At 56.4% G+C, this 56592-nt stretch carries 54 protein-coding genes and 1 pseudogene (1 of these 55 cut by a window edge); 13 read left to right on the top strand and 42 right to left on the bottom strand.

Going from position 1 to position 56592, the window contains the following annotated elements; genetic code table 11:
- Window positions 1-461: 461 nt before the first annotated feature.
- From ACIX9_RS22220 to ACIX9_RS22185, 8 genes are all read right to left on the bottom strand, one after another.
- Window positions 462-3902 carry a TonB-dependent receptor domain-containing protein gene (locus ACIX9_RS22220; protein WP_013573134.1) on the bottom strand — a complete coding sequence of 1147 codons (3441 nt, stop codon included), beginning with the start codon at window positions 3900-3902 and terminating at the stop codon, window positions 462-464.
- A 427-nt stretch (window positions 3903-4329) separates the two neighbouring features.
- Entirely contained in the window at window positions 4330-4878 is a 549-nt protein-coding gene (locus ACIX9_RS22215) for a hypothetical protein (protein ID WP_013573133.1), read from the bottom strand.
- Between the two features lie 210 nt (window positions 4879-5088).
- On the bottom strand, window positions 5089-6231 hold the full coding sequence (locus ACIX9_RS22210) for an alpha/beta hydrolase (RefSeq protein WP_157478330.1): 1143 nt from the start codon (window positions 6229-6231) through the stop codon (window positions 5089-5091).
- Window positions 6232-6585: 354 nt separating this feature from the next.
- Window positions 6586-8979, bottom strand: coding sequence for a hypothetical protein (locus ACIX9_RS22205; protein WP_157478328.1), 2394 nt, complete (start codon window positions 8977-8979; stop codon window positions 6586-6588).
- A gap of 343 nt (window positions 8980-9322) precedes the next feature.
- Window positions 9323-9832 carry a hypothetical protein gene (locus ACIX9_RS26580; RefSeq protein ID WP_013573130.1) on the bottom strand — a complete coding sequence of 170 codons (510 nt, stop codon included), beginning with the start codon at window positions 9830-9832 and terminating at the stop codon, window positions 9323-9325.
- A 95-nt stretch (window positions 9833-9927) separates the two neighbouring features.
- Window positions 9928-10308, bottom strand: coding sequence for a cytochrome c oxidase assembly factor Coa1 family protein (locus ACIX9_RS22195; protein ID WP_013573129.1), 381 nt, complete (start codon window positions 10306-10308; stop codon window positions 9928-9930).
- A 109-nt stretch (window positions 10309-10417) separates the two neighbouring features.
- Complete coding sequence (locus tag ACIX9_RS22190; protein ID WP_013573128.1) at window positions 10418-10948, bottom strand: hypothetical protein; 531 nt, start codon at window positions 10946-10948, stop codon at window positions 10418-10420.
- 110 nt (window positions 10949-11058) lie between these two features.
- On the bottom strand, window positions 11059-11400 hold the full coding sequence (locus tag ACIX9_RS22185; protein WP_041598177.1) for a hypothetical protein: 342 nt from the start codon (window positions 11398-11400) through the stop codon (window positions 11059-11061).
- Window positions 11401-11665: 265 nt separating this feature from the next.
- On the opposite strand from ACIX9_RS22185, the gene ACIX9_RS22180 reads away from it, so the two are divergent.
- On the top strand, window positions 11666-12118 hold the full coding sequence (locus ACIX9_RS22180; protein ID WP_013573126.1) for a hypothetical protein: 453 nt from the start codon (window positions 11666-11668) through the stop codon (window positions 12116-12118).
- 400 nt (window positions 12119-12518) lie between these two features.
- Window positions 12519-12869 (top strand): immunity protein TriTu family protein, encoded by a 351-nt coding sequence (locus ACIX9_RS22170; RefSeq protein ID WP_041598176.1) that lies wholly within the window; start codon window positions 12519-12521, stop codon window positions 12867-12869.
- Window positions 12870-12953: 84 nt separating this feature from the next.
- Here ACIX9_RS22170 and ACIX9_RS22165 read toward each other — a convergent pair whose 3' ends face one another.
- Complete coding sequence (locus ACIX9_RS22165) at window positions 12954-13391, bottom strand: HNH endonuclease (protein WP_232298967.1); 438 nt, start codon at window positions 13389-13391, stop codon at window positions 12954-12956.
- Window positions 13388-13996, bottom strand: a complete 609-nt coding sequence (locus ACIX9_RS22160) for a recombinase family protein (protein ID WP_013573124.1) — start codon at window positions 13994-13996, stop codon at window positions 13388-13390. The genes ACIX9_RS22165 and ACIX9_RS22160 overlap by 4 nt, the downstream gene beginning before the upstream one ends.
- A 488-nt stretch (window positions 13997-14484) precedes the next feature.
- On the opposite strand from ACIX9_RS22160, the gene ACIX9_RS22155 reads away from it, so the two are divergent.
- Window positions 14485-15444 (top strand): IS5 family transposase, encoded by a 960-nt coding sequence (locus tag ACIX9_RS22155; protein ID WP_041597380.1) that lies wholly within the window; start codon window positions 14485-14487, stop codon window positions 15442-15444.
- Window positions 15445-15670: 226 nt separating this feature from the next.
- Here ACIX9_RS22155 and mobF read toward each other — a convergent pair whose 3' ends face one another.
- From mobF to ACIX9_RS22085, 16 genes are all read right to left on the bottom strand, one after another.
- Window positions 15671-18754, bottom strand: coding sequence for a MobF family relaxase (gene mobF, locus ACIX9_RS22150; protein ID WP_013573122.1), 3084 nt, complete (start codon window positions 18752-18754; stop codon window positions 15671-15673).
- A gap of 4 nt (window positions 18755-18758) precedes the next feature.
- Window positions 18759-20849 (bottom strand): type IV secretion system DNA-binding domain-containing protein, encoded by a 2091-nt coding sequence (locus ACIX9_RS22145; RefSeq protein ID WP_013573121.1) that lies wholly within the window; start codon window positions 20847-20849, stop codon window positions 18759-18761.
- Between the two features lie 2 nt (window positions 20850-20851).
- Window positions 20852-21247: a plasmid mobilization protein gene (locus ACIX9_RS22140; protein WP_013573120.1), complete on the bottom strand. Its 396-nt coding sequence runs from the start codon at window positions 21245-21247 to the stop codon at window positions 20852-20854.
- A 206-nt stretch (window positions 21248-21453) separates the two neighbouring features.
- The gene (locus ACIX9_RS22135; protein WP_013573119.1) at window positions 21454-21726 is read right to left on the bottom strand and encodes a hypothetical protein; all 273 of its coding nucleotides are present in this window, start codon (window positions 21724-21726) and stop codon (window positions 21454-21456) included.
- 61 nt (window positions 21727-21787) lie between these two features.
- Window positions 21788-21943 (bottom strand): hypothetical protein, encoded by a 156-nt coding sequence (locus ACIX9_RS26575; RefSeq protein WP_013573118.1) that lies wholly within the window; start codon window positions 21941-21943, stop codon window positions 21788-21790.
- A 24-nt stretch (window positions 21944-21967) separates the two neighbouring features.
- Complete coding sequence (locus ACIX9_RS22130) at window positions 21968-22930, bottom strand: CpaF family protein (RefSeq protein ID WP_013573117.1); 963 nt, start codon at window positions 22928-22930, stop codon at window positions 21968-21970.
- Window positions 22927-23733 carry a VirB8/TrbF family protein gene (locus tag ACIX9_RS22125; protein ID WP_013573116.1) on the bottom strand — a complete coding sequence of 269 codons (807 nt, stop codon included), beginning with the start codon at window positions 23731-23733 and terminating at the stop codon, window positions 22927-22929. The genes ACIX9_RS22130 and ACIX9_RS22125 overlap by 4 nt, the downstream gene beginning before the upstream one ends.
- On the bottom strand, window positions 23708-23881 hold the full coding sequence (locus ACIX9_RS26130; RefSeq protein WP_013573115.1) for a hypothetical protein: 174 nt from the start codon (window positions 23879-23881) through the stop codon (window positions 23708-23710). Before ACIX9_RS26130 ends, ACIX9_RS22125 begins: the two co-directional genes overlap by 26 nt.
- A gap of 4 nt (window positions 23882-23885) precedes the next feature.
- Complete coding sequence (locus ACIX9_RS22120; protein ID WP_013573114.1) at window positions 23886-24803, bottom strand: hypothetical protein; 918 nt, start codon at window positions 24801-24803, stop codon at window positions 23886-23888.
- 30 nt (window positions 24804-24833) lie between these two features.
- Window positions 24834-25103 carry a hypothetical protein gene (locus ACIX9_RS22115; protein ID WP_013573113.1) on the bottom strand — a complete coding sequence of 90 codons (270 nt, stop codon included), beginning with the start codon at window positions 25101-25103 and terminating at the stop codon, window positions 24834-24836.
- A gap of 13 nt (window positions 25104-25116) precedes the next feature.
- A complete protein-coding gene (locus ACIX9_RS22110; protein ID WP_013573112.1) occupies window positions 25117-25902 on the bottom strand; it encodes a hypothetical protein in 786 nt (261 codons plus the stop codon).
- A gap of 21 nt (window positions 25903-25923) precedes the next feature.
- Window positions 25924-27198, bottom strand: a complete 1275-nt coding sequence (locus ACIX9_RS22105) for a TrbI/VirB10 family protein (RefSeq protein ID WP_013573111.1) — start codon at window positions 27196-27198, stop codon at window positions 25924-25926.
- Window positions 27199-27200: 2 nt separating this feature from the next.
- Window positions 27201-28043, bottom strand: coding sequence for a TrbG/VirB9 family P-type conjugative transfer protein (locus ACIX9_RS22100; RefSeq protein WP_013573110.1), 843 nt, complete (start codon window positions 28041-28043; stop codon window positions 27201-27203).
- Window positions 28044-28077: 34 nt separating this feature from the next.
- Window positions 28078-30447, bottom strand: a complete 2370-nt coding sequence (locus tag ACIX9_RS22095) for a VirB4 family type IV secretion system protein (RefSeq protein ID WP_013573109.1) — start codon at window positions 30445-30447, stop codon at window positions 28078-28080.
- Complete coding sequence (locus ACIX9_RS22090; RefSeq protein WP_013573108.1) at window positions 30428-30691, bottom strand: VirB3 family type IV secretion system protein; 264 nt, start codon at window positions 30689-30691, stop codon at window positions 30428-30430. Before ACIX9_RS22090 ends, ACIX9_RS22095 begins: the two co-directional genes overlap by 20 nt.
- 13 nt (window positions 30692-30704) lie before the next feature.
- Window positions 30705-31052 carry a hypothetical protein gene (locus ACIX9_RS22085; RefSeq protein ID WP_041598215.1) on the bottom strand — a complete coding sequence of 116 codons (348 nt, stop codon included), beginning with the start codon at window positions 31050-31052 and terminating at the stop codon, window positions 30705-30707.
- Between the two features lie 297 nt (window positions 31053-31349).
- On the opposite strand from ACIX9_RS22085, the gene ACIX9_RS22080 reads away from it, so the two are divergent.
- Complete coding sequence (locus ACIX9_RS22080) at window positions 31350-31694, top strand: helix-turn-helix domain-containing protein (RefSeq protein ID WP_013573106.1); 345 nt, start codon at window positions 31350-31352, stop codon at window positions 31692-31694.
- A 1418-nt stretch (window positions 31695-33112) separates the two neighbouring features.
- On the opposite strand, the gene ACIX9_RS22075 is transcribed toward ACIX9_RS22080, so the two are convergent.
- The 3 genes from ACIX9_RS22075 to ACIX9_RS22070 form a co-directional block, all read right to left on the bottom strand.
- Window positions 33113-34096 carry a hypothetical protein gene (locus tag ACIX9_RS22075; RefSeq protein WP_013573105.1) on the bottom strand — a complete coding sequence of 328 codons (984 nt, stop codon included), beginning with the start codon at window positions 34094-34096 and terminating at the stop codon, window positions 33113-33115.
- A gap of 104 nt (window positions 34097-34200) precedes the next feature.
- A complete protein-coding gene (locus ACIX9_RS25175; protein WP_013573104.1) occupies window positions 34201-34524 on the bottom strand; it encodes a hypothetical protein in 324 nt (107 codons plus the stop codon).
- Entirely contained in the window at window positions 34521-35198 is a 678-nt protein-coding gene (locus ACIX9_RS22070; RefSeq protein ID WP_013573103.1) for a ParA family protein, read from the bottom strand. Before ACIX9_RS22070 ends, ACIX9_RS25175 begins: the two co-directional genes overlap by 4 nt.
- A gap of 520 nt (window positions 35199-35718) precedes the next feature.
- Between ACIX9_RS22070 and ACIX9_RS22065 the strand changes: the two genes are divergently transcribed.
- Both ACIX9_RS22065 and ACIX9_RS22060 read left to right on the top strand, forming a co-directional pair.
- Window positions 35719-36066, top strand: a complete 348-nt coding sequence (locus ACIX9_RS22065; protein ID WP_049789490.1) for a tyrosine-type recombinase/integrase — start codon at window positions 35719-35721, stop codon at window positions 36064-36066.
- A gap of 133 nt (window positions 36067-36199) precedes the next feature.
- The gene (locus ACIX9_RS22060) at window positions 36200-37378 is read left to right on the top strand and encodes a PDDEXK nuclease domain-containing protein (protein ID WP_013573102.1); all 1179 of its coding nucleotides are present in this window, start codon (window positions 36200-36202) and stop codon (window positions 37376-37378) included.
- Window positions 37379-37822: 444 nt separating this feature from the next.
- On the opposite strand, the gene ACIX9_RS27230 is transcribed toward ACIX9_RS22060, so the two are convergent.
- The 6 genes and pseudogenes from ACIX9_RS27230 to ACIX9_RS24305 form a co-directional block, all read right to left on the bottom strand.
- Window positions 37823-38476, bottom strand: a complete 654-nt coding sequence (locus ACIX9_RS27230) for a single-stranded DNA-binding protein (protein ID WP_232298966.1) — start codon at window positions 38474-38476, stop codon at window positions 37823-37825.
- 97 nt (window positions 38477-38573) lie between these two features.
- Entirely contained in the window at window positions 38574-39341 is a 768-nt protein-coding gene (locus ACIX9_RS24310) for a RepB family DNA primase (protein WP_013573100.1), read from the bottom strand.
- 205 nt (window positions 39342-39546) lie between these two features.
- The gene (locus ACIX9_RS22045; protein WP_013573099.1) at window positions 39547-39819 is read right to left on the bottom strand and encodes a hypothetical protein; all 273 of its coding nucleotides are present in this window, start codon (window positions 39817-39819) and stop codon (window positions 39547-39549) included.
- Between the two features lie 159 nt (window positions 39820-39978).
- Window positions 39979-40383: a DUF6908 domain-containing protein gene (locus tag ACIX9_RS22040; protein ID WP_013573098.1), complete on the bottom strand. Its 405-nt coding sequence runs from the start codon at window positions 40381-40383 to the stop codon at window positions 39979-39981.
- Entirely contained in the window at window positions 40383-41288 is a 906-nt protein-coding gene (locus ACIX9_RS22035) for an ArdC family protein (RefSeq protein WP_013573097.1), read from the bottom strand. Before ACIX9_RS22035 ends, ACIX9_RS22040 begins: the two co-directional genes overlap by 1 nt.
- 406 nt (window positions 41289-41694) lie before the next feature.
- Window positions 41695-42200 (bottom strand): annotated as a pseudogene (locus ACIX9_RS24305) (SOS response-associated peptidase).
- A gap of 564 nt (window positions 42201-42764) precedes the next feature.
- On the opposite strand from ACIX9_RS24305, the gene ACIX9_RS22025 reads away from it, so the two are divergent.
- The 5 genes from ACIX9_RS22025 (at window position 42765) to ACIX9_RS22005 (ending at window position 48762) form a co-directional block, all read left to right on the top strand.
- The gene (locus ACIX9_RS22025; RefSeq protein WP_013573096.1) at window positions 42765-44447 is read left to right on the top strand and encodes an alpha-keto acid decarboxylase family protein; all 1683 of its coding nucleotides are present in this window, start codon (window positions 42765-42767) and stop codon (window positions 44445-44447) included.
- Between the two features lie 125 nt (window positions 44448-44572).
- Window positions 44573-45832 (top strand): MFS transporter, encoded by a 1260-nt coding sequence (locus ACIX9_RS22020; RefSeq protein WP_013573095.1) that lies wholly within the window; start codon window positions 44573-44575, stop codon window positions 45830-45832.
- Window positions 45833-45902: 70 nt separating this feature from the next.
- Window positions 45903-47192: an outer membrane beta-barrel protein gene (locus ACIX9_RS22015; RefSeq protein WP_013573094.1), complete on the top strand. Its 1290-nt coding sequence runs from the start codon at window positions 45903-45905 to the stop codon at window positions 47190-47192.
- 85 nt (window positions 47193-47277) lie between these two features.
- Window positions 47278-48252 carry a 2-hydroxyacid dehydrogenase gene (locus ACIX9_RS22010; RefSeq protein ID WP_013573093.1) on the top strand — a complete coding sequence of 325 codons (975 nt, stop codon included), beginning with the start codon at window positions 47278-47280 and terminating at the stop codon, window positions 48250-48252.
- A 57-nt stretch (window positions 48253-48309) separates the two neighbouring features.
- On the top strand, window positions 48310-48762 hold the full coding sequence (locus ACIX9_RS22005; protein WP_013573092.1) for a SpoIIAA family protein: 453 nt from the start codon (window positions 48310-48312) through the stop codon (window positions 48760-48762).
- Window positions 48763-48858: 96 nt separating this feature from the next.
- Here the strand turns inward: ACIX9_RS22005 and ACIX9_RS22000 are convergent, their stop codons facing one another.
- Complete coding sequence (locus ACIX9_RS22000; RefSeq protein WP_013573091.1) at window positions 48859-50226, bottom strand: NAD-dependent succinate-semialdehyde dehydrogenase; 1368 nt, start codon at window positions 50224-50226, stop codon at window positions 48859-48861.
- A gap of 262 nt (window positions 50227-50488) precedes the next feature.
- On the opposite strand from ACIX9_RS22000, the gene ACIX9_RS21995 reads away from it, so the two are divergent.
- Window positions 50489-51481: a zinc-binding alcohol dehydrogenase family protein gene (locus ACIX9_RS21995; RefSeq protein WP_013573090.1), complete on the top strand. Its 993-nt coding sequence runs from the start codon at window positions 50489-50491 to the stop codon at window positions 51479-51481.
- Here ACIX9_RS21995 and ACIX9_RS21990 read toward each other — a convergent pair.
- From ACIX9_RS21990 to ACIX9_RS27220, 6 genes are all read right to left on the bottom strand, one after another.
- Window positions 51478-52014, bottom strand: coding sequence for a DsbA family protein (locus ACIX9_RS21990; RefSeq protein WP_013573089.1), 537 nt, complete (start codon window positions 52012-52014; stop codon window positions 51478-51480). The two genes, ACIX9_RS21995 and ACIX9_RS21990, sit on opposite strands and share 4 nt — an antisense overlap.
- Before the next feature lie 7 nt (window positions 52015-52021).
- A complete protein-coding gene (locus ACIX9_RS21985; protein ID WP_013573088.1) occupies window positions 52022-52486 on the bottom strand; it encodes a redoxin domain-containing protein in 465 nt (154 codons plus the stop codon).
- A gap of 46 nt (window positions 52487-52532) precedes the next feature.
- Entirely contained in the window at window positions 52533-52775 is a 243-nt protein-coding gene (locus ACIX9_RS21980; RefSeq protein ID WP_041598174.1) for a hypothetical protein, read from the bottom strand.
- Window positions 52768-53217 (bottom strand): hypothetical protein, encoded by a 450-nt coding sequence (locus ACIX9_RS26120; protein WP_041598173.1) that lies wholly within the window; start codon window positions 53215-53217, stop codon window positions 52768-52770. Before ACIX9_RS26120 ends, ACIX9_RS21980 begins: the two co-directional genes overlap by 8 nt.
- A gap of 64 nt (window positions 53218-53281) precedes the next feature.
- Window positions 53282-54355 carry an HAD-IC family P-type ATPase gene (locus ACIX9_RS27225; RefSeq protein ID WP_232298965.1) on the bottom strand — a complete coding sequence of 358 codons (1074 nt, stop codon included), beginning with the start codon at window positions 54353-54355 and terminating at the stop codon, window positions 53282-53284.
- Window positions 54255-55445, bottom strand: a complete 1191-nt coding sequence (locus ACIX9_RS27220) for an HAD-IC family P-type ATPase (protein WP_232298981.1) — start codon at window positions 55443-55445, stop codon at window positions 54255-54257. The genes ACIX9_RS27225 and ACIX9_RS27220 overlap by 101 nt, the downstream gene beginning before the upstream one ends.
- A gap of 443 nt (window positions 55446-55888) precedes the next feature.
- On the opposite strand from ACIX9_RS27220, the gene ACIX9_RS21965 reads away from it, so the two are divergent.
- A protein-coding gene (locus tag ACIX9_RS21965) for an oleate hydratase (protein WP_013573086.1) crosses the window boundary here: on the top strand, window positions 55889-56592 show its 5' portion. Its footprint extends 928 nt past the window's final position; only the first 704 of its 1632 coding nucleotides appear in the window; the start codon lies at window positions 55889-55891; its stop codon lies beyond the right edge, outside the window.

Here is a 56592-nt window from a genome sequence, read left to right as displayed (position 1 = left end):
GATTTGCAGTCTCAATCTCTGTCTCGGCCATAGAACTTTGAAGTTTTCATCAGAGCTAGCTTTATGATCCGAGGGTTCGGCTGTCTGTTTCACAGATGTGTAAAACCAGTTACCCGCATCACAAAGCTCTCGGGCCGCTCCGGATATCCATTCGTCGAAGACCTGATCGGATGAGTTCGCTGCGGGGACGCCAATAGCAACAGATTCCATAAAGTCCCTGTCATAAACGTCACTAGAATTGTGCTTCGTCGTCATCGTAGCGCGCAGTGCGGGGCGAAGATCAAGCCTTGGCATCTACGAAGACGCACGCGCTGTGTCATCTCAATGCGACGCAGAACGACTTAACTCAGTCGTGATGTGAATCGGTTTCCCCAACGGCAACTGCTCGCATCAAGACGTTGCGCACTCCAAGTGCAAGGGCGCCCGTAAGGGCGCCCTTCTGTCAATTATGACGACGACCGTTAGAAATTGACCTTGCCGGAGAGCTGCATGGTACGGCCGTTGTTTGTAAACACCTTCCCGGGCTGCGCGAAGAAGGCGTTCCCAACCGTCTGGTACGGAAGATCCGCGCCGGTCGACGATGTGGAGTTTACGTTATTGACGGTTCCCGGGGTGTACTGCGCATGATTCAGGACGTTGAAAGCCTGTGCGCCGAACTCGAAGGAGTACCGCTCACGGAAGTTTATGCGCTTGTAGGCGGCGACATCGAAGTTATTGATGGGCCGGGTTGCGAGCGAGTTACGTGGAGCGTTCGGCAACGTGCCGACGCCCGCCTGGATGTAGTAGGCGGTCGGATTATCGGCAACATAACCAACGGTGTTGGCCGCGCACTGGGTTACACCCACCCCGCAGAGACCGGCCAGGTTAGCAGCATACTGAGCGTGCACCGTGGAACTGGTGGTGTGGCTGGCAGCGCCGTTGGGGTTGATGATCGTGCGGTCGATGGCATTGCCGCTATCGCCGTTCAGGTTGGAGTTGACACCCGAAAGGACAGTTACGTACTCAGGCGATTCATAGGTATAGATGGGCGAGATGGTCCAGTTGCCGACGCCGTTCCGGAGAAGGTAGTGGTTGGAGTGTTTGTAAAGCTGGAGATCATAGACTGCCGCGAGGGTGGCGCGGTGAGTACGGTCCAGAGCGGAGCGGCTGTAGTCCGCCGCGATGTTTTGCGAGTTCTGCGGACGGCGCGGAGTAAGCGTCGTTGCAAAGACTTCAGCCGTGGCGTCATCCATCGTCTTGCTATAGGTATAGGAAAGATTGGCGGATAGTCCATGGGACATCCGGCGAGTCAGGTTGACGATCCCAGCGTTGTAGTTAGAGCTGGAATAGGGCTGGTAGGAGGTGATCTTCGAGGTAAATCCAGCGGCATTCCAGGCAGGAACGATGTTCGACAGAGCCTGAATTTTAGCTAAAGTGCTCGCACCTGGCGCTGCGGTGACCGTTGTCGCGCCGGTGAGGGATGTGGGCAACTGGTTTGCTGCAGTGACACGAGGCTGAACGTTGATCTGATCCTGCATGGGGAGGTGAATACCGCGTGTACCGATATAACCGATCTCCATGGTGTAGTTCGAGGCGATGGTCCGCTGAACGGTCAAGGTGTAAGTTTCAGCGTATGGTGTGACCTGGTTGGGCAGGAAAGCTGCGGTTGCTGCTCGCTCTGCAGCGATGCCGGTGGGGGTGTTGGCGAAGGTCAGGATTCCACCCGTGCCAGCCGGCAAACCACCATTCTTGAGGAAGTTCGGGTCTCCGGGCTGCGGGTTTCCAACATTACCCACATCATTGGTGGAGGAGTACTGAGGAGGAAAGGATAGTGTGCCGAGGTTATCGAAGAGGACGTCGTAGGCGATGCCGAATGCAGCGCGTACAGACGTTTTCTCATCGGGAGCCCAATTGATGCCCGCACGCGGTGCAAAGTTCTTGTAAGCGGGCTTTGGTGCCTGGAAGGTGACCAGACCGGGAACTGAAGCATTGGCGTTTAGGGCCTGAGCCCGTTCTCCGACGGGAACGGAGGTGAACTCGTAACGCAGGCCGTAGTTAAGGGTCAAGGTGGGAGTCAAGCGCCAGGTATCATTCCCGTAGCCGTAAAGCGCGGTCTGATCGCCATAGTAGGTGAGGTTACCGGTTGAGCGCTCGCCGAAGCTGGTGGGCGCGAGGTCATGTAAGAACTCGGTCAAGCCGTTGTACTCGTAGTCGCCTCGTGCACGCTGCGTAAAACCCTGGGGTGAGATGTACTTGCGGCCATCGAAACCGATCTTAACGTCGTGCTTGCCCTTGACATAGCTGATATTGTCCGTGAGCTGATAGAGATTCTGGATCGTGAATTGGGGTGCGTTGCTGTCCGGACCGAGGCTGAGGTTGAACTGCCCAAGATCTCCATAATAAAAATTTGGGAAGGAATCTAGACCGGGATAGGTGAAGTTTCCGGCGGTGATGGTATTGGAGTGTCGATTGAAACCAATCCGAAGCTCGTTAGTGAGGTTTGGAGTGAAGGTATGAAATTCGCTGAGCGCGATCAACTGATACCGATTGGGCGCTGTGGTGTAAAACTGCTCAAACGGCACGGTGCCGGCACCAGTATCTGTGCTGGTGAGACGGTTATAGACGTAACGGCCGCGGAAGCTATCCTTCGGCGTGATGGTGTAATCGACGCTGGTGGTGAGAACGTCAAAGTCCGACGGTGCCGCACCCGTGGTCTGGTAATTGCCGAGCGGAATCACGGTGGGGGTACCGGAGGCATAGAGTCCGGTGGCGGAGTTCAACGCAGTGCCTGAATAAACGGTCAACGACTGCGGACCGGAGGCCTGGTTTCCGCAGGCTGCGTCAGCACCGGCGTCGATGCCAGCGCCGTTTGCGCCCGTTACATTGGCTGCCGGGGTGTAGAGCAGGAACTGCTGCAGGTTGGTCGCACTGAAGCCATTATTGGTGAGTGTTGCGAGGGTCGCTTTGCCCGCTGCAGTAGGAACGCAGGAGAAGAGACTGGGGTTCGAGCCGATGGAGTTACGTTCGAAGTTTGCGAAAAAGAAGAGCTTGTCGTGGAGAATGGGTCCACCGAGCTGGGCTCCATAACGATTGTTGTCATAACGGGGCCGAAGAGCAGGTTTGCTGGCCTGGCTTCCCAGTCCGGCGAACAGGTCGCGATTCTGGAAGTACTCATAGAGCTTGCCGTGAAAAGTGTTCGTTCCAGAGACGATGTTGGTGTTGAACTGGCCGCCGGACGAGTGGCCAAACTCAGGCGAGAACTGATTGGTGATGAGAGTGAAACTGCCGACGGAGTCGTTCGGAATATAGATAAGGGGACCGGTGACGGCCTTATCGTTATTGTCGATTCCTTCAATGGTGAAATTATTGTTGCGGGGACGCTGACCGCCAACCGAAGGGCCGGTGCCAATGCCGATGCCGCCAGCGGACGCCACACCAGGGCTCAGGAGCGAGGCGTTGATGACGCCGAAGCCTGTGGAGGTGGTGGGGAGGTTCGAAAGCTCGACATTGGAAAAGGTCTGCGAGAGGTTGGTGGTGGTGGTGTCGATGACTGCGCCCGCGTCGGCGACGACTTCAACGGTCGTACTGGTGCCGATAGAGAGGGAGACGTCGGAGGTAGAGGTCTTGTTGAGCTCCACTAGAACACCGTTGAGGCGGGAGGGCTGGAAGCCGGGAGCCGAGACAGCGAGGTCATATTTGCCGGGGAGGAGATTGCTGGCGTGGAAGTCGCCGCTGTTACCTGCCGTGACGTTGACGGTGACACCGGTCTCTTCATTCTTCACGGTGACGCTGGCATGCGGGACGACAGCTCCAGAGGCGTCCTTGACGGTTCCGGCGATATCACCGCTGGTAGTTTGCGCGAATGAAGAGCCTGCGGCCAAGGTCATTGTGATGAGCGGTACAAAAAACGGGATGCGTCTCATTTATTCGTAGATCTCCGGGTACATATGTTGGTTCTCAGACGTGAACCTGTCGTTCGCCTGTAAGAAGCAGGGTTTCGAGTCGTGTCCAACCGCACACGCCATTCGTCTTAGAGCAATCGATAAGCCATTCCGTTGTTTGAGTGAACTTGTTGCATCGAAAGGTCCCCGGGGAAAAGCCATTGAAGCAAAAGCTGACACCTACGGAAAAATGAATAATCCTACGTTTATCGGTATTGGGCCACGCAAGGGTTGGTGGTTCCGTATCTTGCCATTTGCGGCTTTAATCGAGCGCGGGCGGGAGTGCTTTGAAACGAGTATGAGCCTCCACGATGGCGGCTACGCGCTCTAGTCAAGAGCCGGACCCCAGCCGGATACGGAAAAGGTGACGTTGCCGATAATCCGACTTTGCGGAAGCATCGCCTTTGGTTCAAAGCCAAGGCACAGAATAGACCGCATAAACACGATATGGTCCTGGCTCACCTTCATTGAACGCGCCACTTGCCAGAGCCGACAAGGCTTCATTTAGGGTCTCAAAGAGGCAATGCTGGTTAGTCTTCACATCCGCCGCCACGCTGTTGCACGAGAGCGGCGAGTGAGAATTTGGGCCATCGCAAGACGTAACCACGTCGAAGCCCTCTAACTGCTTCGTGGCGGGTAACAACACATCTGTTTCACCCGAATCGTCTGGCGATACTGGAAGCCAATCATCTCCATCAAGCTCCGACTCGTGCGCTTCGTAGAAGAAGAGCTTTGCACCTTCCATGTCGACGTTGTTCGATTTCGCAGCAGTTTGCACTGCGAGCGGGGAGTCGAACAGCCCATAGCGATTGTGCGGCCGATCAGGAATGTAGGTGGATTCGAGAAGACTGTCATTTACACAATCGCTCACTGAGTAAACGTCGACCACGTTCGGAGTGTGCATCCACTCGGGGCGCTCCAACGCTATGCACTTCGCCATATAGCCAAGGGGAATCATCTCGACTAAGTCTAAATTCGTCTGGAGCAGTTCGCGCAAAACGGTGTTTTGACCAACTCCGTCCCGTCCGACGGTTGGAAGTGTTGCTTTTGCTGAAACGCGACTTTGCGGGATCGATAAGGTTTATGGGCGGCCCCAGGGAGCCACTCTCAATACATCCTGATTGCTGGTTCTAGCCGCACCGTCCCAGAAAACGGCGTGGAGACGAGTCTACTTCAACGTGCCGAGAACGGGTGTGCGATAGGTTCTCCATATGTACTCGAGAGCTTCGGGCAGAGTCTGCTGCTTGACCGCTCTATCCGTGTGACCAGCGTTGCGAGCGAAGACGAATTGGTAGTGATAGTGTTTCGCCGCGAGCACACGGGCCATGTTCTCGTTCGCCACCGCCCAATCATGCATGTTGTCGTGGAGCACATTCGGGTTCAGGAGATCACGGTCGCCAACCTCCATCCAAATCCGAAGAGGCTTGATGGAACCCGCAGGGATAAGGTGCTCGTGGAACTCCCAGGCACCGTGTGGCGACTGCGCGTTGAAGGGCCACTGTTGGTTGACGAAGGTGCCCGAGTACGTGAGGACCCGGTGGTAAAGTTCGGGATGGTACCAGGCCATGATCAGAGCACAGGAGCCACCGGAACTCCCTCCCATGGTTGCTCTGGCTTCGGGATCCCGTGAGAGCTTCACGTTGTACTCCCGCTCGACGCGCGGAAGGATCTCGGTCTCGACAAACTCTGCGTATCGACCGGACATGGTGTCGTACTCCAGACCTCGTTCACTGCCTTGGGCGTCGCCTGAGCCGTTGCTGATGGAGATGGCCGCCATGATGGGGATGCGGCGGTCAGCGATAAGCGAGTCAAGCGCGGTGAAGAGTGCGGGATCTGGACCGTCGGCGCCGACGATGAAGGGAAGAACCGCACCTGAGACTCGCTGCGCGGGAAGATAGACGGTGACGCGCCGGGTATAGGGAGCTGGATGACTTGTGGTAATGATGAGCCTGGCCGGGTCTGAGGGATCCGCTGTGCCGAAGGTTCCAGCATCCCGGGCTATTCCTGGATACAGCGCGCTTTCTGAGGAGGTGAGGGTGAAGGTGGAGATGCTGCCGCGAGGGACGAGTGCGGCGGGTGTCATCTCTGGTGCTGAAGGATGGGTGGGACCGAGGATATAGTTGCCGTCCAGCGTCGGTGACGGGGTTGTTGCGTCTGGGAGTTCTTTGCCGGGGACATACGTGGAGTTGAGTGGGTTGCGAGTTGGAGGTGTTGGGCGGGGCGCCTGGGCTCGCACCGCGCCAGGCAAGGAGACGCTGGCCAGCAAGGATAGGCAGGAGGCGAACAGCCTCATTTTTCGGGGGGCAAACATGAGGGGAATCGTAACAGGTCAGAGAGTCAGCGAGGCGTGCACCAGCGGCGTTGCCGAAAACGCGACTTTCATGGAATCAGCCAAAGGAAGTTCCTTTACAGCGGTACAGTCATGTAAGCGACCAGAAAGAAGATTGCAGTAGCGAGCGCGATTGCACTGAGGGCTAAGACGAATGAAAAGATCATCCTTCGCGTGTAGCGTCTGTCCTCATCCGTCTCTCGATCAGCTCCGAGCATCCCCCATCGTAGCAACAGGATCACATTGAGGAGACGACCGAACCGGGACGCACGAAAAACGGTGTTATAGGAAGTCGCGGGTCGATCTTTTGCGCGAATGCCACTTTGTTTGAAGCAATTAGTCCCGAGGTTCGGCGCATGAGGCAGGCAGGCTATGGGTCACATCACTTTGCACAACAATACAGGTTGATGTCTCCGTGCTGGCATAGCGCGTTCTTACAACGGCACGGCCTGGATTTAAAGCTGTGACAATGCCAGTCTTGGGATCGAGCTGGATGATCGGATCGGATTGCTCAAGGATGAACTGGACTTCGCCAGGGCTTAGAGCAACTGCTCTTCGGTTCCTGTCAACCACTAAAGCGGGGTAGAGGTTACGCTGACTCCTTGGAGGACCTGTGGTGAGGTGGAGGACGCTAGCCTCACTGTACCCATCGCGCATCTGCGGGTTACGAACATTTAATAAGAGCAGCCGCTTGCTTACCGGGAGCTTCACCGGGATGCGCACGGTACGTGTCGCTACACCACCATCGACGAAGAGTACGGAAATGTGGAACTCTACTGTGCCTGTTCGCAATGCAACCAGATGGAGATAAGTGCTGCCATCTGCTTCCCGTCCAATTCGGTCGGCGTTCCGCTCTTCTGAGGCCGCCGGCTCCAGGTATGGTTTCGAGCTCGGATGCCCCGAGTACTCGATCAGTTGCTGGCCTATAGAGACGGTCAGCACGTCGGGGCCAGAGATCTGAACAGGCAGTTTTGTGGGCTCAAGTAATTCCGCTACCAGGCCGTCGGCATTTATTTTAAGCCGGGTGTCCGCATTGAATCGGTCCCGTACCGAGGGGGAGAGCCTTGCGCCCGCGAGGGCACTTAAGACCGGGAGAGGCGGAAGTTGAATACTGATTGTGCTCGGCGAGGACAGGCTGATGATGCCTCCTATTCCGCCCGGTATGCCGGGTTCGTCAACTGCAATCTGATCCGCTGTCTCCGGCGGCTTTACCCTAGCCCTGAGAGGGGGTAGCGGCACTCCGAATTTAGCGCGGAGCCTGCGACAGTTTGAAGCGTCCGGATCGTCCCTCTCTGCTACGACAACGCAGGTGGCCCTGATGAAGCCGCCAAAGCTTTGCTGGAGGAGGGCTTGGCCAACGCGCAGACCGGACACACTTCCTTTGGAGTCATCGATGTCAATGACAGGCTTCTTGCCTTCATTTCTAACCCGATAGGTCACAGCGGTTGGCGGGAGCTGGACAGGGAACCTGACTCCGTCGTAACAGGCGCGGGGCACGATGATTTTTTTTGAGAAGTAGGCATCTTGCCCTGGCTCCAGCCTGATGGGCAAATCATCCTCCAAGGGTTGTTTAGTGCACGACGAGCCGATAGATGTCGGTCGCGCTGCGCCGCCTACTACCTCCGAGGTGATTTCCTTGAGCGCGACGCCGCCGTCGACGAACAGGATGAAGAAGGTATAGGTGTGTTTGCCAAACTCCATGGGAAACAGGTCGATGGTGGTAGTGCCATCCGCGTTTCGTTTGAAGGGTAGACCCTGCCGCGACCAGTCTCCGGTCCACGGCACGCACGGAACGTTTCCGCTGTCCGGGTGGCATTCAATGCGGGCTATCGCAGGTCCGTTCAGCTTCAAGACGACTGGATTGTTCTCTGCGATGCGTAGCGGGTACGTGAGCGCGGGAAGCTCGACGCGTTCATCGGCCAGGAAACTGCCGGTTCTAGAGTCCATGGGTCCGTAGGGAAGCTTCAATTCGCTAGGTTGGGCGGCCTGTGCGCTTTGTTCACCGCCTGCTCGTAGACTGCCGCATTTGGAGTGATCGTAGATCACCGAGTTCTCCCGCACCTGTACGCAGATCGTCTTCAACAGGCCGCCGTATAGCGTTTCAATCAGTGCTTCGCCACTTTGGAGCGCCTTTACTTCGGCAGTCTGCGGGTCAAAGTGAATTGGTGGATTGACGGGATCCATCGTGATGTGGAACTTAGCGTCGTCCAGCACCACTGGAATCGGCCTTTTGAGTCCGGGGTAGCTTGCCTTCATCTGCAGAAACTTTCTGCGCCCTTGCTCAGAGAGAGCCATCGTCAGAACGTCCCCAAATGCAGAGGAGGAGAAAATAGCGGTGGGCGGCTGGGCTGCCACGACGTCGACCATGGTGGATTGCTCATCCATGCCGCCATCGGAGAAGAGGACGTTGACGACGACCTCGAGCTTGCCCGGGCGCTGCGGAACAATGGTTATATAGGTCTGGCCGTCCGGCTTTCGCTGCAATTGTGGTTCACTGTCTCCGCCGTCAAGCCAAGGAGATCGCTTATTCGACTCGATCAGCTCCTGCATGACGAAGATGGTGGTAACCTCCTCTCCTTTGAGGGTGACGGAGAGGTCGTTCGGCTCACCAAGGTGAAGCGGCTTTGTGGGTTGCTGGATGCTGAAGCGGCGTTCAGCCGGGAAAAGGTCAGGCGGTGAGGCCCTTGTCCCGCGAGCAGACCCTTCTACTCGTGCTGTCTGTGCCAGCACTTGGAAACGTGATCCCGCACCCGGCAGGCCGAGAGCGCAAAGGACGAGGTACCGGGCAAGGTGAGTGGCTCGCATGAATGTCAGTAAACAGTATGGTTGGCATAAGAGCTGAGGACAGTACCACTTAAGTTTCACCTCAGATCGGAAGGAGACGACGTTGAGCATAATGCCGCTTATATCTGCGACGCGGTGAAAAGCAACGGAGTCACGGCGATCTGGTGATTCAAACGGGCTATGCACTGCTGAGGCCTGGGTTCGCGAAAAACGGCGTAACCGGAAACCTCACCATTTGAGGCCTCCAGCCCTGACGTTGCTGGAAATGCGACTTCGCGGAATCGGCAATCTAACGCCGCTTGAACCAAATGCCAGTGCCGGAGTCAGGATCGCCAAGTACCCAATACAGCTTGTACGGCTTTGAGTGGCCTGCTACCTCTAGAAGTGAGTAGCCTCCCGAAGCGCAACTGCCTGACGCTCCGTCTGAGTTGTAGTCCAAGTCGATGTTTCCATCAAGAACCTTCCATCTACCAGTGCCGGACATTACGCACGTAGACGTGACAGAGTCCTCCGGCAAGGCTCTCACAGTCATCGTGCCATCGAGATTGAGGTCGAGACTAGCGTTTAGCGTATCTGCCTGAATAGCGGCTCCCTGATTAGTTTCGAAGTAGCTACCCACAAGATCGACTCGTGATGGAGTATGAAGAGGTATAGCCCAGAGCGCCGGGGGGCCAAAGACTGCGCCACCAATGTGGCCGGCGATGATGAGCAAAAAAAGGAAGAAGGGAATACAGACGAGCAACAGGGGTACGACCAGGAACCACCACCAATTCGAAACCTGTCTTCCAAAGATTTGCATTCTTCGCAGTTTAGCTCGCGCACCGCATTTGGCGACGTTGCCGAAAACACCGACTTTGTAGGATATTCAAGTTCAGCAAACCTCTGATCTGCTTCTTACGGTGCAGGTCTCAGCAAGCTGGACCACGCACTATTTCCGTCAACCCTGATATCTAAATTCTCAATCTTCCAGACACCGCCGCTTTCGTTGGCTTCAACATTTAGCAGGCCCTTGTTGCGAGTCCCCGACACAGGCAGGTTCAACTGCGCCGTGCCAGAGTCACCTTGCTCGTGCAGGTTGATTGAAGCTGAGCCGACAGTTCTCAAATTCTCTCCGAGAAGCGCGTGCGCGAGATGTGAGTTCTCCATCGCCAACTCCGCATTCGACCTCAGTTGCTCCACCCGTAGGTCGGAACGCTTGTTATTCCGTATTACCGGAATGGAGATGGCGGTCACTAAGAACACTAACGCGATCGCCGTGAGAACCAGCCACTTCATAAAACTCTCCTGCCCGACATCGATCCTCATTCAATCATAGTCAGGCCCTGAAAACGGCGTTTCCGGCAATCACCCCTGACAACCGGAGTTGTCGTGGGTGATTAGAGGGCTAATCAACAGGTACCAAATTTGCCTCAAGCACGCGCTTTTCCCTGGAAGCACAAATAGAGGCGGCTTGGACAAGAACCGCTATCCCAACGAGCACAATCGTAAATGCGTTAGCGAACATGCCGAGGCGTTCAGTGGGATTAGTGATTGGGCGCAAACCGGAGGCCAAGCGATCTGCTTGATCCCCAAAGTAAAACGCGAGTGACGACGCCAGGGTCATAAGCCAAAGCACCCGTGACAACAGTCGCACGGAGCCAAATTTCAAAATTACAAACGCTGGAAAGCCAAGCGCAGGGATCAGGTACATGAAAATTCCGAGTCCCCAGGGCAAACTGGTGTTCATTCCCCAAGCTGCGGCGGCTAGGGAGATCAGCGATAGAAGGCCACTACAAACCGCAGCAAGTACAAGTAAACCAGTCTTCACCAAGGAAAGGTTCTTCAACATAGCTGGAGAGCCATACCTTACGCTCAAAGGAATGGTTATTGCAGCCAGAGCGGCAGCAATCAGCACTCCAAAAATCAGGACCGACATCTACCAGCCTCCGCGATTGATACGGGCATAGTGTAGCCTCAGCGACTCAAAAGCCGATTTCTTGAAGCTGTACTCTCTGAAACGACCGTTTCATCTCGCGCCAGGTCTAGTCAACCCTCGGATTTTGGGTGCATGCAGGCTCCACAGAGCTTTGCTTTTGGTGTCCTCAGAGGCTTTCCACATTGCTCGCAAGGCGGTCCATACAAAGAAATACGGTGGTGCATGATGGCGTTTTGGTGGCAATCCTTCATGCTCGTCAGCTCTTCATAGCGCGTCCGAACCGGACGAAATAGATCATCGATCGGGACGCCCTCCAGAGCGATACCCCACTTCTGGCGAAACTCTTTCGTCGCCTTTATGCCGCCGCTGTAGAGCGCTTGGACTGAGGAGAACTCGTCCTCACTAAGCATCGGCATTTCGCTCTTGCAGCGCCAGCACCACATGCGTTCCATCCTGCCATCATCGAATCAGCTGCGTTCGGAACGCAAGCGAACAGTAGCAAGCGCAAACCCTCAGTCCGATCTTGTTACTCCTGAAACGGACGATTGAGAGCGGAACAGCGTTGTGCCTCGAAAACGGCGTTATCGCTAACTTCGATCATCTCGGAGGCCAGAGACGTCGAGATTTCCGAAAACGCGACTCTTAGGGAACGTGGCCGAGAAAGGAGCGGACTATAGTAGATTCTTCAGCGGGTTTGATCGAGAGCTTAGAGGAAGAATGGAATTCGATCTGCAAGCGGCACTTCCACAACTTCTGCCAAAGGCTATCGCATGGGCTGAAGCGCAGGCTCGCAGAGTTACCGAAACAGGCGAAGCTCTAAGCGAAGCGGGAACCGTAACGGCGAGGAGGGTAGGCGTTGAACACCCGGAACTCATTCGCATACTGCTTGTTGAAGAACTTCCGCTCCCAGACGAACCAAGTTTGCGGGGGGCTGCGGTTTTTACCGGATTAATTGGCCCGCATATGGCCGGTCTGACACTCGGACACAGCATTCTCATCGTCAAAGGAGCATTGGACTTGCGGCTCTTCTCCCATGAATGTCGTCACGTTCATCAATATGAGCAGCATGGCTCGATCTCAGTGTTCTTGCCGGTTTACCTGCAACAGATTGCTACCGTGGGCTATGCCAATGCTCCTCTAGAGCAGGATGCCCGCGCCTACGAGCAATAAGGGACTTTGACGTTGCCGAAAACGCGACTTTGCGGAAGGTTCGGCAAATGCAATAAGCTGTGCATTCGTTTAGCCGGGGGTTCTCTTTCGATCTCTGAGTATCCAAAAGACGAGAGCGACCCATGCGAAGAGGGCAGTGACACCCGTCGCTGACCAAAGGTAGATACGGGAATGCCATAGAGCGTTCTGGGCCGGGTCTGCGGCACTTCTCCAAAGAAAGAAGAGCAGCCAATAAAGAGCGTCCAGTCCGAATAGCGTCACCAGAACGAGTAGGCTTATTCTCACCCAGAAGAGCTTACGCTTGGCCATGCATAATGCTCTCACGCAGGCGACGAACTGAAGTTGCCTAGAACACCGACTTTCAAAGAACAAGGCGAGTGTTCTGCCCTAAACTTTCAGGATGGACGAGATAGGCAGTGCGACAAGACCTCTACTTAGTACCGCAACGATTGCTTCATGGTTGGAATCGCTACAGACGGAAGCGGCGAAAGCTGGAGTAAAGCTGGCTGAACTGCGCGAGAGCCAATCGCACACTCCTACGGTTGCGGCGGATTATGATGCCGATCGCGCTATCGGCAGAATTTCCGTATGGGCTACGGGAGAGTTTGACTTCGAGGTGCTCCACACGAGCAATGGTGAGTTCGCATTCTTTCGCCATCAATCGACCGTTGACCTTGCGGACGTAGCGTTGCTCGAAGCGTACAGAGCCTTCCTAAAGAGCATGGCAGATCCGGGCGCAAGATCCGATTAGCTTCTCGTGCCTTGAAAACGGTGTTGTCGGAAAGTTCGATCAATTTGATCGTCCCACTCCCGGCTCTTTTCCGCAGTAGGGACTTCACTTCCCTGCTTCTTCTTCAGCAAAAAGAGGGATCAGTTTAGCGGCAGGTCCTGGCACGGTGAAGTTCAGGGTTATCTGCTCGTGCCCTTTGGGGTGTTGTTCTCGCCAGAGCTGCAAAAGGAGCGGGGGCATCTCTGAGAGAACGGTCTTCGTTCGACCAACCTTGGCGTGGCAGCTGGGACACAGTGAAATCATGAGGTTGAGAAGGGACCTTCCGGGTACGCGATGGTGTACGACTATCGAACGTTTTCGCCGGCCGGATGCTCCGCAGACACGGCAGCAGTAGTCGTCCCGCTGCAACACGGCTTCCCGCAGGCCGCCAAAATACTCTTCGTCCTGCCGTTTCAGCGTGTAGCAGGTCGCACAAAGGCCAAGAGCAAGGATCTTTTCGTTGCCGCAGCGGCAGTAAAGTGCTCTCTGAATACCCTTCTTCACTTTGCTCCTCCAGCAACGTACCTATAGAGAGTTTGCCTGGCAATGCCAAACTCGATAGCTATGGCGGTCTTGGATTCGCCCGATGCGACCCTACGGCGCAACTCCTTTGCCTTGGCCGCGTCGAGTGAGTGCTTGCGGCCAACGTAGGCTCCACCTCGAAGTTTAGCCAGGGCTATTCCCTCTCGCTGCCTTTCCCGTATCAGGTCTCGTTCGAACTGAGCGAAGGCACCCATTACGCTCAGGAGCAGATGGGACATGGGGGAATCCTCCCCTGTGAAGGTCAGGTTCTCCTTCTGAAAACGCACGTTGACTCCCCGTTGTGTGAGGGTCAGGACTAGCTTGCGCAGATCGTCCAGGTTCCGGGCCAGACGGTCCATCGCATGGCAGACGACGGTGTCGCCTTCTCTGACATAACCCATAAGGTGCTCAAGCTGCGGTCGCTGGATGTCTTTGCCGGACGCCTTGTCGACGAATCGCTTATCCAAGGTGATACCGTCGAGCTGCCGAATCTCTTTTTGATCGAGCGAGCTGACACGGAGGTATCCGACAACTTGGCCAACTCTCCGTTTCACTTTCGTCACTTTAGGTTCTACGATTCTCGACATGTAGTGTCACAATATCAGAGAACCGATCCTTATGAGACGCGTTTCTGTCACATCGATGGCGTCCCGCAGGGGTATACCTCAATGATACGGTTTCATACTTACGTCACACGCTTCCGGCCGGTTACAAAGCTGAGCAAGCCTGCAGAGCTAGCGGTAAAGAAGTGAGACCAAGACAGAAATAGACCACAGGTACTGAATACCGTCTCTACGTTCAAGGAAGAAAGAAAATCTGGACCTGGACAGGCAACCGCTGATACGTCGCGCGGTCGCGCCTTCACTGAAGGCTTACGGGTGGCGTCTGAAATTGCTGACTTACCCGCCTTTCAGCTGCATTAGATCCTTGCCCTACGACTTTGTCAAACAGCGGGTGGTCATGAGGGACAACTCTCGTAACGGTAAGCACTACTCATTCCTCGTCTAGGGAAACTCTGCACAAGTTCTGCGTCCGCGGCCTGATGGATTAATCTGATGGTCAGGGGTGGATGGCGATGAAGCAGCAGACGTTTGCGTCGCAGTCGAGCTTTGAGAAGTATGGGCGGAAGTCTCGGCGGGAGTTGTTTCTGGATGAGATGGAAGTGGTGGTTCCATGGTTCGAGTTACAGGCTCTGATCGAGCCACACTACCCGAAGGCCGGCAACGGCCGTCGTCCTGTCGGGCTTGCGATCATGCTGCGGACCTACTTCATGCAGCAGTGGTTCAACTTGTCCGACCCTGGCGTCGAGGAGGCGTTTTACGAATCCGCCACGCTGCGGCGGTTCGCCGGCGTCGACCTGGGCGTGGCTCCGGCGCCAGATGAAACGACCGTGCTGCGCTTCCGCCACCTGCTCGAAAAGCACGACCTTGGCGGCGCGATACTCGACGCGGTGAACTTGCATCTGGCAGCCAAGGGCATCCGCATCGAGACCGGTACGATCGTGGATGCGACCATCATCCACGCGCCTTCTTCTACGAAGAACGAGAAGAAAGAGCGTGATCCGGCGATGCGTCAGACTCGTAAGGGCAAGCAGTGGTACTTCGGACTGAAAGCGCACGTGGGCGTCGATGCAAAAGAAGGTCACGTGCACTCGGTAGCAACGTCGGCGGCCAACGTCTCGGACGTACATATGCTGCCGGATCTGCTGCATGGGGAGGAGCGCAAGGTGTGGGGCGACGGCGGCTATCAAGGCCAGACGAAGGCCATCCGGCAGGCCGCGCCCAAGGCCCAGGACATGACCTGCAAGCGAACCAGGTTCAAGACCTATGTCGATGAAGCGGCAAAGAAGAAAAATACGACGAAATCAAAAGTAAGAGCGAAAGTAGAACATGTCTTCCGTATCCTGAAGCGCGTGTTCGGCTTCGACAAGGTGCGCTACCGAGGTATCGCCAAGAACCATCACCGGCTATGCACTAACTTCGCCCTCATCAACCTCTACCTCCACCGCAAGCACCTGGCAGGGCTGGCCGTATAGCGCCCGAAAACGGGCAACGACTCTTCAACACAGCGCAAACTCCAGCCAAAACCAAATACAGGGCGGCAGTATCGCAACAAACTAACGGCCGACTCAAGACGTTCACTCATAACGTCAAATCAGCCGCCTGCGCAGAGTCTCCCTAGGACGATCCCGCAACTACCGTACAGACTCCGCGAAAGGAGAATGCCTAAGCTTAGCTGCCGGGCATAAGTAAGAGGGAAAGTTAGAGGCTGATACCGATGTTGTTGTCCATGCGGCGCAGCTGCGCGGCTTCCTGAATCTGCGCGGGCTCCTTAGCATGATGATTGCCGGATCCCGTTGCTCGATCGAGTGCTTCAATTTTCGAGATAGGGTTCTTTTGCTGATCGTAGAACTGACCGCTGGGGCCGTCGATGTGGATATGACGACGGGTTTCGCTGTGCTGGTAGCTCTGGACGGTTCCGGCCTCTGCTTTCCAGCCGAAATGCTTCGCATCGTCGGGATGGAGTTCCCGATTCAGCGGCGTGTAATGGCGGTCGTGCTCGGCCGGCGTGTGGATACGTTCTGGTTGAGAGTGCTCGGCGGCTTGGTTCAAGGTAGGCTCCTTCTGTGGTGTGATTTGATAGGTAGGCTGCCGGAAGTCCACGGCAGAACTCTTGGTGACATCGTGACTGAGGCGTTGTGCAAGGTTCTCGGCGTCATTGGTGTAGATCTGGGCATCGTGCGAGGCACGGGACACCGCGACGTATGCGAAGCGCGTATTGATCAGCTCTGGGTGAGCTCTGGTATCCATGTTCACAAGAACGCGCTCTGCCGTAATGCCCTGAGAGCTCTGAGATGTGACGGCATAGCCATGATCGAAATGCTTCATCACTGCCGAATCGAAGGTGACGCTGCGCGGATTGGCACCGTCCATCCTGGTGGTGACAACGCCGTCTGTGATCCTTTCTATTGTGGCGAGCTCTCGGTTCGCAACGCCGAGAACCTTCGAGGGCGCGGTGAACTGGATGCGATCGCCCTGGGAAAACTCGCGGCCGATTTCCTGATAGGTACTGACGCCTTTCAGCCGTTTGGGATCGTATGCGGTTTCAGTACCGTCCTCGCGACGAACGGTGATACGGTTGGCGTCCGGGTCCACGCTCGTAACGGCGGCGTAGCTGCCGCGAGGAAGGTTGAGCTCTTTGCTCCCTGCGTTGTAGTGGATGACGTCACCGGGCCGGTATTGCGCTGCCCACTGTCGATCCGCGCCGGTTAGCTCTGAGCGAGGGATAAGGGTGGGAAGAAAGTGGCTCGTACGTTCGACGATGCCTGCTTCCTGCAGCTCAGACCGCACAGCCGCGTTGAGATCGCGCCGGCTGATGTTGTCCGGTGAGACGATGATCGTGTTTTCAGGTTGGCGTGCGTATTCCTTGGCGATGACGGCTATGCGCTCCTGGCGGTCTTCGACCTGGGTCACTCTTCCCTGCCGCTGCAACATCAAGACGCCGGCGGCCGTGTCGTTCTGCGACAGACGTTCGACTGCGGCAAGCAGCTCGGGCTCGCGCTGGCGAACGATCTTATCGAGCAGCGTGGTGCGCATACCGGCATCCTGCATCTGTTCGAATGGCTTACCAGCCTCCACGCCCTGATGCTGGCGAGTGTCACCGATGACGAGTACTCGGTCTTGAGGCCCAATCTTTTCAAGGAAGTCTCTCATCTGTCTGGTGCTGGCGAGACTGGACTCGTCGAGCATATAGAGATGTCGGCTGGCGGAATCGCCGGTGTGCTGCTCGCCTCCCCCTCGGGCGAGAAAGCCCTGCAGTGTGTCGGCGGAGATGCCGGATTCTCTGAGTTGTCCGGCGGCTTTCGATGTGGGGGCGAAGCCCTCGACGGCGTATCCGTTGCGCTCGGCACCCTCGCGGATGACGGCTAAGCTCGTCGTTTTACCGGTCCCTGCGAGCCCCTGAAGACCATGAACTCGGTCTCGGGAGGTGAGGATTTCCTCGATGGCTTTTCGCTGGCCTTCGTTAAGTTGAGGCTTAGATGTGGCCTGTTTTCTGGCAGCCTCGATCTGCATGATCGGCTCAACGGCATCCTGACCGAGGCGCAAGCTGTTCACGGCACTGCGTTCCATGGCGATGGTCTCAGGCGTGGTGAAGCTCCGGCCGGTGGCGTGCTTTGTGGCGTCGACGGATCTAAACTCGCCCGTGCTGAGACGTTGATCGAAGTTCCTCCGAATCTCGGGGTAGGTAATATCACCCATGCCGCGCCTAAGTGCGTCACGCATGAGCAGGCGTTCATCCGAGACAGCTTCTCGCTCAAAGCCGCGGCTCTTTGCGTAGCTCACGGCTTCCTTAGCGCGGCCAGGTGCGTCAGGAACCCTTTCCAACGGCTGGAAACGTTGGCGGTCCCTGGCTTCAGCGATCACTGACTCTGCCTGGTGGCCGTGGGCGGCGGCGACTTTATAGTGCGCAGCAATAACCTCGGCTGTGGAGTGGATCTCTTTCTTGTCGCGAGTGTCGTGAGCTGCTATCTGCGCCGCTGCTGGACCTTGAAACCCTGTTGATTCGAGATATTCGCGGATCTGTTGAGAGCGAGGGCTGGACGCTTCAAGATATGCGTGGGTGTAGCCCTTGATTTCGGGCGCTCCACTTCGGCCGGCTTCGATCTCATAGCCTAGATTCCTCAGACGGAACGTGAGTTCCGACTGATAGATTGCGGTGGCGAACTGCTGCGTGTCGAACATGCCGCGTTCCTGCAGGGCGCGGGTGTCTCCGTTGTCTCTCTGGGTCATATTGAAGACGACAGCATGGGTGTGGAGCTGGGGCGCTGCATAGCCGTCGACGGGGCGGGCGGTGTCATGCTCGAACTTGGCGACGATGAACTTCCCCGTCGTTTCGGCGGCGTTGTTCCCGCCGATCCGCGCCTGGGTGTAATGCTGCAACTCATCCAGGGCGACCGTTACAGCGGCACGGTGCGCTTCTCTCACTCGGTCATCTCCGCCGACAAGAGCTGTCAGGGAGACTGACTTTGGAGCGGAGAACGTCGCATCCCAGCCGGCCCGATGCTCCACTGGCTTTACGGTGGTGCCGTCTGCTGTTATGTACTCTTTCGAGGTCCGATGCTTGACGAGCTGCTCGCCTGTGACGGGGTGGCGTCCTTCGCTGAGGCGAGCAAACTGCCCGGCGTCGATGTACCCGGAGAGTCCGAAAGTCTCCGCCAGCTTCCCTTGCCACTCGCCAAGATTCACGTCACCTTGTTGCCAGTAGTTCTGATCTGGAGACGTGAACTCCTTGGAGTGATAGGTCTGGGCCTGTCCTGCATTCAACGGTTTGGAGATCGTCAGCATGAGCCTAGATCTCCGCGCCGGTTAGGTACGAAGATTCGGCGTCTGGAAAGAGACCTGGTGCGCTTTCGGGTCTGAGCTCGGCGGACACGTCCGCAGGCTCTGCTTCGTCGGTCGGTTCAATCTCCTCGTCAATTTCAGGATCTTCTTTTTCCTCTTCGGGATCTTCCGTCAGTACTGCCTCCTCGGGAAGGTAAGTCGGGGTGGGAATGGGGGTGTACTTCTTCTTGAGCGTAAGGGGATCGAAAGCAAGCTCGTCCTCGAGTACGGCGCGAGGAACGAAGTCGGCGGCGATCTCCGGCATATCGCAATAGGTGAAGGCAAAGCGAGCCACGTTGTTTCCGAGTTTGAGGAATGCGTGCTTGTCTGCGAGACCGGAGATCTCGGAGTCCATGACCAGCGGCTCGGTCTGGCGGTCGATGGTGAAGCTCTTCCCTTCTCTGCTGCCGTGAACGTGAGTCTCACGCATCCGTTCGATCTCAACGTTGCCGATGGCCTTCGACACCCATTCGGAGGCTTTGGGCTCTGTCGTCTTGAGGAAGATCTTTGTCGCCGGCTGCGAGAGCATCACCTCGGCCAGGTGGCCATAGATCGTCTCCAGCTGTGCTTTGCCCTGCAGGCCGAGGATGAGCGGGTTCTTTGACTTGCGGTTCTCAGTGATGGCCGTGTGGAGCTGCGGAAGCCGCTGCAGACTGGCGAGCTCGTCTAGGACAAACCAGACTGGCCGCTGGGTCGCGGTCGGCGCGCTCAGCAGGCGGAGTACCAGCAAGTCGATCCAAAGGGAGTGGAGTGGGCGAAGGGCTTCACGCTCCGCAGCCTTCGACGTGATGAAGATCCAACCCTCGCGTTTCTCAGCCCATTCAGTCGCGCTCCAGGTCCGGTTCTTGGCCTGCTCTTTGGTAGGAAGCATCCGGAGGCTGTCCGCGATGAGCCCGAGTGAGGCCAGAACGCCTGCTCTCTGCTGTTGAGCTCCAGGCGCAATGATTGCCGCAAGCTCGGTTCCCTGCACGCGGGCATCGATCTCGGCCGGATCGGACATCCACTTGATCAGCTCCTGGGGAGTGGGGCCGAAGGTGAGCAGGTGGGCGAAGATCTTCTGCGGGGTCTCGGTAAAGAACTCACCCTTTTTATCGCTGGTCGGCTGATAGAGGGAAGCCGCGATCGCCTTGGCCTCGGCCTTGCTCCGCAACTCTTCGGACGGTCCCCAGTACGGGCAACGTGCGTCCAAAGGATTCAGGATGACGTCTTTCCTGGCGTCGTAGAACCGTTTCACGAACTCGCAGGCTGGGTCATAGATGATGGCAGCCTCTCCGCGCAGTTGAATCTGCTGGAGCATTTGGAGGATGATCGTCGTTTTGCCCGAACCGGTGTCCCCGATGATTTCGATGTGCTGTGCCTCGCTCGTCAGAGGAATTCGCAGGGTCGCCGGCGTCGCGGCTCGGAACGGAAAGCGGAACGACTTGGCGGCGTCCGTGGTGACGATCCCGATGCCGTCACCTTTTACAGCCGCGTTGAAGCTATGGGTGGAGTGCATGACCGGACCTTTCAAGCGGCGACCGTACTTCATCTCTTTTAGCCGCTTCATGTCGAGCCGAACCGTGTAGAAGAGGATGGCAAACAGAACGAAGACGCCTTCGCAGAGGTTCGCTGCGTACATGCGCAAGATGCCCTTGCCCTTGAAGACGTTACTTCTGAACCAGCTATAGAGCGAGGCATCCTTGTAGCTCAGGGTGGGTGCGCGATAGAAGAATTCAAACCCCTCGGCCCTGGCTGTACGCGAAAGGACGACGGGGACGGAGCTGCCTCCTGGCAGTGTGGTGACTCCGTTTTCGAAATCATCAGGTATTGCCAGCCGGGTGCGGTGATTGCCGCTAAGGTAGATCAGCCGATAGCTGCCGTGCAATTCGAACTGAGAGCTGATCTGCGCGCGGAGATACTCGGTCGCGTAGGACTGCTGTAGCGGAGTTTGCCAAAAGCTGTAGTTTTGCCAAACGAAGATCAGGGTGCAGAGGAGTGCTGATGCAACTCCGAGGTAGGTGTAGATCGGCATGTGCGGTGGCCAAACCGCAGTCTCTCTTCGGCCCCATTGAGTCGCCATGGTTATTGAACTCCTTCTTGGTTGCGGTACTGGGTGAGAATCTCGGCCGCGGTAATGCGCTTGCCATTCTTCACTTCGGAAAGCACCTGGGCGTACTCCTTTTCCGTCATCACTTTTCCTAGAGCAATCGAACGGAGGACGTTGTTTGCGAGGAGGCGGAGCGCGATGAGTTCCGTAAAGACAGCGGTGCCGGTTGGCCCGGTTCGGGCCTTCTCCAGCAGCACCTCACGCGCCCATTCACTGAGAACCTTCCCTTCCTGCTTGGCTGCGGCCTCCAGCTCTGCATGTTCTTGGAGGGTGACTTTGGTGCTTGCAACGGTTCGGCGTCCAGCGCGGCCGCTGGAACGGCGTATCCGCTCCCCGATCCCAAGGTGTTTCGTTGCTTCTGTAGCATTCATGAGGCCTCGAAGAGAGGTAGACAATGGTCTACCGGTTGAGAGATTTAGGAAGCTTGTTTATGGCATAAGCCTTTTGGTTTGAAGGAGTAGACCAAGGTAGACCGCTTCTGATCGCCACACAACCCTAAGAGGGATGGAGTGTCTCCAGTATTCCGGTGCGAAGCGCCGTTTCCATCCCTGCAAGGTTTTGCACTGGGCGAGTGCAGTTAGCGTGCCGGTGATGTGCTCGGCTTGGTGCCGGTCGAGGGCGCTGGCCGCTTCAGTCGGAGTGGGAAAGATGCCTTGAAAGTGGGGTTATCGGTGCACCACTTTTTAAACTCGGTGTCCTTACCGAATACATAGGCGAGTGCTGAATCGATCACATCGTCTGCGCTAGCTTTGGTCATGGCGGCGTACTGGTCTACCTGCTTCGCAGTCGATTCTTCGAGGGTGACGGTGGCGGTGATCTTCTTGCTTGCGACGATTTCGAGAAGGGGCATTGTGTGTTCTCCGAGTTGAAATGGTGCGTGGAAAAGCTCGGCGGAGATGTTCGTCGGTGACTTAGTAGCCTAGCCAGCCGAGTACTTCCGCTCCGGTGTACGTGCTGCGGTCGCCTATTTCGACGAAAAAGTCCGCAGGGTCAAGTTGGTGGAGGAGTATCTCCCGCTCTGCATCGGCCCTGCTCACTTCGGCAATCATGGCGTCTTCGAGGTGCATCGGGAACGTCCTCTCGGTGTGCTGTTAGGCTGCGCGGTAGAGTTCGGTCGTGTTGAAGCTGTGTGTCTGGTAGGTGTAGCCATCGACGGTGATGAGCTCTCGCACCCGACGCCGGCCACGTGAGTCCCGTTCGCAATAGAGAACGAAGTCGATAGCCTCCGCCGTCTCAGACCGGATGAAGCCATGGTCCAAGTTGGGGTGTGCGCTGAGTGCGAGGTTGGAAAGGCGGCTGAGTGCATCCAGTGCCGACTTTGCGTGAATGGTGGACATCGTTCCACCATGGCCCGTGTTCATCGCCTGGAGTAGGTCGTACCCGCATTCGTTGCGGATCTCGCCCATAATGATGCGGTCCGGGCGATGGCGGAGAGCGGCGGCAAGCAACTCGCTTGGCGTCACGGCGACCTGCCCGGGGATCGCCTCGATTGCTTCCCAACGCACGGCGTTGGGGTGCGCGATCTTCAGCTCTGCGGGCTGCTCAATGATGCACAGGCGTTCAGTGAGTGGGATGTGATCGAGGAAACTTTTTAGTAAAGTTGTCTTTCCCGAGCCAGTTCCGCCCGCAATCATTCCGTTCTTCTTCGCTCCGATCATGCTTACAACGGCGTCTCGCACCTCGGCGGGAAGACTCCCAGCGCGTATGAGATCGTCCGAGCTGTACCACTGGTTGAACTTGCGGATGGTGAGGGTGGGACCGTTCACCGACGCAGGCGGCCCCACCACGGCGACACGCGAACCGTCAGGCATACGCGTGTTCAGGATGGGGTTCTGCTCTGTGAGGTCCTGCCCGAGGATGCGCGCTACCCGCACGATGGCTGCGGTGAGACGTTCGTTGGTGTACTCAGTCTTAAGCTCGATCCGCTCCACCATCCCGCCACGGTCGGCAAAGACGCCAGTCGTCCCATTGATCATCAGGTCCGAGATAGACGGGTCGAGCAGGAGCGTCCGCAGCTCCTCGGGGAAGAACGGCAGGATGAGGTCGTAGCTCAACGTGTGGCTCCTGCGGCGGCGCGAGGTGCGGCAGCTCCGAAAGTCGGCAGGGCACTCGCGGAGACGAGGGGATCAACCGAGACTCGGTTCTCGTGAAAGTCGGTGATGGTCAGGCCCAGGGGGTTGATCGTCTCGAACTGGGGGAAGATGCGGGCCTGCTCACTTACCTGCTTTGGGTTCAGGTAGTACGTGACCGACAGGAGCCAGTGCTCGGTCCGTGGCTCCCGGGAGTTCCGTGGGGAGTACAGCCGGTCGACGCCAATGAGTGCCGTCCCCTTCGCAATCGTGACGCCTGAGAGCGTCTCGTCGGTCATGGACGTGATCGTGACGTTGCGAACCTCGTCGTCGCTCTGCTCCACCTGGCCGGACAGGACGAGCGATGCAAAGTGATTGGCGTTGTCCTCGGTCATGAGGCGAGAGGCTATGGGAGCTGAAAGAAAGTAGTAGTTGAGCGGGTACTTGGTGGCAACGGTCTCGCGGTTGACGGTGTAGCGGTAGTTCGCCCAATCGGTGAGGTAGGTCCGGACTTCCCCTTCGCGGGGGCTATAGCTGAGGTCGCTGTACTGAATCGCCTGGGCGCGGCCCATCTCGTCGATCCGGACGTAGCGGTTTGGCACCGGCCGGTTCGCTAGCGAGTGAATCAAGACGAACGAAAAAAGTAGGATGACTGATAGCGTTCCGATCACAAAACGGCTCAACCGGCGTTCTGAGTAGTGCGCAGCGTAGATCTCATTGCCGACGTAATCCGTCAGCAGCGCGTCGGCGGGGGTGAGGGTGTCAGCGGGTGCGAGTTGGGTGGGCATGGTGATTACCAGTCCTTTCGGTTGCGTTGCGAATGGCGGTGGAGGCAACTATGCCGCCGACTACGACGAGGCCTGCGAGCGCGAGCAGCACGCAGGCTTTGAGCCAGGCCGGTCCTTTCAAGAAGATGGTGAGCAGAACGATCGGCATGAATTTAGGCCAGTGCTACGAGTGCCGCAACTTTCGCGAGCGCCGCGTCTACTTTCTCTGCAGCGCCTGCGTGGCCGCCGAAGATGATCTGAGTGAGGCTGGGAATGTAGAGCATGTTGATCACAAACGCACCGAAGAGCGCGATGCAGGGGATGAGATTTGCCAGCCACATCTTCATCGAGTAGTCGCTCTGGAACGTCTGGAGAACGAACGCCTGGAGAAATCCAGCCCACACGTAGATGAACGCGGAGGCGACGGCGCGGATCATAGCAAAGCTCACCAGGACATCTACGAAGTGCAGGAACTTGCCCCTGAAGTTCTTCGTCATGTAGAGCGGGATGAAGACGGGACCGAACAACGCAGCAACGCCGTACAGGATGAACCCGCTCACGTTGACGAGAAAGACCACCATCGTCACCACACCCAGCATGAGCTCGATAAGAATGTACGCCAACAGTTCGAGCGGTGCTGTGATGGCGGGCGCGGCCGTGCCGTCTCCCAACGTCTTCAGGAGCGCTTCCAAGTTCGTAAGAGAGTTCTGATCGATGCTCTGCGAAAGCACCTGGGCGATATAGCTGAAGAGGTGGTTGAATCCAAAGCTGGCACCGGGTAGAGGGTTCGACCAGTAGTTTTCGGCCAGTAGACAGCAGATCAGCCGTAGCAGAAACTGCACCAGGTCTCCGATCCGCAGCGGCTCCCGGTGGAAGCCGAACGTCATCGTGTCGGTACTCCAGGTGATGACCATGTTGACCAGCACCATCAGAGAGATGAAGCTGAGCTCGGTCAGTCCGAAGGACGTGAGCGCGCCGCCGTTCTGGGTGGTGAGGTTCGTGAGGTTTTGCGTAAAGACGGTAAGCCAGTCCACTCCCGGAGCTGCTTGGAAGGCTAGGACTGCTGCGGATGATGTCAGGATGTGGACCATTGGCTGTCGCCTTTCTGCGTGGGGAGGGTGCTACGGGACGTAGGTTGTCCACGGTTTCGAACCGCCAGTGGGGTTTACGTTGTTCTTCTTGCGCTGCTCGCGGATGCCCTTCCAGAGTTCCTCGTCGTGTTTTTTGGCTGCGTCCGCATCGTCTTTCTGGAGTTGGAGAATGGCTGCGGCTTTCGCGGCGGAAGCGGCGGCCGCCTGGTTGGTGTCGTGGATGTGAATAAGGGTGGCGCCGATTGCGGAGAGCACGGCGAGGATGGCGACGAGAATCTTGGTATTGACTGCTTTGAGCATCGAGGTCTCCGTTCTAGGGAAGGTAGGTTGTCCAGATCTGGGAGCCGCCAGTCAGGTTGACGTTGTTGGCCTGACGCTGCTGCTGAACAAATCCCCAGGTGTTGAGGTCGTTTGCGGCTGCGTTGCGCTGCTGCATGTTCTGAATCGCCATCTGCTGCGCGAGACAGGCGTGCAGGACGCCCTGAGCCTTGAGCTCGACCAGGTGTTGTGCCTGCGCCGCGTTGAGGAGGTTGAGCTGCTGGACTTCGGCGTTGGTATCGTCGCCTTCGTCGAGCTGGTCATCCTGGAGCGCCTGTTCTGACGACAGGTTCGTATCGCGGGCGGCGCGGTAGGCTCCAACCGCATTGAGGCAGTCCGGTGAGGAAGCATCGGAGGCCTCGATCATCGCCAGTTGTGACTTCCCTGCACTGTTCGTCGGCTGAGAGGAGAGATAGACGGATGCACTGCTGTTGACGGGGACGGTTGCGTTACCCCATGCGACCTTTGCGGAACCAGGATCGTTCGTATTCAGCGCAACGGAAAAGAGCGCCGTCTCTCCGAACTGGTTTGCGACGTTGACGTGCTCCAACGCCGTTAGGGCTGTGTGCCACTGATTCTTGGCGGAGAAGTGGACGAGGTTGTTCTTGACGGTGTTGTACTGCATCTGCAGCGTCGAAAGTTGCGAGACAAGAGACGCGTAGCTGGTTGGGTCGAACACGATGTCGCCGATTCCGAAGAGGGCGAAGCTGGGAGTGGCGACACAGGCGAAGACGATGACGCCGAGTGCGAGCTTGGTGCGGTATGCGCGCTGGGTCTGCATGGCGGGCTCCTTTGAGGCCGATTAGAGGGTTGGATCTACGCGATGGTCGGCGTAGGACGGGATGAGGATGTCTCGGCCGATGTAGACCCTGGCGCGAGATCCTTCCTTCAAGGTGATGGTGGGGAGCCGGTTGAGGAAGTGGTTGAGGATCTGCTCGCCCTCTTGTGCGGTCTGCTGAGACATGTCGTTGCGGATCTGGGCTGACGGATCGAGAACGCTGGCGCTGTTGCCGATCTGTGCCAATCCGCCTAGTCCGCCGATCGCGGCCGCTGCGCCGAAGGCGGAGAGGTAGTGGTTATCGACCTTGCTGGCGAGGCCGGTTGTTCCGATGGGGTCGAGGCCAATGTACTTGTCGAACTCCAGTGAGAACCCATCCGGACAGACGGCGCGGTAAAAGGTGACGAACATCTTCCGCTGCCCCTGGCTGCCGACGCTCTGCACTGTGCCGATCAGCCGCGTACCCTGCGGCATGAGAAGGCGCTGGTGATCGTGGGAGTAGTAGTCCGTGGTGAGCATCACCAGGATGGGTCCTGAGAACCCACCGTCGATGTGGTTGGTGACGACGCCCTCCAGAACCGTTCCCTCGAACACGCGGTAAAGCTGGCCCTGGTATGCGTCGAAACCATACGGTGCCATGGGATCGCCCTTCGCGCTGTTGCGAGTGTCTGCAACCGTCTGGAGTGTGGCCGGACGTGCCGGCCGCTCCGCTGCGCTGCCTATGTCTTCACCGCTGGCCGTATTTGTCGCCTGCTCGCGATCGCCGAGGACTGCGGCTGGAGTTCCGCCGGCATGGGCGAAGTCGATGGCTACGGTATCGCTGTTGATGGCATCCTGCTGGGCCTTGCGGTGCGCGAGCTCGCGCTGCTGGGCTTCAGCGTGGCCCTGGGACGCATTGGACGTGTGGCGGGGTGCGTTGGGGCTGTCTCCGTAGATCGACTGTCGTTGGGCGGCAGTCATGGGCGCACTGCTGTCGGCTTCAGGGCCGGGAAGGTCAGACTGCGCCTGGAGAGCGGCTGCTTGGTTGGCGGCAAGTACCTGGCGATCCTCCGCATCGCGCTTGATTTCGGTCGCCTGCATGGTCTGGTAGCTGCTGACCTGCTGCGGGTTGACGGTGGCTGGGCTGGACGTCAGGGCACTCTTCGCTACTGGCTTCTTCGCTCCGCTAACCAGGTGAGAGACATTGGCGATGCCGACGAGCAGGACAATCGCGACGAGGATGAGCAGAATGGGGAACCCCTTTTTGATAGGGGCATTCGACTCAGGCTGGCTGGGGACGGTGGCGGGAGTTTCTGACATGGCTATTTCACCTCTCCGGTGCGGTTGAAGTCGACCTTCTTCTTGCCGATTTCGAGATAGCCGTGCGCAACGTCTTTGGGAATTGTGTAGAGGCCATCTGCGAAATCAAAGTTGATGAGGGAAGGCTTGCCGTCCTTCATCTCGTAGAGGGCGGGCGTCTCCTGGAACTGTCCGCGCAGGTAGGTAAAGCGGTCGTCGTGCCAGATCTGCTGCAGGCCCAATTCCCTTCCCTTGCGTGGATCCCACGAGTAATCGAAGTGCAGCGTGCCGGGATAGCTGCTGCGGTACTGCTCAGCCTTGGTGGTCTGAGCTTTGACTGCTGCCGTTTCAGCGGCCCTTGCTGCCTCGGTTTCTTGCTTCGCCTTCTCCAGCTCCGCTGCAGGCACGAAGACGGGCATGGCGGCGAGCTTGTCTTTGCCAGGCTGATCGCCCGGGGTTACGAAGACCTTGGAATCGAAGTGCTGATCGAGATCGCCGGTGATCTCGGTGAGCTGGAGCGTGTACTCGTTACCGTGGTCGGACACGATGTGGACGTTGGTGGTGCTGTTGGCGACCTTCGGCTTGACGGAGATGAAGCGGCTGGCAACGTGGCCGCCGTCGAAAACCCAGTCTGCCGTGTTGCCTCCAAAGACGGTCGCAACCTTCTCTTCCGCTGGAAGCATGATGAGAGTGGATTGAAGGATTCCAGTGCGGACGACGGGCGGCGCTTCGCTGTCGTGCACGGCGATGGTGCGAGGCGGGTTGGGCTGGAGGTGGTGAGCGGGGCTGGGGGTTGTGCTGGCGAACCCGATAGCGGTGCAGCCAGCGAGGATGAGTCCGGAGAGAAGCGTCGTGGGGGTTTTCAAGGGCGTTTTCCTTCGTTATGCGGGATGGGTGCTTCTAAGCGAGTTCGCCCTGGACGAAGCGATCGATACCCTCGTGGAGGCCATACTTGGCGACCAGCTTGGATCGGCGCACCTTATCTTTGGGTTTGGTTGAGAACTTGGCGTAGCTGTGAGGGTCGAGGTTCAACGTGACAACCTTGGTCTGGCCGTCGCGCCGGATGTAAAGCCCCTCGCGCTCACGCAGGCTTTCGAAAAGGTCGAGCTGGTGATCCGTCATCTTGAAAAGCTGCTTGTAGTGGGGCCGGTTGAAGGTTGCATCCCTCAGGAAAAGGAAAGAGGTGCAGGAGTTCACGATGCTGTCGGCGTTATCGCCCAGGTCGTTTGCTGACTGGCCGATGAGGGTGACGCCGCCGAGGTTTTTGCGTACGGTCTTGATGCTGGAGAGCGCCGCGTCGAGCAGCTGCTTGTTCTTCATTGAAGAGAACAGCTCCTCGATCAGCACATGCTTCGGGACACCGAGATTTGCAGGATCGTAGAGAACATCGTCGATCCGTCGCAACAGCCACACCATCAGAGGTTCAACCAGGTCGGCGTACTGCGCGTTGTTTACACCCTGGAAGTCGAAGCACTGGAGGCGTGAGAGAGAGAGTTCGTCCTTCACGTTGTCAAAGACGGCGCTGTAGATGCCCTTTCCAACCCACTTCGAGAGGTACCGCTGCAGGTGCTTGGGGAGAAAGAGGCTGGAGAGGCGGCGGTTCTCAGGATCGAGGAGATACATATCCTGGACTGCATTGAAGATCACGTCGTCGTCTTCGGGCGTGAGCTCGGCTCCGCCGTTGACCAGCAGCAGCTTCATGAACGAATACAGAAATTTCAGGTTGCTTTCGGTAGGTTCAAGGGCAAAAGGGTTTACTCTGGGACCGTCCTTCCCCACTCGGTCGACCTTGCCGCCGTAGAGCTCGACGACGCTTTCATAGCTGCCGCCGATGTCGAAAATGAAGGTAAATCCGTTGTATTTCTGTTCATGCGAAACGGCTTGGTTTCCGTGGACGGACTTTCCGGTCCCGGTTGGCCCCAAAATCAGCATCACGCGGACCCCGTTTACATACACATCCTGGTAGTACGGCGTTCCTGAGCGCGTCTCGAAGATGTTCAGATACTCCGCATCGAGATCCTCGGAATAAGGGTGGCCGGTGTGAGGTGCAAACGCATTTGACAGGCGGGCATGATGGTTCTCGCCCAACCAGGTCTCGAAGACCTGGAACTTTCGGTTGCCGGGAAACATGGCGTAAAAGGCTGAAAGATTGCCGAGCGTCTCCGCGACCACCTGGGCCCGGGCTTCAACGAAGATGCGATGAACTGAAGGCGTCACGGCCTGCAGCTGCTCGGCACTGTCGGCCGCGCAAAGAAGAGACAGGCTGTAGATGCCCTGTGATTTCTTGTCCAGTTCGCGGATGACGCCGCTGAGATCGTCGACGCTAAGGCTAGCCGCTTTCGCGCCGGCCGTCGAATCGAGCGATGCAGAATCCCGACCGCTCATCACGCGGGAGAGAACGCCTACCTTGAAAAAGCTGATGAACTTCTCCTGTTGGTCGATCTCCTTACGAACTGCGGTGTGCGATCGCGGCCGCCAGGTAGAGCAGAGGATCGTGTCACAATCGAGCTTCATCAGGTCTGCGAATAGGCAAGGGCGGGATGCTTCAGGACTGGTCTGGAGAGAGAAGAGTTGAACGTACCGCTTCCCTACCCTGAGGTGATCCTTGTGCCAGGAGACGGGACTCTTGACGATCTGGCGATCAACGCCGGTGTCAGCGCGGAGGTGATCGAGCCCGGCCCATTCCTCCAGGTTGAAAAGATAAGAGAAGAAGCGGAAGGCTTCCTCCTTCCGTACGATCTTCAGGCCCAGAGAAGACGACAGATGCGATTCAAGGGTGATGGCCGCCTTCTGAAGGCTGGCGAGCATCTGGGAGGTGTCCTCTGCGTGGTCGGACGGTTTCCGTGAGAGTGGGTTGCTGGTAGCCGGTTCAACGGTAAGGCACCAGTGAAGATCGATGCGGCGGAATTTGGCCGTGCGATTCAGGAAACCGACGCGATCGGCTACGAAACCCTCGGTGATGGGACTCTCATAGCCGTCCTGCCGTGGGATGTCGAGACCGGACCTCACGCGAACGTACTGATGGAGACAAAAACCCTCAGGAAGGCCGCGCGTAGCACCCTCGATGTCGCGCACCGTCGCTTCGATCTCCTGGTCTGTCAGGCTCTCCTCGTCTTTCCCGGTAAGAGAGAACAAGCAACCGTAGCCTTCGCCTTTCAGTGCGAAGTCGCGTTCCGAGACAAAGCGCGAGATCGGGACGATGCTGCAGGCCGCCCCGGCCTGGGCGAACCATGGCGTTTGTTTGTGCTGGTTAGTCTTTGCGAGGGTCATAGTAGGCCTTCTGTCCGAGGCTCAAGCCCCATATCTGGAACATCTTTGGGTGAGTGCGAACCGTGAGCCAAGCCCCAAGAACAAGGGTGGGGAAGGTCAGGATGGCGGTGAAGCGAAACCCGGCGAGGAAAACCACTATCGAGACAAAGGCGATAGCCATCCACGTTGGAAGCTCAAGCCCAAGTTTTGCCCGGGACCTGTTCATCGCCTGATTGATCGGTAATGGTTCTCCACGTCTGGTCATGGGTGAATCTCCTTTACATGGATTGCCCGGTGAGAGAGCTGATCCAGCCGGTGCCCCAGCCAATCACTGCAGCGCCGAACAGTGCGCCGAACAGGCCGGGAATCGCTTCCTGGAAGCGCCCACCCATCAAGCGGATGCCCGCGAAGATCATCGAGCCGAGGCAAATGACCGCGCCGGCATACAAGGCAAACGTCTTGAAGGTGTTCATCAAGGTTGTGGCTCCTGACAGATCCACACTTCCCTGCGCGTGAGCAACTGCGGTCACGCTAAGAAAAGCCAAGGCTGGCAGGAGATTCCGGAAACTGCAAAAAGCAGATTGGGTGGCGGGATTGTTACGAAAAATAGACGAGAGTCTGCGCATCGGATTTTGTCTCCAATTGGGGTGAAAGTACTTGTTGATGAGGTGTTTCGGGTCCTTCTGATGGTTGTTGTACAACATGAGAATGGTGTTTGCAAGTCCGGTATAAAAAACACCACAATCGATGTCCCCCCGTAACATTCACGAACCTACGGTAGTTATCATCGCGGGAACTCTGTCATTCAGCTCGTTTAGTGCTTCATATCCTTGGATCGTGGTGAGAAAATGTTGGCTAGTCCGCAGTCTCCTCTGAGAAATCCGACGAGCGGTAACACCTTGGGAATGAGGTTTCTATCGCCGATGGATGTGGATTACAAAGGATTTTCAAAGGCACTTGGCGAACGCATCCGAAAGTTCCGGAAAGAACGGGGCTGGAAACACTCGGACATTATCGCTAACAGCGGTATTAACGACTCGCAATGGCGCAAATATGAGCGCGGAAGCGGCATCACCGCCGAGTCGATGCTCAAGATCGCTGCGTGCTTTAAGATGTCTGTATCGGATCTTCTTCGGGGCTTAGGCGACGGCCCCATAGCAACGCCAGGAAGTGCTCCGGAGGCTGTGTTTCCAGTTCAGGCCACAGCCAGAAACTCGGTGAACACCAAGCCCCCAGCCGTTCCCCGCAGTGCGAAGATAAGCGTTTGATCCGCATTGCCTAAGTACTCCAGCCGGCCACCTGCCAGCGCGTCTTCTCTGCAATTGCGTTGTTGCCGAATTTCTGTGGAGTTGCCAATACGCCTCGGTCAAGGTTCTGGAACGCGGAAGTACCATGGGGGTATCGACTCGACTCTAACGGCTGGGCAGGCGCCGTATCGCGGTTGATTGCCATCGGATGCAAATTGGCTTAACTCGCTTGCAAGCTGCCTTGCTAAGAGATCTGATTGATCTGGCGCTCTCAATCACCGCACCTCGCTATGCGGGCGAATTTCATAGCCTGGCGGGACATAGCGAGACACTGACGGACATAAAGATCCCGAAACAGTCATGCGGTGGATTCTCGAGCATTACGCTGCTGCCACTGTCCATTATTTTCGACCCGTGCGTTCTGTGCGAGCAGCAAAATGGACCTTCCGCGTACACAGAATTTCGGTGCTGCTGATCCTTAGGACGAGATAACTGTAATTAGCTTTCTTCTCAATTTATGAGCAAATTCCGGTTCGGTCTGGCCGTTTTTCATTTTGACCCCACTTTTTCGGCTTTCTCCGTTGTGAGGTCTTGTCTGATCTCGGACACACAACTACTCGGACAAAGGTCTAAACGACGCGCCACGGACCTCCAAGGGTCGTATAGCCCCTATCCTCGCGATGAAAGCGAGGTGTTTTGATGGTGGTGAGTCCTTGATGGCGAGTTTTAAATTTTGCGATTCACAGTTCATTGCTTTCCTCACTTGGTGATCACTTGCGTCTCTTGGATAAACACTTGTACCTCTTGTTTCCTATTAAGCTGTACGTGGAAGGTCCGAAAAACATACGCGGAGGGTCTTATCGTCGTACGCGGAGCGTCCGTACCCCGTACGCGGACCTTCCGAACTGGCGTACGCGTAAGGTCCTGCATTTTGACTGTTTTCCACAAACATTTGCGGAAAAGTAGCTGTCATTTTCCTCCAGCTTGTACGCGGAAGGTCCTCGACGGCAAGGATGCATTGACCGGCTTCTCAAAGAAGTGTCTTAAGCGTGTACGCGGAAGGTCCGAAAATCATGGAAATTCACCCTTCCGGGTAAATTGTGGAGCGGGTAGCGGGACCCGTTTGCATACGCGGGATTCATGATTTTGTACTCGGAAGGTCCGTTCTTTTGTACGCGGAAGATCCGTTCTTGTATACCTAGAATCTCCGCTTTTGTACGTGGAAGGTCCACTCTCATAGTATCTAGTGACCATTGTTTGTACGCGGAGGGTCCTCCGCGCTACGGGTATGGCTGATTTTCTGTAGCGAGGCATCTTGTATGGTTATCAAAGATGACCAGACCTTATCAATGCGCAGGAAGTGTACGCGGAAGGTCCGGCAAAGAGCCGGCTGGGAGGTAGACCAGCTTACCAACTGTACGTGGAAGGTCCGCTCTAAGTTATTGATTTAAAGCACTTAATCGTCGAATACGTTTCTTCGTGGGATCATCGGGTAGCAGAGGTTGCATGGCTCGGTCCACCCAAACCCCCTCCTTCACGATATCGATCCTAATTTCAGGCCAAACCACTCTCAACTGAACGATCGCCTTCTTAACACTGACCTTGAAACGTCGCGGATTGCTGTCATCTTGCGGGAATTGTTCGCGCAACCCCGCCCACGGTATAACTGTTTCGCTTTGCGCGCAGTAGCATCGATAGACGAAAAACGTGAGCAAATCAGTGAGCTGGGGCCCGCCTTTTTGCCCTTGGAGTTGCATCCACAGCCTTCGCGGGATGGCAACGTGATGTTTTTTTATATCTTGAAAGAATCGCTCTTCAAGTTGGATTCCAAAGGGATTTTCCATTCCAGGAATCGACCTCTGCCCGCTATTTTCAGCTCGAAGCTGAACAGTAAGATTGCTCGGAAGATTCGAGGAAGCGATCATTGGAAGCATTACAGTTTGAGTTGACCCAGCCCCGCGGCGCTCAATGCCGATCACGAGCCCGGTTAGGCGACTCAAGCGTGCAGCCAACTCTTTCACTCGATCGCCATTTCGACTTTTCCCGGTTTCTCGTAAGTAATCGCTGGCGCTCTTGATTGTTACGAAAGCGGTGTCTGAGTTGATCGCTTTATCAAATAACCATGCCATGAGGTGGCGGTCGTTTCCAAATGCCATATCGATTCCATTGATGCCGGCGGTGAACGTTACGCGCAAGGTAGATCCGTCGCTTAGACGAGCAGACCGAACGACTTGGCGCTCTGCGGTCGGTCTATAAGGAAGCGTGCAAAGAATAAGCGCCTGAGCCATCTTTATGACTTCATCGCCCAAAGCACCGGTATCCCGATCCTCGCGTAACGCAACGGTTCGATCAACGCTAGCCTCGATTGCCGCCTTGCGTTCCTTGGCATAATCCCGAGGCTTTCGAACTAGGATTTCACTCATGGTTAGCCTTTGAAGAAAGTTATCACTTTACGTGGTTTGCTGGTCGGTTGTGTCCATTCATATAAGGGCTAGCACGCCTTCCCGGTGGATCTTCATCCTCGGGTCTAGAGCTCGTCTGCCAGGGACGCAAGCCGTTCAAATCCTTCCGCCACGGTGTAATCGTTTCTCTCACAAAAGGACGAAAAACGGTTCCAATCGTTAACCCTTATCCGTAAGGTCATCGGCTGGGCGCGTTCCTTCGAGGCGACTCTGCCGCTCTTCAGAACTCTGCGTGTCACTGGCAAATTATCGAGTGCAAATCCTGCGTCTTTCGCCACCTTTTCCAACTGCTTTGCAGAAGGTGCATCTTCCTGCGATGAAGAGGCTTTTGGTGTAAATACATCGAGGCCACCTCCTGCTAAGTCTTTAAAAGTATTGGTTATTGTCATGCGGTAGCCACCAGTTGCTTACGAAGCAGTTGAACCATCTCAGCTGTCAACTCGACAGCGTTTTGTTGAGCGGCCTGAAGGCCATTTGTGTCCTTGGAGTTCAGTTCTCCAAGCGACTGTTTATAGGCGAAGATGTGAGAGAAAGCAGTTCGTTCGTTCAAACTGGCGACAAAACGGGGAACACCGGCCGTCTCTATATTGGTTCTAATTTCCTTTTCTTCTCTCGTCACAATGATCGGACTTGTCCTAATGAAGACGATGGCGTGAGGAATGCTGCGTTTGAATAAATTTTCTTGAGTTCGTAAGAGGCCGATGGCTCTAGTTGCGACCTCCGCGTCCGCGGTTTTTGCCTGCATTGGAATCAAGACTAGATCAGCTCTTGACATGGCTGCGACCATCTCTTGATTGGCTGTGCCCTGCACATCGATGAAAACAAATTGAAATCTTGATTGGAGTCTATCGATTAGAACTGTGAGGTCCTCACCGCTTGTGGGTGTGACCACTATTTCTCGGAAGGCACTACTGCCTTCTCCCCAACGGCCTAGTGTCCTCTGAGGGTCGGCGTCGATGATGCGGACTGACGCCCCCTGAGCCGCCAGCGTGGTTCCTAGAACAATGCAGGTGGTGGATTTGCCGCTACCACCTTTTGGGTTTGCCGCGACGATAACTGGCATGCTGCCTCCGACTTTCGCTTTATGTAATGTATTACGCGCTGCAGTACGAAGTGCAATGCATAACGCAGGGCGTATCGATTTATGCAACACATGCTGAACGAAAGAATGTGCGGTAAAGCGTGTTGCAATTAAACCATTTATTATCAGTATACCCAGGGCTCGCGTCTTCTAAATCCAATGAGAGACGTGTTGTGTTTCGTAACATATTTCGCAGTACACATTCGTATGGTATTACATATAGCGATTCGATAAACTCGTCAGGAGGTCTGAACGGCTCGACGACAAGAACCTCAATGCTATTTGAGGGTGGTGTTGAGGATTGTTGGATACGCTCTTCCACTTCTGATCGCGCATAGGATTTCACCGACCCGAACAGCAGCTGAATTTCTCGCCAATTGGACGGCATGAGCACTTTCAGAGAGTAGCGGGGAGCTTCAATGGAAGCTAAAGAAGCGCGAGGTATAGGTGCGCGATCGCGCATTTATATCGCACTCGTCATGAGTGAATTGACCCTTGAACAATGCTCGCCGAACTTGAAGTCTCAACCCTCCAGCAGCGGGAGAATCGCTGGGTGCTTGCCGACCTCGAAGGAAAGGGAAGGCGGATTCGCACCGTGGCCGTACCCGTCTGGGTCAAGAAGGGAATCGATGCCTGGCAGGAGGAAGCCGGGATCGACAAGGGCCGGCTGCTTCGGTCCGTCGGGAAGAACGGAAAGGTGCGGGGAGAGACGCTGAGTGATTGGGCTGTGTGGTCGGTCGTCGAGCAGGCGGCCAAGGAGATCGGGATCGAGCGCTTCGGGGCTCATGATCTCCGGCGGACCTGCGCGAAGCTGTGCCGGAAGGCCGGTGGGGGATCTAGAGCAGATTAAATTCCTGCTCGGGCACTCGTCGATCCAGACCACAGAACGCTATCTTGGGTCCGATCAGGAGATCGCGACTGCGGTCAACGATAGCCTCGGGCTCTGAGCTTCCAATCCGCGATCGGGGACTCGCTGGGGCATAATGTGGGAGGGCTGCGCTGTGAGTCACGGATACGATTTCCGCAGCGCCAACGAGGATGAATTGTGGGAGCGCCAGGTGTCAGATAAGCAGGATGAAAACGCGGAAGCGACTGACCTGATCGGGCCTGAGGGCTACGGCAGCATACGAAACGAAATTGTTGGATTGCTCGAGGCAGCTCGGGCAGCCTCGATTCGAAGCGTCAACGCCCTGATGACGGCCAGCTATTGGGAGATCGGTCGCCGGATCGTGGAATACGAGCAGCGAGGCGACAAACGGGCGGAGTATGGAGAAGAACTGATCAAACAACTGGCAGGTGATCTCACCCGTCAGTTCGGGCGCGGCTTTGGCGCCGTCAACCTGAGCCAGATGCGACGCTTCTACATGGAGTGGCCGACTCAGCAGATTTTTCAGACGCTGTCTGAGAAATCGGTGCCCCTCTCGGAGCTCGCATCCAGATTCCCGTTGCCTTGGTCGGCTTACGTGAGACTACTTTCTGTCAAGAATCCCCTTGCGCGTACTTTCTACGAAACGGAGGCACTGCGCTCCGGGTGGTCGGTACGGCAGCTTGATCGCCAGATCGGAAGCCAGTTCTACGAACGTCTCGCGCTCTCTCAGACGAAAGCGGCCATGCTGGAAAAACAGCAGATTCCTTCATCCGAAGATCTTGTGACACCGGAGGAAGCTATCAAGGATCCGTTCGTCCTCGAATTCCTCGGGTTAAAGGACGAGTACTCGGAGTCCGACCTGGAAGAGGCACTCATTCTCAATCTGACCGACTTCCTGCTGGAGCTCGGGGACGATTTCGCCTTCCTCGGCCGGCAGCGGCGCCTCCGAATTGACGACACGTGGTTCCGAATCGATCTCATCTTCTTTCACCGTCGATTGCGCTGTCTGGTAATCATCGACCTCAAAGCAGGGCGGTTTGGCTATGCGGATGCCGGCCAGATGCACCTTTATCTTAACTACGCACGGGAACATTGGATGAAGCCAGGGGAGAATCCGCCCGTGGGCTTGATCCTCTGTGCTGAGAAGGGCGCTTCTGAAGCTCACTATGCGCTGGACAATCTTCCAAACAAGGTGCTTGCCGCTGAATACAAGACGGTGCTTCCAGACGAAAGACTCTTTGCCGAGGAGTTGGAGCGCTCTCGGTTGAAGCTCGACCGAAGACAATCCAAGTAAGAGAGGCGTGGACCCAGTCCTGGTCAGGTGGCAACACTTCTCGCAGGAATCGGATAGGACAAAAACTCGCACGGCTGTGCGAGTTGTCAGGCGGCAGCAATTTAGAAGACTTGTCGCTAAGTAAACATGTAGACATGTTCCTGTTACATGAGCTCCTCTGCATTATGGGAAAATGACTGAGTTGTGCGAGCCTCGCCGCCAGATCGCAACCGAGCACATGCCGAACGCATGTTGGCGCGAGCCGAGCGGCGCAGCAGACAAGCCTCGAAGCTTGTTGAGAAGTGGAAACTCCGGTTGACACAGCTGGACCGAGATGGCGTCCAGGCGAAGCAAGCGAAGCTTTGGCGCGACGATCAGCTGGAGGAAGGAACGCGGGGATAGTCGTTTCAGAAATCAGGATCATAAAGGTGGATGGGCTGCAAAGCCCATCCACATGGGTCACGATTACTCGTCGTCAGCTCCGTCCGAAGGATCATCATCGGCCTCAACTTTCGAGAGCCGCTTCATGCTGATGGCATGGATCTCAGCGATCCGGTGCTTGAACTTAGCTCCTTCGACATCTTCCACGACCTCGCGATACCGGAGAACTCCCTCCAACGTAATGAGCTGCCCCTTCTGGAGCGTCCTGGCGAACTTCGAGAGATTCCTCCAGGCATAGACACGGTGCCATTCGGTTCGGTTCTCGTAGTCGCCCTTGTCGTTCTTCCAGCTTTCCTGGGTTGCAATGTTGAGGACGACATAGTCTTTGTTGTTCTGAGCGGTTTTGGCTTCTGCGTTCTGTCCGAGGCGGCCGATGAGGATGACTTTGTTGAACATGGTGTTGGGCTCCGTTTCTTCTGGTTTGTCCGCTGTCTGCGGTACATGCTTGCCCAACGGGTGTGCCGTCGCGACCCACTCCCTCGGCGACTGGATAGGATCTGCGGAAGGGGACTCAAGCTTGTCTTGGGGCAGGAGTCCGCACCTCGCAGAGGCGCATAGCGGGTTCTGGGAAGGAGAGCGTGCGTCCGAAGGGCGTGGGTGTCTTGAGCGCGGCACGCTGAACGCAGACAGAAAGGCAAACCGGAAGGGAGCCGCCCTGTTCAACGTCTTCATCCTCATGTACGGAAGATCGCTGCAGCCCGCTCAGAGCAGGGCAGGGAAGACGGCCTCGATAACCCATCCTGGGAAACACAATGGCGATGCAGAACTGAATGGCTTAGCGGATCGCCCAGTCTCTCGCTTTCGTCATGGTTCGCCGGATGTAGGAGGAGCGCTTGGAGGGACTGGGATCGCATGAGAGATAGTCGTCTTCAAGGGCACGTTCGATCCTGGCTTCATCCATGCCATTGGCGTAAGCGGCGACACAGAAGGCGATGTCTGCAGCGGCGGGGCGGTCCTGATACTTGCTGGAGGTCCGGAAGCGTTCCAGCGACAGATTGGACAACCTCGGTCCCCTCTGGGGAGAAAGAGAAGCCTGCAGGCGTCTTGCCTCACGCTCCTGCTCCCGTGCTTCGTAGAGCCTGGTGATCTCCCTGACGAAGGTCTCGGCCATCGGGTACTGCCCACCGGTGTTGCTCCTAAGATGAACGAAAGGGAAGAGTCCATCCGGGCGCTTGTACTTCGGTTTGCAGTTCGTAAAACCGGGCAACCTGCCGAACCGCCTCCAGTCTGCAGCGCTCGGATCGGCGTCGTAGCGAGCTGCCAGCGTCTGCGCTGCAAAGGTGCCGAGGAGTTTGGGAAAGACTGCCGGGTGTTTGAGCCAGACCTGGAAGTTGCCGGCACTGGTCTCGACGACGGCGCACGGAGCGAAGCCGTCAGCGGCGAGCCTCGCGAGCGAGACCTCGGAGAGGTCGTCGAGGGCAGTGTAGCGATGCTCCCCGGAAGGGCGGATGTAGATATGAGAGCCGCGGGCATTGCGGTACTTGAGCAGGGAGAGTCGTTCGATCAGGTTTGTAGCCGTAATCCCGTCGAGACCTGGGAGCATGCCACGGTCACTGAGAACGCCTACGTCGTAAAGGAGCTTCGATCGCTGAGAGCATGTTGCGAACTGTTGCCTCGGTTCTGTTCATGGTCTTCGCCTTTGAGATGTCTTTCCGAGAGGGAGGGGTGCAGGGGTAGGGAACTGGACCCTGCCGCCCGCTTCGGGTGGGCGTGAGAGAGTGAGGGGCTGGGACGCAACCCGCCGGGGGCTAAAGCGCCGAAGACGACTGAGAACTCGCGCTCCCTTCGGCCTTCTTGCGCGGCTTGGAAACCTGGGTCCACGGAATAGCCTTCCTCAGGAACTCATGGTGTGCAGAGTCGAGCGACAGCCGAGCCTGATGCAGGTCGTAAAGAGAGAAGCATGTTGAGCATCCGCCCTTGATGCCACTTCTTCCCTCCCGCTCCGGGTTATAGCGTGGGTGCCGGTCGCATTTCGCCTTCACCCGTTCGGAGACTTTGAGTTTGTAGCTGAACTGAAACATGGTGTCCTCCTTTTGGGACGGTGCGGGAACCGGTGGGCTGACTCCCGCTCCTGGGTTTAGGCTGCGATCTGCTTTTCGGCTGTCTTCTTCGTGGGTTTAGCTTTCGGTGTGGGCACTGAGACGGGGCACGGCTCTCCTGTCCGCTCCCTGCTTTGGTCTTTATGCGGGTTGGGTCAACTGCTGTTCGTAGGCTTCGGCGAAGCCCTGGCAGCTAAGGCTGTTGTCCCAAACCTTCGCGAATCGCTGATGTTGGGCGTGCAGGTTGGCAAGCTGAATGTATTGGCCGCGTACGTTGTTCCGGCTCCATTGCTCTACGCCTACATAGTCGTTGCGATAGTACCAAGGGTCTAGCTCTCCATCTCGAAGCTCGAAACACATCTCCGGGTCGCGCATGAGGTCGCCGTTCTGCTCGCCATAGTGGGTAACAGAGATGGTCGGAAGGCCGGATGGTCCTGCTTCGATGGCTTCAAGTACAAGTGCCATGTAAGGAGCGTTTTCGATCTTGATGAAGAGGCCGGGATTCCAGCCTCCAGCCCTTTCAATGATGCGAAGAATGGTTTGCATTACGCCACCTCCGCAATTGCGACTGTGTCGGTAGTCTCTTCTTCCGCCTTCACTGCGAGCGGCTGAATCGCAGAGAGGATGAAGGATGAGATTCGCTGGATGACTTCAAGGCTTTCGGTGAGGAGTGTGGCATTGCCGTCATAAAGGTGAATGTAGTCAGCGGCGGCATTACCCGCGTTTAGGCCGATTGTCTGGCTAACAACAAAGGCGATCGCCTCGGCCTCAGTTTCGCGTACTGTCTTCGTGGTGGCGGTGCGTCTCTCGGCCTTATGTTCGAGTTCATGCGCGACCTCGTGGACAAGCGTATTGAACTCTTCGGCTGGTGCCTGTCCGGGAAGAATGGCGATCTTGCCGCCGTAGCTCATCCCTAACGCGGGTGCAATTGATTCCTTGAACTCAAGCTGAATGCCCTGGGCGATGATGAAGTCGACCAAACGCTCGCGGTAGTCGCCAACCTCACCCTTGACCCGCTCGTTCAGGTCGGGAAGCTCTGCGCCTTCGGTCTGGCTTACATCGAAGACATAGACGGCTCGAAAGCCGACCAGGACGGGCTTGTCAATTGCTGCCGCGTCTTTACTGCTGTTGGCTTCGGTGTCCTTCTTCTTGCGGCCGCCGATCATCGGGGCCAAAATGCGGATGCCCTTCTGTCCCTTCATCACCTTGCGTCCCAGCTGGTTCCACGCATACAGCCCTGCAACGCGGGTTGCGTCTGGCTTCTGCCGTGCGATCTCAAGGATGTTGCCAAATGAATAGTTGTGGAATTTGCCCATGGCCGAGAGGTAGGCGGTAAGCCCTTCACTGTGTCCTGCTTCTAGCTGCTCGATAAGGAGCTGGACGTTGGCGGCGATGACTTCTTTAGAGGTCTGGGGCTTGGGGTTGGTGGGCATGGTGGCGATGTTGCTCATGGTGTTGGTTCCTCGCTTTTGAATGGCCTTGCTGTGTTTGCTTCCAAACACGCCTTGGCCCTGGCCCACGCCAGCGGGGGCGGCAAGTGCAAGAGGAGGGTTCCCTACCCGGAATGAAATGGAGGGCGCCGCAGGCGGTCTGCACAAGCGAGTCGGGGTCCCGACGGGCGCTCTTTGCCAGGTGGGGTGGGGGAACGCGGAAGATTAGGGTGCTTCTTGCGCGCGCCAGGGGAGACCCCTCAGCAGGTTTGGTTTCCTTGCTGGGCGCGGAAAGCATGAATTGTAGTTCGGGCGTTGCGGGGTGTCCCCGCAGAGATGGGTAACGGAAGACGGCGGTCTTTCGCCGGATGCAGCAGGGAAGAGACCTCTTCCCTCAATCTGGCTAATCCATCATCGTGCTTCTTCTTTAGAGGCTGTCGAAGAGAGTTGCTTCTTTCGCAGTAACTGCGGTCCCAGGGTCAACGCATGTCGCGGTCATCGCTTCTGCATTGAAGGGCCTCAGTAGTTCGATCGGAACTCGATCACCCGTCAGCCATCGTGTGTATTCACTGGGTTTGAGAATCACGGGCATTCGGTTGTGGTATTTCTCCAGCAGGGAGTTCGGGTCGGTTGTGATGATGGTGAAGCTATGCAGCTCGGTCTTGTCCACGGGATTCGTCCAGCCGCTCCAGAGACCGGCGAAGGCAAAGGGCACGCCTCCTCCTACCAGGAATTCGTACTTAGGATTGCCCCTCTTTGCGATGTGCTTCCACTCGAAGAAGCTATCGGCGGGAATCAGGCATCGTTTAGCCTCAACAGAATCCCGCCACATAGAGCTTTCTCGATGCCTTCGGCCCGTGCGTTGAACGTGTTCGGCGCAAACTTCTCGGCTTTGTGAAAGAAAGGGACGAAGCCCCACCGAGCAAGCTCCATCATCGCAGAGCCCTCTTCATTTGCTCGAATGATCAGTTCACAGCTCGTAGGCTGGATGTCGTCGTTTAGTGCGCGCATGAGCCAGGCGATGCACTTCGTTGTGCGTGACCGCCTCTGGCGTGGCACTGATTCGCAACTCTCCAACGAAGAAAGCAAACGACACCCAGCCGTGATTCCGCCCGCATTGTGATCTGAGATCGTATAGGTGATTCGAGATTCGTCCTTTGTGAGCATAAATGCACAGTATCGCGCATTCCTTGAGTAGAGGATCAGACGCAGATGGATGCCACTTGTTCCTGCACATTTCACAAATGAAATTGAGATATACCGTGAGAAATGAAATCGCCTCTTGTAGAAGCGATCAACTGAAAAGCTTTTATTCAGCCCTGAACTCTTGTTGTCGTCTTCGCCCAGAGCTTCTCCTAAGCATTAGCTCTACGGAAACGGGGCAAACTGCTCGGGGAGCATGAAAACAATTGCTGTCTCGCCGTCACTGCGCAGCGGCCTCTCGCGGTGACATGACCTAAAGCACCTCACGAACGCTGCCTTCTCCAGGAGAACGTTTTGCAAACAGTTGGAACCTACCTCGCTACTCGCCTTGTTGAGATTGGATTAAAGCACCACTTCGCGGTTGCTGGCGATTACAACCTTGTGCTACTCGACCAACTCCTCCTGAATAAGGATCTGCAACAGGTTTACTGCTCGAACGAGCTGAACTGCGGTTTCAGTGCCGAAGGTTATGCAAGGGCTTGCGGTGCCGCTGCTGCGGTAGTGACCTTTAGCGTCGGTGCCCTGTCCGCCTTTGACGCGATTGGCGGAGCCTACGCGGAGAACCTTCCGGTCATTCTCATCTCCGGCTCGCCCAACAGCAACGATGCGGCGGACCGGCATTTGCTTCATCACACCCTCGGAACACATGACTTCTCTTACCAACTCGAGATGGCAAAGAAAATCACGTGTGCTGCAGTTTCCATCACGTCGGCAGCTGACGCGCCGAGCCTGATTGACCACGCGATTCGTACCGCTCTCCGCGAGAAAAAGCCCGCTTATATTGAGATCGCGTGCAATATCGCGGCCCAGCCTTGCGCCGAGCCCGGACCCATCAGTGCGGTGATCGGCTCCGAGGCAAGCGATCCTGCCACTCTCGAAGCTGCAGTAAAGGCGGCACTTCTGTTTATCAACGAGAAGAAGAAGCCTGTCATCCTGATCGGAAGCAAGATCAGGTCTGCCGGGGCGGAGAAGGAGGCGATCGCGCTTGCCGAAGCACTCGGATGCAGTGTGGCGGTGATGGCGGCTGCAAAGGGATTTTTCCCAGAAGAGCACCCGCAATTCGTGGGTATTTATTGGGGTGAAGTCAGCTCTGGCTGCGCTCGTGAACTGGTCGACTGGTCCGATGGCGTCGTTGCGATCGGGGCTGTCTTCAACGATTACTCGACCGTGGGCTGGACTGCGCTCCCATCCGGGCCAGCCTTGATGACAGCGGATACAAACCACATCTCTTTTGATGGTCACGACTTCAGCTCCATTCAACTGCGCGACTTCCTTCAGGCTCTTACACGTAAAGTAAGCAAGCAGGACGGTACGATGGCCGAGTACCGGCGACTGGTGAAGAAAGCGACGCCGGAGGTCGCGGCAGATCCCACCGCAAAGCTGATGCGCGCCGAGATGATGCGCCAGATTCGACCCCTGGTCACTTCAACGACCACGGTCTTCGCAGAGACGGGCGACTCGTGGTTCAACGGCACACAACTCAAACTTCCGCTCGGTGCCCGCTTTGAGGTGGAGATGCAGTGGGGGCACATCGGCTGGTCAATCCCATCTTCCTTTGGATACGCGGTCGGTTTACCAGATCGACGCACCCTTGTACTCGTTGGTGATGGGTCCTTCCAGCTTACGGCCCAGGAGGTAGCCCAAATGATCCGGCGCAAGCTGCCCGTCATCATCATCCTTATTAATAATTACGGCTACACTATCGAGGTCGAAATTCACGACGGCCCGTATAACAACGTCAAGAACTGGGATTACGCTGGGCTGATGAAGGTCTTCAACGCGCAGGACGGGCGTGGCCTCGGGTGCACCGCCACGAATGGTGCGGAGCTTGCAATTGCGATCAAGGCGGCAGAAGCGAATCTGGATGGACCTACTCTGATCGAATGCATTATTGATCGCGATGACTGCACCGCGGAGCTCATCTCATGGGGTCACCTCGTCGCGGCAGCCAACGCCCGTCCCCCAAGGATCCTATGACGCGCACAAGTTCGATCTAAATTACTTGACCCCAAAACTCAACTATCCGCTTTATCGGAGGCATCATCATCGACCCCAAAGCGTTCGCGCTGGACACTGCTTCCAAGGCAGAGACCCCAATCACCTTGAAACCCATCTATGTTCTAACTTGGCTTCTCTGCGCCATCTTTTACTTTTACCAGTACGCTGTTCGATCCGCCCCGGGCGTCATGCAAAGCGAGTTAACCGTCGCGTGGGGTGGCAACCATATCGGGGGCATCATCTCCGCATACTATGTTGCCTATGCACTCATGGCACTTGTAGCCGGACAGTTACTTGATCGCTACGGAGCGCATCGCACCATCCCCTACGGTATCGCGCTGGTCGCGGTAGGCTGCATCATTTTTGCGCAGGGTAGCGAACCCGCCGGGGCGATCGGGTTCGTCCTGCAGGCGATCGGTGCGATTTTCGCTTTCATCGGCTCTTCCTATGTTGCCGCGAGATATCTACCCGCTCGTATGCTGGCTATCTTCGTAGGATTTACTCAATGTCTCGGCATGGCAGGAGCGGCGTTCGGTTCGAAACCTGTGCACATGGCCATCGATCCGCTCGGCGGCTTTCACATGCAGTGGCAGAGGGTCTGGCTCATCTTCGCGGGTTTGGGTTTCGTTCTGGCCCTGGCCACTTGGCTCATCATGCCGCGCGAACAGGGAGACAGCCCCGAGCATCATGCCCCCCTGTCAACGCAGGCTTTGCTTGCGCCGTTCAAGATCGTCTTCGGCAATCCACAAAGCTGGCTCGCCGGTATCATCGGCGGCCTCCTCTTCGTGCCAACCACGATTGGCGCGCTGGTGTGGGCGACTTCCTTTCTGCATAACGGCGAGCATATGTCGATGTCGTCAGCTGCAAGTGACGCTTCAATGGTTCCTATCGGGTGGGTCATCGGCTGCCCTTTGCTTGGCTATATCTCTGACAAGCTCGGTCGCCGCAAACCGGTACTTATCGGTGGTGGGCTTCTGATTCTCGCTTCGGGTCTGGCCGCGATCTATGTGCCCGTGGGAACGCTTCCTCGATACTCGGTGGCCCTCGTGATGGGTATCGCCTCGGGTGCCGCAATGATTCCGTTCTCGATGATCAAGGAGGCAAACCCCGCCGGAGTGAAGGGGACCGCGGCAGGAGTGATGAATTTTCTGGTCTTTCTAACCACTGGTCTTATCTCGCCTTTCATCTCGCGACTCATGCTCCCGTCGCAGGATCAGCCACTTAGCCTGGAGGGCTTCCAGCATGCCTTCGTGCCCCTCGTCGTCGGGGTCGTGGTCGCGATCATTCTCAGCTTCGTCATACGCGAGACTGGTCTTGCTCAAACTAAAAAGATTTTGTTGGCCGTGCCTGCGGTTACGGCTTAGCGGGATGCGAGACAACTTCCTGCCAAAATTGCACATCGTTCGACACTCGTCGTCTGGGCGTCTCAGGGTGATGGCACTCTCCTTCGCGTTCTGCCTCGGCGGCTTGTGCCTCAATCGGCAAGCCCATGCACAGGACAGCAGTCAGACGACGGAGTTTAAGGCAAAGCCTGGCGAGGGTCAGGCAGCCGCGACCTTGTCGGGCCGGGCGGATTCTGGACCTGACCTGCGGCCATTCCTTGGCGGAATCTACCCGGAAGATCTGGCTCCCCTGCTTTCGGTCAAGCTTCCCGTCATCGTCTTCGCGCACGCTCACCGTATTCGAGCCTACGGTTGGGTTGACGGAGGTATCACCACCGTCTCGCATGCCAGCGGCCTAGTCATCGAAGCACCAACCGCAAATCGATTCAGCAACCAGCTCATGTTGAACGGGGCTTGGCTCATCATCGACCGCTCGACGACGCAGAAGCTCTCACTTGGCTTTCGCACAGACTTCTATGTCGGCTCCGATGCGGCACTGCTTCGCCCGCTGGATAACTTCGGGCCCGGCAGCGCTCGGTGGGGTACCGACTTCCGGCAAGCTTACCTGCTGCTTCACACGCCGTTTCTCTTCAAGCGCGGCATCGACTGGGCCGGTGGAAGGATCAACAATCCGACTGGATATGAGACGCTGATGTCGCCATACCGCCCTCTTTACTCCGAAAGCTACTACTGGATTCACTACGAGGTCGGCAGCACAGCGCTGCAGGCTACTCTGCATCCGGCGGCGCGCCTTGATCTCGTGCTCGGCGTCGTTATGGGCTACAACACTGCCTTCGAGTTGCGTGGTCGTGCGCCGGACTACATCGCACGCGCTATCTATCGGCCAAGTGGCCGCAAGGAACGGCAATGGCTGGCCACGGTCTATTCCGGGCCTGAGCCAGCATCGGCGATCAAAGGGCATATCGGCTCATGGCAGACCCTATCGGAGTTGCAAGCGCGTGAGGTGTGGACCCCCCGCATCTCACAGGTTCTGCAGGTTCATTACATGGCGGACACGAGCGATCCTGCTAACGGTCGGCACACCTCCTCGACCCAGGGTGCCTTTGCGATCACCTCGTTCAAGTTCAGCGACAAAGCTTATCTGAATACCCGGGTTGAGTGGTTCTCTGACCCTCATGGTGTGCGTGTCGCGACACCGGGAACTTATAGCGAAGCCACCGTCGGGTTGAATCTGCATCCTCGCACATACATTACTTTCAGGCCCGAGCTCCGGGGCGATTTCGCCGGGCAGCAATCTTTCGGCTCAACCGACGCTCAAGCGCGGAGACACAATCAACTGAGTGCTGCGTTCGAGCTGACATTCAAGGCTCACCTGTTTTAGTGCATTTAATGGGGACACCCAGAATTAGCGGACGTTTCATGGGCAGATCGACGACAAGAAGAAATAGGCTTTCGAAAGGTAAAACATGAAGATCGCATTCATTCACCAAAAAGATCAGTTTTCCGAGAAACTCCTCGAGGGCCTACGCGCAAAGTTTTCGGACCGCGAAGTGCTCTCTTGGATCGAAGGAGAAGAGCCTCCGACCCGAGATTTGGAGATACTTGTGGCTATGGGGCCCGTTACGAGGGAGGATCTGAATTCGCAGCCAAAGCTTGGATTTATTCAGACGGCCACAGCAGGATATGAGAATGTCGACCTTGAGGCGGCAGGCGAGCTCGGCATCTGGGTATCTTCCGCACCATCAGGGATGACTGGGAACGCCGAGTCGGTTGCTGAGTTTGCCATACTACTTCTGCTCGCCGCATCGAGGCGTCTCGGTACCTTTCTCAAGTCTGAGGAAGATCGTGCCCTGCATCCCACGCAAATCCACCCCGCGTTGAGCGGCAAGACCGTATGCATCGTTGGGTTGGGCGCAATCGGCGAAAGGATCGTCGAGCGGCTAAGAGCATTCGGCGTGAAGATCGTGGCGACCGACGAACATCCCGAGAACGCACCTCACGGTGTGACGGCGTACTCTCCTAATCAATTGAAGAAGGCGATCGCCGATGCGGATTATGTCGTGCTGGGCATCCCTGCCAGCAAGGCAAACGAAGACCTAATCAATTCGGATATGCTTCATGCCATGAAGCGTGGAGCGATCCTCGTTAATATCGCTCGCGGCGCGCTCGTCGACGAACAGGCGCTGATTGAAGCAGTAAAAGAAGGCCAGATAGCGGCGGCAGGTCTGGACGTAGTGAAGAACGAACCACTCGCTTTATCCAATCCGTTGCTCCAGTTCCCCCAGCTTGTTGTCACTCCTCACATTGCAGGCTTTACGGACATCATGCTGCACGGAACGATCGATTATGTCGGCCAAGTCATCGAAGACGTCACAGCTAACAAGAGGCCGAACTCAGTAGTGAATCTTCCGAAGGCACCGAGACGACCTTTGCAGGAATAGAGCATCCCAGACTCGGCATACGTGCCACGACGAAGGCATAGTGCGTAAACTGAAGATATGATCGAACGACTGAAAGAGAGCGGTGGACCCGCCTTCGGCTTCAAGGTTATCGGGGAACTCACAACTTCCGACATTGCAGCCATTTGCCAACAGATCGACTTCGCTATCGATGAACGCAGGAAGCCTATCGGCATCCTCGCGGACCTTACCGGAATGTTGGGATCCGGTTGGGGGGCTCGCTGGGACGAGATGCGCTTCCTTCAGCGGCATACGGCTCACATATCCCGCATGGCGGTGGTAAGTGATAACAGGTGGGAGGAAGTGGCGGAGATGATTGTTGTCGCCACCGCTGTGCTGCAGGCCGAGACGTTGTACTTCCATTCTTCAGAGATGATCCAGGCGTGGCGATGGGCGAAGATGACGAAGTTTGACGAGCGCGAACCCGTCCGCATTATGTACCCGGGTACAGGGCTCTTCAAAGACTACACTCCCGAATTCACGGAGCTATAGGCCCCTCCTGCTTACAAGGAAAGGAGGCGTGGGAAGTCTCTCGACACTCCACACCTCCTTTCTAAGGCGATGCGAGCCATGAATGTGGGATCGGGATCAAGCTACACGGACGAGTTTCTTGTTGATGAATTCCCCGATGCCAAGATCCGACAACTCACGTCCGTAGCCGGAGTTCTTGATTCCGCCGAACGGCAGATTGGGTGCCGTCCAGGTGGCCTGATTGATGAACACCATACCGGTCTCGATCTGGCTGGCGATATGCTTGCCGCGCACAATGTCTGTGGTGATCACGCTTCCGCCGAGCCCGTAGGGGGAATCGTTCGCTAACCTGATCGCCTCGTGCTCGTTCTTTACGCGGAAGATGAGAGCCACGGGTGCGAAGAACTCCTGGTAGTAGACGGGGTTCTGTGGCGTGATATCGGTGAGAACAGTAGGCTCAAGAAAATATCCCGGCCGGTCCAGTCGCTTACCACCCATGAGAACCTTAGCGCCACCGCTGAGGGCTGTATCAATCTGCTTCTGGACTAGGTCAAGGGCGCCTGCCGTGCATAGTGGCCCAAGGGTCGTCTTCTCGTCCATGGGATCACCTGGAATCAGTTTGCTTAGCTCCTCCTGAAAGCGGGTTAGGAAGACATCCGCAATCTTTTCGTCGAGGATGAAGCGCTTTGCCGCGACACAGCATTGCCCTGTGTTGTTCATGCGTCCCCAGACACCCCACTTGATCGCCGTATCCATGTCGGCATCGTCCAGAACGAGAAAAGCGTCACTTCCGCCCAATTCCATGGTGTTCTTCTTGAGCGCTTTTCCTGCTTCAGCAGCGACTGCAGATCCGGCTCTCTCGCTTCCCGTGAGTGCGACTCCCTTGATGCGCTTGTCCGCAATGGCGGTTGCAGACTGCTCGTTGGAGAGGAACACATTCGTATAAACGCCTTTGGGAGCTCCTGCATCGTAGAACAGCTTCTCAAACGCCAGGGCGCACTGAGGAACGTTGGCTGCGTGTTTCACAACCAGAGTATTCCCAGCCATCAGATTTGGCCCGGCCACTCGTGCAAGCTGATAATAAGGAAAATTCCATGGCTCGACGCAAAAGAGCACGCCGATCGGATCGCTTTCGATGTAGGCTTCACCTTCGTCGACAGCAAGCTTTTCCGGCGCCAGAAACGAGGCCGCATTGTCGGCATAGTAATCCAGGATATCGGCGCTAAGATCCACTTCACCTAACGCTTCGCTGAAAAGCTTTCCCATCTCCAGGGTAATCAGCTTGGCGAAATCGACTCGCTGTGCTCTCAGGATAGCCGCCGCTTTTTTCATGAGGGCTTTTCTTTCCTCCATCGTCTTGCTGCGCCAGTCGTTTTGAAATGCGGCGTGGGCCTGCGCTATGATGCCGTCCAACTCTTTATCGGTATGGGATGCGAACTCTTTTTCCAGCTTTTCGGTGTAGGGATTGACGGACTGATATGCCATAACTGCCTTCTTTCTTATGTGCCTCTTGGCTTGAGAATCGATAGTAGTTCTAAGCGATATCGTCCACAGCAAACTGTCGCTCTGCTTGAGTATCGTTACGCCAAGTCGGCATATCTGAGTTCTTTTGCTCATCGAACCACCCTTCTTGTGTGGCTTGAAGAGGGTGCTATGAGCAATACTGCTCAGTAAAGCTCGAATGCCCTAGCAGAAAATCCACGCAGCCCTTTGCACAGGGACAAATCTTTTTTAACTGGGGTCCGACTTGAAAGCCGCTGTCTACGATTCAAAGCTTTCCAGTCCTGATCGACTGGTCGAGATAATGGAAGTCCCGCGCCCGACGCCTGTGGCCGGGCACCTCCTCCTCCGGGTACTTGCCTGCGGTGTCTGCCGTACCGATCTGCACATCGTGGAAGGAGATCTGCCAGCCCTGTTACCCAGGATCATTCCGGGGCACCAGATAGTGGGAGAGGTTGTTGATGTTGGCACTGTCCGACTACCACTTGGAACGCGGGTAGGGGTCTCATGGATCGGTGGCACGGATGGTAATTGCTGGTTCTGCCGGAACCAAATGGAAAATCTCTGCGACCATCCCGTGTTCACTGGATACTCGGTGAATGGCGGGTATGCGGAGTTCGTGCTTGTACGCGAAGACTTCGTGTTTCCACTGCCAGGCCCGTTGGACGGTGCTCAGATCGCTCCCCTCCTTTGCGCGGGCATCATCGGTTTCCGGAGCCTGCGTATTGCCGGAGTCTTGCCTGGGGAGAGGGTGGGCCTGTTCGGGTTTGGTAGTTCTGCGGCGTTGGCTATTCGCATCTTGCAGTTCTGGAAGTGTGAGGTCTATGTCGTGACCCGCGGCAAGGCTCATCGCGACTCTGCCACAGCTCTCGGTGCAACCTGGGTGGGGGCTGAAGATGCTGGTCCGCCCGTCCAGCTCGATCGAGCCATCACGTTCGCTCCCAGCGGCAAGGTAGTGATCGATGCTCTTCGTTGCCTTCGCAAGGGCGGAGTTTTGGCAGTGAACGCGATTCATCTGGACCAGATGCCCGCGTTCGACTATGACAAGTTGCTCTGGGGAGAAAGGCAGATCCGCAGCGTGGCGAACATGACTCGCGACGATGCGCGGGATTTCCTGGAGTTGGCGCAGCAACTCCAGTTCCAACCTCGGGTAACGATCTTTTCACTCGTCGATGCTCACAAGGCTCTCGCCGCTGTAAAGAATGAAGACGAATCAGGTTCGATCGTGATTGTGCCCTAGTCTCCGTTTGAGACGAGGACCTGGTCCATGAGCGAGGCCAAGGAGTTGAAGTCAGTGGGGCCGTCACACCGGTCTCCGTTGAGAAAGAAGGTTGGTGTCCCGTTGACCCCGCTGCGAATCCCACCGGCAAGATCAGCTTCAATCTTCTTTCGCAGCATGCCGTTCATGCTTGCTTGTTGCATTTTTTTCTCACTCAATCCCATACGACTGACTAACTGTTGAAGTCCGCCTTCGCTCAAGTCTTCTTGATGCTGGAAAAGGAGATTATGCATCTCCCAGAACTTGCCCTGACTACCGGCGAGTTCTGCCACCTCTGCCGCCGCCTCAGCCCAGGGGTGAATTTCTCGTAAAGGAAAGTTCCGGAAGACGAAAGACATTTGGTTTCCGAAGTGTCTTTGAAGACTCTGAATGATTGGCTGCACTTCTCCACAGGATGGGCACTCATAGTCGCCGTATTCAACCAGGCTGCAAGCTGCATGTGGGTCGCCTTGGAGATGGTCTTGGGTGCTTACAGGTATGGTCAATTTGCTCATGGCTCTCCTACTTCGGTAGCGCTTCAAGAGCACTCAGAATGCCATCTGCCCCTGGGCTTACGGCTACCGGAGAGCAATAGCTCCAAGTGATCTTGCCATTCTTGTCTAAAACGAAGAGCGCGCGTTCGCAGACTCCGTCGTTCTCGCGATAAGCCCCGTAAGCGCGAGCCGTTTCGCCCTTTGGTTCGAAATCAGAGAGCAACGGGAAATGTAGATGCTTATGCTTTGCGAATGCGTCATGACACCATGCACCGTCAACCGAGATGGCAACGAGCTCCGCGTTGTACTTAAGCAGCTCGGGCAAGATTTCGTTGAATACACTGAGCTCATCACCGCAGACGGGGCTCCAGTCTGCAGGGTAAAAGGCGACAACGACTGGCTTTCCGCGCAATTCGCTCAGCGATAGTTTTTGGTCGGGTGTGACGTGAAGACTGAACTCCGGTGCTATTGTGCCCGCTGGCAGAATCGGCATAATGGTTGCTCCATTCCTTTTTTTGAAATACTGAGTATTGGTTTCGCTAAACGACGGAGATCATGTGGCGCTTTGCGATCGCTTCAATCTCGGGTTCGGTCAGCGCAGATAGATCTGCGGTCTCAGTGGCAATTACATGCTGCGCGAGCTCAGGGTGATTGGCCTTCAGATATTTCCTCAGGTGGTCAACGGCGCTGCTCGTGCCTGTGCCATGCCCAATAAGCACGATTTCGTTGGCAGGAGCCAGATCCTGGGCCACCTCTTCATAAAACTTATTCTCTTCAGGCACGCGTTCGCCATTTGTAATGGGCTTCTTTCTTATGGCTTAAGTGATGATGGAACCCGAACGGGTCGTAAGGACGCACCGTATGCTCGGACGCCGGAACCTTCCCGTCGATGTCCTGATAGACATGAGCAACATGATGGTCGATGACCACGACCTTTCGGCAAGGTTGTATGGTCTTCTCGGACACAAGCTCTGGTCCGGCGTCGCGAAGGAATTGTCTTAAGCGGGACACTTCTTCTGCGCCGAGCTCATGCGTGTGCGGGTGTTTGAAGAAAGCCCTTTGCGTGCCCACCGTAAATACGAATTCATCACTTCCATGTGGTTCGACTTCGCCGATTCGACCGATAAGATCGACGGTGTCGGCCCAACTCAGGTTTCGAGGCAGTTTTCCCATGAGGAGACTCGTGTGAAGCAGGTCGAGATCGTGCGGGATATGTGTACTCATCCGTTCAGCATGTCATTGGTGGAAAGACAAAACTGTATAGGTTTGCTCACTAAGCGACGCCGGGCTACGTAATATGTAAGCGCCGGAAAACCGGGATTTTGGCTAAGTTTAGTACTAAGTAAAAAGCCGTTGCCGCAAGAAATTCGAGACAAAGCACTCGAACCGATAGGGACGACATCTCAATCCCCCGATTTGCGAGCACTGAGATAAACAGCATTTCGGCTGTTGAGGACATTACTAACCAACCGGTTGGCCGCAGACCCCACAGATGCTGCCGATCCCTGACGGCATAGGTGATCGCCTGGCTGCCATAGACGACAGAGATTACGCAGAACGTGCGGAGATGATCGATGTCAAGGTGCATTTTGTACTTACCGACGGCGAGGATGGCGACGCAGAACGACAGGAACATCAGCCCCAGTGCCACTCCCGCGGCCGTAATCTTTCCAATGTCCCAAGAGTTCGGGTCTTCAGATGGGCGAACTCGATCTGTCGCGAAAGCCATCGATAGAAAATCTCCGCTAATCATCACAATCACCATTAAAAGTGGCGTTAAGACGGCCTGTCCGGTCATCAGAAGTCCGAAAGCAAGCAGCAGGATTTGAGCGATCTTCTTTGTCGTTGATCGCAGCGTGTAACTCAAGATGCGTTGGAAGATCAATCTTCCTGTCTTGATGGCGGCCACAATTCCGCTGAGTCCTGCTTCTGTCAGAACCACTCCTGCAGCGGATTTGGCGACGTCCGTCGCAGTTGAAACAGCAATTCCAATCTGCGCCTGTCGGAGAGCTGGTGCATCGTTTGCCCCATCACCACACATTCCAACCGTATAGCCGTTCTTCTGAAATGCCTTGACAAGGTTGAACTTGCCCTCAGGGAGAATGCTCGCGAATACCGAATACTCATCCGGCTTCACAGTCTCCGGTATGGGGCCTTGGGGACATGTCGGTCCGTTTAGACCCACCTCTCCGGCCACGATAGCTGCGGTCGCGGGTGCATCACCAGTAACCATGACTGTCTCGACGCCAAGTGTTTTGAGTTCAGAGATGAGGCGGGCCGAATCCGCACGAGGAGGGTCGCTGAGCGCTATGAGTCCGACGAGACGAAGAGACGCCGGGGGCCCGAAAGCTACAGCAAGCACACGGAACCCCCGTGATTCGAGTTTGGCTGCCGTTCCTGCTGCTCCGGCATCCAGAGCAGCGAGGGTGAATATCGTTGAAGCCGCTCCTTTTATTATTTTTCAACGTGGAACCGGCGGCATCGGTTGCGGTCGCTTCGGAGGTTTTCCTTGCTGGGTCAAAAGGAATGAACGTAACCAGTTTGGGATTGTTGGTGGACGGCTTTTTCCCGGCGGCCGAGCGAATGGCGGCATCCACAATGTCTTCGCCGCCAAGAGAGCTAGCCAGAGCTGCAATCCCGAGAACCTGAGCCTCGTTGAAGCCGTTCATCGGAGACACGCTCGCGACGGAGAGTTGATTGGCGGTGAGCGTACCCGTTTTGTCGACGCAAAGCACGTCGATAGTACCTGCCTCATCGACGGCGGATAGACTCGTAGGGAGAACCCCGAGTCTGGCGAGCGAGCGTGCGCCGATTGCAGAGGAAAGAGTGAACGTTGCCGGCAAGCCTACCGGAATCGCAGCGAGTACCGCAGTAAGAAATAACGGAATGACCTCATTCCAAGGCATGGAGTGTGCAAGGGCATAAACCCCCATGAGCAAGATGACGCCGCCATTGAAGTAGGCGAGATTCCTGACTATTTTCAGGACGGCTCTTTGCTGCGAACTAACGGAATGAGCAGTCCGTACCAACTCTGCCGTCTGTCCGAATTTGGTGCGATCTCCTGTCTCCGTCACACAGGCGGTCGCTTCGCCGCGTCGCACCAACGCTCCCGAAAACATGTCAGCGCCCAAACCGGCTTCAACGGGCAGCGATTCACCGGTCAACATCGACTGGTCGAGCAGAACCGAGCCATCTAGGATGCGGGCATCCGCAGCTACAACTTCCCCAAGAGACAGTTTTACGATGTCTCCAACGACCAACTGTGCCGCTGGGATGATTGTCCAGGCACCGTCGCGCAGAGTGGAAGCGTTCAAGGCAAGTCGAGACCTCAAGGCGTTCAACGTCGCTTGGGCTCGGCTTTCCTGAAAAAACGCAAGTCCGGCGTTGAAGATCAGTAGGGCTGCAATGATTCCTGCTTCAACGAACTTATGCAGGACAAGCTGCAACACCATGGATGCTTCCAGTAGCCAAGGAACGGGCGCCCACAATTTTGAGAGGGCGTTACGTACTAGGTGCACGGATGTGTCGGGCATGGAGTTCGGGCCATTCGTCGTCAGCAGGCTAGCGGCTTGCGCACTGGTGAGACCGACCGAAATCAGTGAAAAAGCCGGACCGCCCAAGGGTGGTGCGCTTCCGCTTGATGCAGGCGCCGGAGCTTGCGTTGTGAAGTTTGTCGTCATATGTGCCTCGGCGCGGACTCTCGACTGGAGGAAAAGCCGAGTATGCCGGACCCCACGTTCGTTCAGCTTCGCACTCACTGACTAGCAGAACTGTGTTCTTTTGCTCTGTCGACGAGAACCCGGCATTTCCACAAGGTGCCTCAGAGTGTGCAAAAGGAACCAGATCATCTACGAGACGCCTTGAGAAGCTGGACGCAGCGAAAAGAGGAGCAACGATGACCCAGAGGCGAGCTTTACAAGAGGATACGAAGATTTATGTAATCGGGGGCGGAATTGCTTCTCTAGCAGCGGCAGCTTTTCTCATCCGGGATGCTGGGCTCAAGGGGCACAACATCATCATCCTCGAAGATTCAGAGAGGATTGGTGGGAGTCTCGACGCGAACGGAACCCCGGAAGCCGGCTACGTCATGCGTGGGGGCAGGATGATCGAGAGTAAATACCTTTGCACCTTCGACCTCTTTTCGTCGATTCCCACCATGGACAACAGTCAGTCGGTGACGGAAGAAATCTTCGCTTGGAACAAAACGATGAAAACGTCGTCGAAGTCCCGCTTGTTCCGCAATGGCAAAAGCGTAGATGCCCCGCTTTTCGGCTTGAGCGAAAGTCACATTCTGACCATCGAGCGACTGGGGGTCGAACCCGAATCATTGCTCGGGCGGACCACCATCTCCGATCAATTCGAACCTGACTTCTTCGAAACTGATTTCTGGTTTATGTGGTGTACGACCTTTGCATTCCAGCCTTGGCACAGTGCCGTGGAGTTCAAGCGCTACCTCGTGCGGTTCACGCACATGGTCTCCGGCTTTAGCACCTTGGGTGGCATTATGCGAACCGTCTACAACCAATACGACTCGCTTGTGCGACCGCTTCAACGGTGGTTGGAGGAGCGAGGGGTACAGGTATCACTGAACACGAAAGT

It is taken from the genome of Granulicella tundricola MP5ACTX9 (genome assembly GCF_000178975.2).
GTDB lineage: Bacteria > Acidobacteriota > Terriglobia > Terriglobales > Acidobacteriaceae > Edaphobacter > Edaphobacter tundricola.
Note: the sequence above shows the minus strand (reverse complement) of the source record. Positions and strands in the feature narration are given on the sequence as shown.

Bases quoted from the DNA above. Each gene is read 5' to 3' on its own strand.
- ACIX9_RS22220 (WP_013573134.1), bottom strand. From the start codon at position 3,902: ATGAGACGCATCCCGTTTTTTGTACCGCTCATCACAATGACCTTGGCC.
- ACIX9_RS22215 (WP_013573133.1), bottom strand. From the start codon at position 4,878: ATGATTCCCCTTGGCTATATGGCGAAGTGCATAGCGTTGGAGCGCCCC.
- ACIX9_RS22210 (WP_157478330.1), bottom strand. From the start codon at position 6,231: ATGTTTGCCCCCCGAAAAATGAGGCTGTTCGCCTCCTGCCTATCCTTG.
- ACIX9_RS26580 (WP_013573130.1), bottom strand. From the start codon at position 9,832: ATGCAAATCTTTGGAAGACAGGTTTCGAATTGGTGGTGGTTCCTGGTC.
- ACIX9_RS22195 (WP_013573129.1), bottom strand. From the start codon at position 10,308: ATGAAGTGGCTGGTTCTCACGGCGATCGCGTTAGTGTTCTTAGTGACC.
- ACIX9_RS22190 (WP_013573128.1), bottom strand. From the start codon at position 10,948: ATGTCGGTCCTGATTTTTGGAGTGCTGATTGCTGCCGCTCTGGCTGCA.
- ACIX9_RS22185 (WP_041598177.1), bottom strand. From the start codon at position 11,400: ATGGAACGCATGTGGTGCTGGCGCTGCAAGAGCGAAATGCCGATGCTT.
- ACIX9_RS22180 (WP_013573126.1), top strand. From the start codon at position 11,666: ATGGAATTCGATCTGCAAGCGGCACTTCCACAACTTCTGCCAAAGGCT.
- ACIX9_RS22170 (WP_041598176.1), top strand. From the start codon at position 12,519: ATGGACGAGATAGGCAGTGCGACAAGACCTCTACTTAGTACCGCAACG.
- ACIX9_RS22160 (WP_013573124.1), bottom strand. From the start codon at position 13,996: ATGTCGAGAATCGTAGAACCTAAAGTGACGAAAGTGAAACGGAGAGTT.
- ACIX9_RS22155 (WP_041597380.1), top strand. From the start codon at position 14,485: ATGAAGCAGCAGACGTTTGCGTCGCAGTCGAGCTTTGAGAAGTATGGG.
- mobF (WP_013573122.1), bottom strand. From the start codon at position 18,754: ATGCTGACGATCTCCAAACCGTTGAATGCAGGACAGGCCCAGACCTAT.
- ACIX9_RS22145 (WP_013573121.1), bottom strand. From the start codon at position 20,849: ATGGCGACTCAATGGGGCCGAAGAGAGACTGCGGTTTGGCCACCGCAC.
- ACIX9_RS22140 (WP_013573120.1), bottom strand. From the start codon at position 21,247: ATGAATGCTACAGAAGCAACGAAACACCTTGGGATCGGGGAGCGGATA.
- ACIX9_RS22135 (WP_013573119.1), bottom strand. From the start codon at position 21,726: ATGCCCCTTCTCGAAATCGTCGCAAGCAAGAAGATCACCGCCACCGTC.
- ACIX9_RS26575 (WP_013573118.1), bottom strand. From the start codon at position 21,943: ATGCACCTCGAAGACGCCATGATTGCCGAAGTGAGCAGGGCCGATGCA.
- ACIX9_RS22125 (WP_013573116.1), bottom strand. From the start codon at position 23,733: ATGCCCACCCAACTCGCACCCGCTGACACCCTCACCCCCGCCGACGCG.
- ACIX9_RS26130 (WP_013573115.1), bottom strand. From the start codon at position 23,881: ATGCCGATCGTTCTGCTCACCATCTTCTTGAAAGGACCGGCCTGGCTC.
- ACIX9_RS22120 (WP_013573114.1), bottom strand. From the start codon at position 24,803: ATGGTCCACATCCTGACATCATCCGCAGCAGTCCTAGCCTTCCAAGCA.
- ACIX9_RS22115 (WP_013573113.1), bottom strand. From the start codon at position 25,103: ATGCTCAAAGCAGTCAATACCAAGATTCTCGTCGCCATCCTCGCCGTG.
- ACIX9_RS22110 (WP_013573112.1), bottom strand. From the start codon at position 25,902: ATGCAGACCCAGCGCGCATACCGCACCAAGCTCGCACTCGGCGTCATC.
- ACIX9_RS22105 (WP_013573111.1), bottom strand. From the start codon at position 27,198: ATGTCAGAAACTCCCGCCACCGTCCCCAGCCAGCCTGAGTCGAATGCC.
- ACIX9_RS22095 (WP_013573109.1), bottom strand. From the start codon at position 30,447: ATGACCCTCGCAAAGACTAACCAGCACAAACAAACGCCATGGTTCGCC.
- ACIX9_RS22090 (WP_013573108.1), bottom strand. From the start codon at position 30,691: ATGACCAGACGTGGAGAACCATTACCGATCAATCAGGCGATGAACAGG.
- ACIX9_RS22085 (WP_041598215.1), bottom strand. From the start codon at position 31,052: ATGCGCAGACTCTCGTCTATTTTTCGTAACAATCCCGCCACCCAATCT.
- ACIX9_RS22080 (WP_013573106.1), top strand. From the start codon at position 31,350: ATGGATGTGGATTACAAAGGATTTTCAAAGGCACTTGGCGAACGCATC.
- ACIX9_RS22075 (WP_013573105.1), bottom strand. From the start codon at position 34,096: ATGAGTGAAATCCTAGTTCGAAAGCCTCGGGATTATGCCAAGGAACGC.
- ACIX9_RS25175 (WP_013573104.1), bottom strand. From the start codon at position 34,524: ATGACAATAACCAATACTTTTAAAGACTTAGCAGGAGGTGGCCTCGAT.
- ACIX9_RS22070 (WP_013573103.1), bottom strand. From the start codon at position 35,198: ATGCCAGTTATCGTCGCGGCAAACCCAAAAGGTGGTAGCGGCAAATCC.
- ACIX9_RS22065 (WP_049789490.1), top strand. From the start codon at position 35,719: ATGCTCGCCGAACTTGAAGTCTCAACCCTCCAGCAGCGGGAGAATCGC.
- ACIX9_RS22060 (WP_013573102.1), top strand. From the start codon at position 36,200: ATGTGGGAGGGCTGCGCTGTGAGTCACGGATACGATTTCCGCAGCGCC.
- ACIX9_RS27230 (WP_232298966.1), bottom strand. From the start codon at position 38,476: ATGAGGATGAAGACGTTGAACAGGGCGGCTCCCTTCCGGTTTGCCTTT.
- ACIX9_RS24310 (WP_013573100.1), bottom strand. From the start codon at position 39,341: ATGCTCCCAGGTCTCGACGGGATTACGGCTACAAACCTGATCGAACGA.
- ACIX9_RS22045 (WP_013573099.1), bottom strand. From the start codon at position 39,819: ATGTTTCAGTTCAGCTACAAACTCAAAGTCTCCGAACGGGTGAAGGCG.
- ACIX9_RS22040 (WP_013573098.1), bottom strand. From the start codon at position 40,383: ATGCAAACCATTCTTCGCATCATTGAAAGGGCTGGAGGCTGGAATCCC.
- ACIX9_RS22035 (WP_013573097.1), bottom strand. From the start codon at position 41,288: ATGAGCAACATCGCCACCATGCCCACCAACCCCAAGCCCCAGACCTCT.
- ACIX9_RS22015 (WP_013573094.1), top strand. From the start codon at position 45,903: ATGGCACTCTCCTTCGCGTTCTGCCTCGGCGGCTTGTGCCTCAATCGG.
- ACIX9_RS22010 (WP_013573093.1), top strand. From the start codon at position 47,278: ATGAAGATCGCATTCATTCACCAAAAAGATCAGTTTTCCGAGAAACTC.
- ACIX9_RS22005 (WP_013573092.1), top strand. From the start codon at position 48,310: ATGATCGAACGACTGAAAGAGAGCGGTGGACCCGCCTTCGGCTTCAAG.
- ACIX9_RS22000 (WP_013573091.1), bottom strand. From the start codon at position 50,226: ATGGCATATCAGTCCGTCAATCCCTACACCGAAAAGCTGGAAAAAGAG.
- ACIX9_RS21990 (WP_013573089.1), bottom strand. From the start codon at position 52,014: ATGAGCAAATTGACCATACCTGTAAGCACCCAAGACCATCTCCAAGGC.
- ACIX9_RS21985 (WP_013573088.1), bottom strand. From the start codon at position 52,486: ATGCCGATTCTGCCAGCGGGCACAATAGCACCGGAGTTCAGTCTTCAC.
- ACIX9_RS26120 (WP_041598173.1), bottom strand. From the start codon at position 53,217: ATGAGTACACATATCCCGCACGATCTCGACCTGCTTCACACGAGTCTC.
- ACIX9_RS27220 (WP_232298981.1), bottom strand. From the start codon at position 55,445: ATGGTGTTGCAGCTTGTCCTGCATAAGTTCGTTGAAGCAGGAATCATT.